This window comes from Bradyrhizobium sp. LeoB3 (assembly GCF_055456055.1).
In genome coordinates this window covers 1-57,671 of record NZ_JBVBEF010000024.1, presented here as the reverse complement: position 1 = coordinate 57,671, position 57,671 = coordinate 1, and the positions used below count along the sequence as shown (strand labels likewise).

Annotated in this window: 51 protein-coding genes and 1 tRNA gene (1 of these 52 running past the window's edge); 25 read left to right on the top strand and 27 right to left on the bottom strand. The window is 61.5% G+C overall.

The window, feature by feature from the left end; translation table 11 throughout:
- The 11 genes from ACZXDY_RS18020 to cyoA all read right to left on the bottom strand — a co-directional run.
- On the bottom strand, positions 1-937 hold the 5' portion of the coding sequence (locus tag ACZXDY_RS18020) for a GMC family oxidoreductase (RefSeq protein ID WP_464346418.1). The gene continues 692 nt to the left of window position 1, outside the view; the window shows 937 of its 1,629 coding nt (coding positions 1-937); it begins with the start codon at positions 935-937; the stop codon falls past the left edge of the window.
- Positions 938-1,103: 166 nt separating this feature from the next.
- Entirely contained in the window at positions 1,104-2,354 is a 1,251-nt protein-coding gene (locus tag ACZXDY_RS18015; RefSeq protein ID WP_464346417.1) for an adenylate/guanylate cyclase domain-containing protein, read from the bottom strand.
- Positions 2,351-2,740, bottom strand: a complete 390-nt coding sequence (locus ACZXDY_RS18010) for a response regulator (RefSeq protein WP_028164261.1) — start codon at positions 2,738-2,740, stop codon at positions 2,351-2,353. The genes ACZXDY_RS18015 and ACZXDY_RS18010 overlap by 4 nt, the downstream gene beginning before the upstream one ends.
- 2 nt (positions 2,741-2,742) lie before the next feature.
- A complete protein-coding gene (locus ACZXDY_RS18005) occupies positions 2,743-5,790 on the bottom strand; it encodes a GAF domain-containing protein (protein WP_464346416.1) in 3,048 nt (1,015 codons plus the stop codon).
- Positions 5,791-5,937: 147 nt separating this feature from the next.
- Positions 5,938-6,471, bottom strand: coding sequence for a response regulator transcription factor (locus ACZXDY_RS18000; RefSeq protein ID WP_464346415.1), 534 nt, complete (start codon positions 6,469-6,471; stop codon positions 5,938-5,940).
- Complete coding sequence (locus ACZXDY_RS17995; protein WP_464346414.1) at positions 6,461-7,798, bottom strand: ATP-binding protein; 1,338 nt, start codon at positions 7,796-7,798, stop codon at positions 6,461-6,463. The genes ACZXDY_RS18000 and ACZXDY_RS17995 overlap by 11 nt, the downstream gene beginning before the upstream one ends.
- A gap of 25 nt (positions 7,799-7,823) precedes the next feature.
- Entirely contained in the window at positions 7,824-8,648 is an 825-nt protein-coding gene (locus ACZXDY_RS17990; RefSeq protein ID WP_464346413.1) for an SURF1 family protein, read from the bottom strand.
- Positions 8,645-9,040 (bottom strand): cytochrome o ubiquinol oxidase subunit IV, encoded by a 396-nt coding sequence (gene cyoD / locus ACZXDY_RS17985; protein ID WP_130225985.1) that lies wholly within the window; start codon positions 9,038-9,040, stop codon positions 8,645-8,647. The genes ACZXDY_RS17990 and cyoD overlap by 4 nt, the downstream gene beginning before the upstream one ends.
- Positions 9,037-9,666 carry a cytochrome o ubiquinol oxidase subunit III gene (cyoC, locus tag ACZXDY_RS17980; protein WP_130225984.1) on the bottom strand — a complete coding sequence of 210 codons (630 nt, stop codon included), beginning with the start codon at positions 9,664-9,666 and terminating at the stop codon, positions 9,037-9,039. Before cyoC ends, cyoD begins: the two co-directional genes overlap by 4 nt.
- Positions 9,663-11,672, bottom strand: a complete 2,010-nt coding sequence (cyoB, locus tag ACZXDY_RS17975) for a cytochrome o ubiquinol oxidase subunit I (protein ID WP_208827584.1) — start codon at positions 11,670-11,672, stop codon at positions 9,663-9,665. Before cyoB ends, cyoC begins: the two co-directional genes overlap by 4 nt.
- A gap of 10 nt (positions 11,673-11,682) precedes the next feature.
- Positions 11,683-12,849, bottom strand: a complete 1,167-nt coding sequence (gene cyoA, locus ACZXDY_RS17970; RefSeq protein WP_464346412.1) for a ubiquinol oxidase subunit II — start codon at positions 12,847-12,849, stop codon at positions 11,683-11,685.
- A 186-nt stretch (positions 12,850-13,035) separates the two neighbouring features.
- Here cyoA and ACZXDY_RS17965 point away from each other — a divergent pair, with 186 nt between their 5' ends.
- Positions 13,036-14,352, top strand: coding sequence for an MFS transporter (locus ACZXDY_RS17965; protein ID WP_028164269.1), 1,317 nt, complete (start codon positions 13,036-13,038; stop codon positions 14,350-14,352).
- Positions 14,353-14,537: 185 nt separating this feature from the next.
- On the opposite strand, the gene ACZXDY_RS17960 is transcribed toward ACZXDY_RS17965, so the two are convergent.
- Together ACZXDY_RS17960 and ACZXDY_RS17955 are read right to left on the bottom strand one after the other, a co-directional pair.
- Positions 14,538-16,067, bottom strand: a complete 1,530-nt coding sequence (locus tag ACZXDY_RS17960; RefSeq protein WP_464346411.1) for a M48 family metalloprotease — start codon at positions 16,065-16,067, stop codon at positions 14,538-14,540.
- 145 nt (positions 16,068-16,212) lie between these two features.
- Positions 16,213-17,007: a thermonuclease family protein gene (locus ACZXDY_RS17955; RefSeq protein WP_464346410.1), complete on the bottom strand. Its 795-nt coding sequence runs from the start codon at positions 17,005-17,007 to the stop codon at positions 16,213-16,215.
- A 212-nt stretch (positions 17,008-17,219) separates the two neighbouring features.
- On the opposite strand from ACZXDY_RS17955, the gene ACZXDY_RS17950 reads away from it, so the two are divergent.
- Genes ACZXDY_RS17950 through ACZXDY_RS17940 form a run of 3 tightly spaced genes read left to right on the top strand, consistent with a single transcriptional unit; the run spans position 17,220 to position 19,465 of the window.
- Complete coding sequence (locus ACZXDY_RS17950) at positions 17,220-17,738, top strand: Mpo1 family 2-hydroxy fatty acid dioxygenase (RefSeq protein ID WP_464346409.1); 519 nt, start codon at positions 17,220-17,222, stop codon at positions 17,736-17,738.
- A gap of 25 nt (positions 17,739-17,763) precedes the next feature.
- On the top strand, positions 17,764-18,813 hold the full coding sequence (locus ACZXDY_RS17945) for an NAD-dependent epimerase/dehydratase family protein (RefSeq protein WP_051396753.1): 1,050 nt from the start codon (positions 17,764-17,766) through the stop codon (positions 18,811-18,813).
- A gap of 25 nt (positions 18,814-18,838) precedes the next feature.
- On the top strand, positions 18,839-19,465 hold the full coding sequence (locus ACZXDY_RS17940) for a methyltransferase family protein (protein ID WP_028164273.1): 627 nt from the start codon (positions 18,839-18,841) through the stop codon (positions 19,463-19,465).
- A 136-nt stretch (positions 19,466-19,601) separates the two neighbouring features.
- Here ACZXDY_RS17940 and ACZXDY_RS17935 read toward each other — a convergent pair whose 3' ends face one another.
- Positions 19,602-20,636: a LysM domain-containing protein gene (locus ACZXDY_RS17935; RefSeq protein ID WP_130225976.1), complete on the bottom strand. Its 1,035-nt coding sequence runs from the start codon at positions 20,634-20,636 to the stop codon at positions 19,602-19,604.
- A gap of 146 nt (positions 20,637-20,782) precedes the next feature.
- Positions 20,783-21,526, bottom strand: a complete 744-nt coding sequence (locus tag ACZXDY_RS17930) for a hypothetical protein (RefSeq protein ID WP_051396755.1) — start codon at positions 21,524-21,526, stop codon at positions 20,783-20,785.
- 511 nt (positions 21,527-22,037) lie between these two features.
- Here ACZXDY_RS17930 and ACZXDY_RS17925 point away from each other — a divergent pair.
- The 3 genes from ACZXDY_RS17925 to ACZXDY_RS17915 all read left to right on the top strand — a co-directional run bounded on the left by ACZXDY_RS17925 (position 22,038) and on the right by ACZXDY_RS17915 (position 24,932).
- Positions 22,038-23,246, top strand: a complete 1,209-nt coding sequence (locus ACZXDY_RS17925) for an ABC transporter substrate-binding protein (RefSeq protein ID WP_464346408.1) — start codon at positions 22,038-22,040, stop codon at positions 23,244-23,246.
- A 139-nt stretch (positions 23,247-23,385) separates the two neighbouring features.
- A complete protein-coding gene (locus ACZXDY_RS17920; RefSeq protein WP_464346407.1) occupies positions 23,386-24,180 on the top strand; it encodes an enoyl-CoA hydratase in 795 nt (264 codons plus the stop codon).
- A gap of 2 nt (positions 24,181-24,182) precedes the next feature.
- Positions 24,183-24,932, top strand: coding sequence for a VOC family protein (locus ACZXDY_RS17915; protein WP_464346406.1), 750 nt, complete (start codon positions 24,183-24,185; stop codon positions 24,930-24,932).
- A gap of 58 nt (positions 24,933-24,990) precedes the next feature.
- On the opposite strand, the gene ACZXDY_RS17910 is transcribed toward ACZXDY_RS17915, so the two are convergent.
- The 3 genes from ACZXDY_RS17910 to ACZXDY_RS17900 are packed head-to-tail and all read right to left on the bottom strand — an operon-like array spanning position 24,991 to position 28,050.
- Positions 24,991-25,791, bottom strand: coding sequence for an enoyl-CoA hydratase/isomerase family protein (locus tag ACZXDY_RS17910; protein ID WP_130225973.1), 801 nt, complete (start codon positions 25,789-25,791; stop codon positions 24,991-24,993).
- Between the two features lie 18 nt (positions 25,792-25,809).
- Positions 25,810-26,970 carry an acyl-CoA dehydrogenase family protein gene (locus tag ACZXDY_RS17905; RefSeq protein WP_456641417.1) on the bottom strand — a complete coding sequence of 387 codons (1,161 nt, stop codon included), beginning with the start codon at positions 26,968-26,970 and terminating at the stop codon, positions 25,810-25,812.
- A gap of 15 nt (positions 26,971-26,985) precedes the next feature.
- Positions 26,986-28,050, bottom strand: a complete 1,065-nt coding sequence (locus ACZXDY_RS17900; RefSeq protein WP_464346405.1) for an acyl-CoA dehydrogenase family protein — start codon at positions 28,048-28,050, stop codon at positions 26,986-26,988.
- Positions 28,051-28,320: 270 nt separating this feature from the next.
- Here ACZXDY_RS17900 and ACZXDY_RS17895 point away from each other — a divergent pair, with 270 nt between their 5' ends.
- Positions 28,321-29,103 carry an SDR family NAD(P)-dependent oxidoreductase gene (locus ACZXDY_RS17895; protein ID WP_464346404.1) on the top strand — a complete coding sequence of 261 codons (783 nt, stop codon included), beginning with the start codon at positions 28,321-28,323 and terminating at the stop codon, positions 29,101-29,103.
- A 183-nt stretch (positions 29,104-29,286) separates the two neighbouring features.
- Here the strand turns inward: ACZXDY_RS17895 and ACZXDY_RS17890 are convergent, their stop codons facing one another.
- Both ACZXDY_RS17890 and ACZXDY_RS17885 read right to left on the bottom strand, forming a co-directional pair.
- Positions 29,287-29,565, bottom strand: coding sequence for a GlsB/YeaQ/YmgE family stress response membrane protein (locus tag ACZXDY_RS17890; protein ID WP_464346403.1), 279 nt, complete (start codon positions 29,563-29,565; stop codon positions 29,287-29,289).
- Positions 29,566-29,616: 51 nt separating this feature from the next.
- Positions 29,617-30,222: a YidB family protein gene (locus tag ACZXDY_RS17885; protein ID WP_028164283.1), complete on the bottom strand. Its 606-nt coding sequence runs from the start codon at positions 30,220-30,222 to the stop codon at positions 29,617-29,619.
- A gap of 146 nt (positions 30,223-30,368) precedes the next feature.
- Between ACZXDY_RS17885 and ACZXDY_RS17880 the strand changes: the two genes are divergently transcribed.
- Together ACZXDY_RS17880 and ACZXDY_RS17875 are read left to right on the top strand one after the other, a co-directional pair.
- Complete coding sequence (locus tag ACZXDY_RS17880) at positions 30,369-31,373, top strand: 2-dehydropantoate 2-reductase (protein WP_464346402.1); 1,005 nt, start codon at positions 30,369-30,371, stop codon at positions 31,371-31,373.
- A 60-nt stretch (positions 31,374-31,433) separates the two neighbouring features.
- The gene (locus ACZXDY_RS17875) at positions 31,434-31,652 is read left to right on the top strand and encodes a hypothetical protein (RefSeq protein WP_028164285.1); all 219 of its coding nucleotides are present in this window, start codon (positions 31,434-31,436) and stop codon (positions 31,650-31,652) included.
- A gap of 204 nt (positions 31,653-31,856) precedes the next feature.
- On the opposite strand, the gene ACZXDY_RS17870 is transcribed toward ACZXDY_RS17875, so the two are convergent.
- Together ACZXDY_RS17870 and ACZXDY_RS17865 are read right to left on the bottom strand one after the other, a co-directional pair.
- Positions 31,857-32,474, bottom strand: coding sequence for a hypothetical protein (locus ACZXDY_RS17870; protein ID WP_464346401.1), 618 nt, complete (start codon positions 32,472-32,474; stop codon positions 31,857-31,859).
- Positions 32,475-32,846: 372 nt separating this feature from the next.
- Positions 32,847-34,196: a protoglobin domain-containing protein gene (locus ACZXDY_RS17865; RefSeq protein WP_464346400.1), complete on the bottom strand. Its 1,350-nt coding sequence runs from the start codon at positions 34,194-34,196 to the stop codon at positions 32,847-32,849.
- 301 nt (positions 34,197-34,497) lie between these two features.
- Here ACZXDY_RS17865 and ACZXDY_RS17860 point away from each other — a divergent pair.
- The 8 genes from ACZXDY_RS17860 (at position 34,498) to ACZXDY_RS17825 (ending at position 41,672) form a co-directional block, all read left to right on the top strand.
- Positions 34,498-34,574, top strand: a tRNA-Arg gene (locus ACZXDY_RS17860).
- 207 nt (positions 34,575-34,781) lie between these two features.
- Positions 34,782-34,985 (top strand): hypothetical protein, encoded by a 204-nt coding sequence (locus tag ACZXDY_RS17855; protein ID WP_464346399.1) that lies wholly within the window; start codon positions 34,782-34,784, stop codon positions 34,983-34,985.
- Positions 34,986-35,077: 92 nt separating this feature from the next.
- Positions 35,078-35,293, top strand: coding sequence for a hypothetical protein (locus tag ACZXDY_RS17850; RefSeq protein ID WP_464346398.1), 216 nt, complete (start codon positions 35,078-35,080; stop codon positions 35,291-35,293).
- A gap of 123 nt (positions 35,294-35,416) precedes the next feature.
- Complete coding sequence (locus tag ACZXDY_RS17845; protein WP_464346397.1) at positions 35,417-35,779, top strand: hypothetical protein; 363 nt, start codon at positions 35,417-35,419, stop codon at positions 35,777-35,779.
- A gap of 99 nt (positions 35,780-35,878) precedes the next feature.
- Complete coding sequence (locus ACZXDY_RS17840; RefSeq protein WP_464346396.1) at positions 35,879-36,274, top strand: hypothetical protein; 396 nt, start codon at positions 35,879-35,881, stop codon at positions 36,272-36,274.
- 83 nt (positions 36,275-36,357) lie between these two features.
- The gene (locus ACZXDY_RS17835; protein ID WP_464346395.1) at positions 36,358-37,152 is read left to right on the top strand and encodes a bifunctional DNA primase/polymerase; all 795 of its coding nucleotides are present in this window, start codon (positions 36,358-36,360) and stop codon (positions 37,150-37,152) included.
- Positions 37,153-37,154: 2 nt separating this feature from the next.
- Positions 37,155-38,672: a DNA primase family protein gene (locus tag ACZXDY_RS17830; protein WP_464346394.1), complete on the top strand. Its 1,518-nt coding sequence runs from the start codon at positions 37,155-37,157 to the stop codon at positions 38,670-38,672.
- A gap of 816 nt (positions 38,673-39,488) precedes the next feature.
- Complete coding sequence (locus ACZXDY_RS17825) at positions 39,489-41,672, top strand: hypothetical protein (RefSeq protein ID WP_464346393.1); 2,184 nt, start codon at positions 39,489-39,491, stop codon at positions 41,670-41,672.
- A gap of 490 nt (positions 41,673-42,162) precedes the next feature.
- On the opposite strand, the gene ACZXDY_RS17820 is transcribed toward ACZXDY_RS17825, so the two are convergent.
- Both ACZXDY_RS17820 and ACZXDY_RS17815 read right to left on the bottom strand, forming a co-directional pair.
- Positions 42,163-43,092, bottom strand: a complete 930-nt coding sequence (locus ACZXDY_RS17820) for a hypothetical protein (protein ID WP_464346392.1) — start codon at positions 43,090-43,092, stop codon at positions 42,163-42,165.
- 601 nt (positions 43,093-43,693) lie between these two features.
- A complete protein-coding gene (locus ACZXDY_RS17815) occupies positions 43,694-44,206 on the bottom strand; it encodes a hypothetical protein (protein ID WP_464346391.1) in 513 nt (170 codons plus the stop codon).
- A gap of 1,855 nt (positions 44,207-46,061) precedes the next feature.
- On the opposite strand from ACZXDY_RS17815, the gene ACZXDY_RS17810 reads away from it, so the two are divergent.
- Together ACZXDY_RS17810 and ACZXDY_RS17805 are read left to right on the top strand one after the other, a co-directional pair.
- Positions 46,062-46,949, top strand: coding sequence for an alpha/beta hydrolase family protein (locus ACZXDY_RS17810; protein ID WP_464346390.1), 888 nt, complete (start codon positions 46,062-46,064; stop codon positions 46,947-46,949).
- 5 nt (positions 46,950-46,954) lie between these two features.
- Positions 46,955-47,578 carry an invasion associated locus B family protein gene (locus ACZXDY_RS17805; RefSeq protein ID WP_464346389.1) on the top strand — a complete coding sequence of 208 codons (624 nt, stop codon included), beginning with the start codon at positions 46,955-46,957 and terminating at the stop codon, positions 47,576-47,578.
- 16 nt (positions 47,579-47,594) lie between these two features.
- On the opposite strand, the gene ACZXDY_RS17800 is transcribed toward ACZXDY_RS17805, so the two are convergent.
- Both ACZXDY_RS17800 and ACZXDY_RS17795 read right to left on the bottom strand, forming a co-directional pair.
- Positions 47,595-47,939, bottom strand: coding sequence for a response regulator (locus ACZXDY_RS17800; RefSeq protein ID WP_464346388.1), 345 nt, complete (start codon positions 47,937-47,939; stop codon positions 47,595-47,597).
- 194 nt (positions 47,940-48,133) lie between these two features.
- Entirely contained in the window at positions 48,134-49,105 is a 972-nt protein-coding gene (locus ACZXDY_RS17795) for a phosphate acetyltransferase (protein ID WP_464346387.1), read from the bottom strand.
- A gap of 327 nt (positions 49,106-49,432) precedes the next feature.
- On the opposite strand from ACZXDY_RS17795, the gene pflB reads away from it, so the two are divergent.
- From pflB to fabI, 5 genes are all read left to right on the top strand, one after another.
- Positions 49,433-51,703 carry a formate C-acetyltransferase gene (gene pflB / locus ACZXDY_RS17790; protein ID WP_464346386.1) on the top strand — a complete coding sequence of 757 codons (2,271 nt, stop codon included), beginning with the start codon at positions 49,433-49,435 and terminating at the stop codon, positions 51,701-51,703.
- 14 nt (positions 51,704-51,717) lie between these two features.
- Positions 51,718-52,545, top strand: a complete 828-nt coding sequence (gene pflA, locus ACZXDY_RS17785; protein WP_464346385.1) for a pyruvate formate-lyase-activating protein — start codon at positions 51,718-51,720, stop codon at positions 52,543-52,545.
- A gap of 30 nt (positions 52,546-52,575) precedes the next feature.
- A complete protein-coding gene (locus ACZXDY_RS17780; RefSeq protein ID WP_464346384.1) occupies positions 52,576-54,177 on the top strand; it encodes an aspartate:alanine exchanger family transporter in 1,602 nt (533 codons plus the stop codon).
- A 45-nt stretch (positions 54,178-54,222) separates the two neighbouring features.
- Positions 54,223-55,092 (top strand): formate/nitrite transporter family protein, encoded by an 870-nt coding sequence (locus ACZXDY_RS17775; RefSeq protein ID WP_464346383.1) that lies wholly within the window; start codon positions 54,223-54,225, stop codon positions 55,090-55,092.
- A 476-nt stretch (positions 55,093-55,568) separates the two neighbouring features.
- A complete protein-coding gene (fabI, locus tag ACZXDY_RS17770; RefSeq protein ID WP_464346382.1) occupies positions 55,569-56,351 on the top strand; it encodes an enoyl-ACP reductase FabI in 783 nt (260 codons plus the stop codon).
- Positions 56,352-56,823: 472 nt separating this feature from the next.
- On the opposite strand, the gene ACZXDY_RS17765 is transcribed toward fabI, so the two are convergent.
- Positions 56,824-57,378, bottom strand: coding sequence for a thioredoxin family protein (locus ACZXDY_RS17765; protein WP_464346381.1), 555 nt, complete (start codon positions 57,376-57,378; stop codon positions 56,824-56,826).
- Positions 57,379-57,671 lie beyond the last annotated feature (293 nt).

Below are 57,671 nucleotides of genomic sequence, written 5' to 3'. Positions count from 1 at the left end.
TCGTCCTGTGGAAGGCACCCGGCGTGGGGCGGCTCCAGTTGAACCATGCAGCAAGGTGATCTTGCAAATTCTGGCCTACCGGCAGATCGATAAGCGTTTCGATCCCAAGAGAGGCGAGATGCTTCGTCGGCCCGATACCCGACAACATGAGCAAATGTGGCGTGTGATACGCGCCCGCACACAGTATGACCTCTCGATTCGCCATCACGTAGGCGCTTCGCCCACCGCTGACGTACCGTACTCCCACCGCTCGGGTACCCTCAAAAACGATTTGAGTCGCTTGCGCTCTGGTATGAAGTACCAGATTTGCGCGCTTCAGCGCGGATCGAAGGTAGGCTGAGGCTGTCGTCTCTCGACGGCCTTTCCAGGTGGTATTTTGAATTATCCCGAATCCCTCGTGCGTTTCTCCATTGAAGTCGTTCGTGAATGTGAAGCCGAGGTCGCGCGCAGCGGCGAGCCAGGCGTCGAACAGCGGATCGACTGAGCGCGAGAACTCGACGTGTATCGGCCCCGATCCGCCGCGCAATACGCTTCCTCCTTCCTGCCACGTTTCACAACGTTTGAAGTAAGGGAGAACATCGCTGTAGGACCATCCTCGGGCGCCCGCGCGAGCCCAGCCGTCATAGTCGGCACGATCGCCGCGCGTGAATGCCATCACGTTGATCGAGTGAGATCCGCCCAACACTTTCCCGCGCTTTGCGGGAATCACGCGGCCATTGAGCCCGGCATCAGGCTCGGCCATCAGGCCCCAATCGTAGATCCCATACTCATGAAGCTTTCCTAGTCCGATCGGAATGCGGACCAGCGGATTTCGGTCGTATCCACCTGCCTCGAGCAAGAGAACAGTTGAATTGGCATCCTCGGAGAGACGGCTCGCCAGGACACAGCCCGCGGAGCCTGCTCCAACAACGATATAATCGTACGATCGTCGTTTCAATTTTTCGACGCTCCAGGACTGCGCTCAGAGGGCGATGCCTGCACCAAGCAGCGCAATGGCCCTGGCGTTAGAAGTAATCAATCAAGAAGAGCCAACAAGCCCGACACCGCAGCGTTCGATCTCCGACCATTAGTATGTTTCAGCTGTAACGGAAACGTGCGCCCGGTCAGGCGAGCTCGATGCGGATGCCTTTGGCGCCGTTGAGCAGCCGCCGCAAATGATAGCTGGCGAGCGGATCGTCGGCATGCGTTCCGACCAGTGCGGCGAAAGCCGGCATGGCCGCGGCGTCACCCGACTCGAGCTTGGCAAAGGCGGTCGCATATTGCGTTGTGGCCGGCGCATCGAATTCCGCCGCCGACAAAGGCTCGTGGGCGCGGAGCGGCTCGCTGCGTCCGCGCAGGACAAGATCACCGATGGGGCGTCCCTTGAACTCCTGTGCCGCGCTTGCGACCGCGTCACTGACGCAAATCCGCGTGCCCAGCGCCTTGTTTGCGGCTTCCAGCCTGGCCGCGGTGTTGATCGTGTCGCCGTAGGCGGTGTAATCGAAGAAGCGGTTGCCGCCGAAATTGCCGACCAGCGCCGGGCCGGCGTGCACGCCGATCCTCGTGGTGCCGAAATTCACGCCTCTCTCTTTCCAACGCCCGCGAAACGCCTCCGCCCATTCATCGAGCGCCTGCGCGCAGGCGATGGCGCGGGTCGCATAGTCGGGCTGGTCGCCGGGAGCATTGAACAGCACCTGGATGGCATCACCGATCACTTTCGCCACCGTTCCCTCGTGAGCGAAGACGACATCCGTCAGGCCGCCGACATACTCGTTGAGCAGTTCCGCCAGCACCTCGGGCACGGCCGTCTCGACCAGCGAGGTAAAGCCCGTGATATCGGTGAAGATCACGGCGACCTCGCGCCAGCGCACCTCCATGTCGTTGCCGTCGTCCCCGGCGGCAAGGCGCTTGGCGAGCTCGGGCGAGAAATAGCGCGACAGCGAGGCGTGGGCGCGCTCCGCTTCCATCTGGCGGCGGCGTGCCTCGCGCAGGACTTCGATGTGACGCATCGTCTTTTCGATCGTCATCTCCAGGTCGGCGAAATCGATGGGCTTGGTGATGAAGTCGAATGCGCCGCGATTCATCGCGGTGCGGATGTTGCTCATGTCGCCATAGGCCGAGACGATGATGGTCGACTTCTTGTCCTCTGCCTCCTGCAGTTTTGCCAGCAGTGACAGGCCATCCATGCGCGGCATGTTGATGTCGGAGACGACAAGATCGACATGGGGATGCTGCTCGATCGACTGAAGGGCTTCAAGGCCGTCACGCGCGAAGACGAAGCTCACCAGTCCGTCGCGGATCTGCCGGCGGAATTTCTGGAGCACGAGCGCCTCCAGATCCGGCTCGTCGTCGACTACGAGAATGGTGGCGGTCATGCAGATCGTTCCAGCCTCGCGTCGATCTCCTGGCGGACCTGGCTGAAGTCGATCGGCTTGGTCAAGAGGTCGTCCGCGCCTCGCTCCAGCGCCTTCTTGCGCGTCGCGGCATCTCCGTAGGCCGTAATCATGATCACGGGAACGTCAGGCCGCCGGGCGCGGACCTCCGGCAGCATCTCGAGCCCGCTCATCCCGGGCATGTTGATGTCGGAGAAGATCAGGATCAGCGAGTGCTCGCCGACGTCGGATATGCGGGTCAGGGCCTCCGACGCCGTCCCGGCAAAATCCATCACAAAGCGCTGGGCGCGAAGATCGCGGCGAAATTGCTGGCGGAACAAGGCCTCCACATCGGGCTCGTCATCCACCACCAGGACCATCACACTCACGGCTAACCTCTGTTACTATCCGAAAAATTACTTCTGCGCGGCAGCAGGATGGTGAACTCGGTAAACGCGCCGGGTTCGGTCTCGACATTGATCGTGCCGCCATGCTGCTTGACGATGATGTCATGGCTCATGGAAAGTCCAAGGCCGGTGCCTTCCCCTGCGGGCTTGGTCGTGAAGAACGGGTTGAACATCTTCTCCTTTACCTCGGGCGGAATGCCGACGCCGTTGTCGCGGATCCGGATTTCGACGTATTCGCCACGGCTGAGTGTGCTGGCGCTGACTTCCGGTTCAAATCCTGGACCATTTTCGCTGCCCCGCTTGGCGACCGCATAAAAGCCGTTCGAAATCAGGTTCAGCAGCACACGCGTGATCTCCTGCGGGAACACCTCGGCCGTGCCGGCATCCGGGTCGAGGTCGCACCTGAGGGTCACGTTGAACCGCGGCTTCTCGGCGCGCGCGCCGTGATAAGCGAGGTTGAGACTCTCCTCCACAAGCGCGTTCAGGTCGGTCGGCCGGTGCTCACCGCCGCCCTCCCGCGAATGTAGGAGCATGTTCTTGACGATGGAATCGGCGCGTTTGCCGTGCTGCACGATTTTTTGCAGATTGCCCTTCAGGAGCCCGCTCAGTTCATCGACCTCGTCGCGGACGCTGTCGGCGAGTGACGCTGATGCCAGCAAATCGCTCAGCTCGCCAGTCAGTTCCGCGGAAAGTGCGGCAAAATTGTTGACGAAGTTGAGCGGATTCTTGATCTCGTGCGCGATGCCGGCCGTGAGCTGACCAAGGGAGGCGAGCTTTTCGGTCTGGATCAGGCGATCCTGCGCGGCGCGCAGATCGTCGAGGGACTTTGCAAGTTCCCTGGTGCGGGCCTGCACCTGCTCGAACAGCCGCACATTGCCGATTGCGATCACGGCCTGATCGGCGAAAGTCTGCAAAAGTGCAATCTGCTTGTCGGTAAACGGGTGCACCTCGTTGCGGCGAAGCACGATCGCGCCGATGCTCTCGTTTTCCCGCAGCAGCGGCACGCTCAAGATGGTGCGGTGTCCCATTTGAAGCGCAAGCTCGCGGCCTTCCGGAAAGTCAGTTTGCTCGTCACGGAGATCGGCGACATGCACAGGGGTCTGGTCGACAAAGGCGCGGCCCGCAGTCCAGTTGCGATTGATCGGCCATTTCTCAAGGGGAATGGGAATCGGCCCGTGATGAGCGCTGAATCGCAGATCGTTGCCGTCCTTTAGCGCCACGGCGGCGTCGTAGGCATCGCAAAGCTCGCAGGCGCTGTCGACGATTGCCTTCAATGCCGGTCCGACATCTGTCGGCGAGGACGCAATCACTTTCAGGATGTTGGCGCTGCCGGTCTGATAGGTGAGGGCTTCCTGCAGATCGCGGGTCTTGGCCTGCACTTCGTTGAACAGCCGCGTGTTTTCGATGGCGATCACGGCCTGATCGGCAAACGTCCTGAGCAGGGCGATCTGGTTGTCGGCGAACGTGCCCGCTTCGGCGCGCGAAACACCGATCGTGCCGATCGCAACGCCTTCGCGCAGCATCGGCACGACGATGATGCTTCGATATCCTCTGGCGCGCGCCATCTCCTTGACCGCCTGGGAGACATCGGGTTCGGTTTCGATATCGTTGCGAAATGCGATGGTTGAACTCTGTGCGACCCGGCTGTGAATCCCCGGGGACGTCAGCGGGGTAGGGAACGAATTCTCTATCTCCCTGTCCCCGGCTTCGCTTCCCGCCGTGTGGGCTGCCAGATGAAGCATGTCATCCACAACGCGCGTGACGAGCGCCGTCTGGCCGCCGAGCAGCCGCTTCGCACTTTCGGCGATGGCGTCGAATACCGGCTGCACGTCGGTTGGCGAGCTCGCGATGACGTTGAGAATGTCGGCGGTCGCCGTCTGTCGCTCCAGCGCTTCTCTTGTCGCGTTGAACAGGCCGACGTTCTTGATCGCGATCACCGCCTGGTCGGCGAAGGTCTGCAACAGCCGGACCTGGTGCTCGCCGAACGCGCCGGTCGCCCGGCGCGTGGTGATGATGATGCCGATGACCTCGCCCTCGCTGACCAGCGGGGCGAACAACATGCTGCGATAGCCGCGCGCACGCGCGATATCCCGTGCGGCCGGCTCGAGCTCGGTGTCGGGCAGTTGCGCGGCCGTACCATCAGCCACGAGCTGGTAGGGCGGGAATTGAGCGAAGGGCATTGGAAACGCCGCCTGCAGCGCAAGGTCACCGCCAGGATCGGTCGGGGTGAAGGCCGCCAGATGGGCCGCGCCGCCCGCATAGCGAAGCACCGCGGTGGAAAAGCCGCCGATCAGCCGGTTGGCGTTGGCCGCGATGGCCTCGAACACCGGCTGCACGTCGGACGGCGAACCTGCCATCACATTCAGGATATCGGCGGTGGCGGTCTGCCGCTCCAGCGCTTCCCGCGTCTCGTTGAACAGACGCGCGTTCTCGATCGCGATCGCGGCCTGATCGGCGAAGGTCTGCAGCAACTGCACGTGGTCAGCGGCAAACGCGCCAGGCTCGGCACGTGTGACGCTGATCATGCCGACGGGCGTTCCCCTGTTCATCAGCGGCATGAACAGGACGCTGCGGAAACCGCGCAGCCTTGCCAGCTCCTTGTTCAGTTGCGGGACGTCGTCGGCCTCGCTGTCCGGAAACTGAACCGTCTTGCCATCGCGAACCAGGGCAAAGGTCGGAAAGTCTGCGATCTGTCGCGGGAAGGATGACTTCAGTCCCTCGTCCGCCTCGGGGCTGGTCGGCGTGAACGCCACCAGATGAAGTTCATCGCCGATGAATTGGAGCACAGTCGCGGAGAAGGCGCCGAGCAGGCGCTTGGAGCTGGACGCGATGGCCTCGAACACCGGCCGGGCATCGGACGGGGAGGCTGCGATGGTGCGCAGGATCGCCGCGCCGGCGTTCTGGCGATCACGCGCAACCGCAAGCTCGCTTTGCAGGCGTGCATTCTCCACGGCACCGGATCGCAATTGCTGCTCGAGCTCGTCGATCCTGCGCCTCAGCTCGGCGGCGATATCCTGGGAAAGCGCGGTCATTCGTGATCCGGTTCGGCGTCGCTGCGCGAGCAGGCGCACTGCGCGGCCGACGGAGGCCGGCCTGCCTATTTGCCGCATTATCACATTCCGCCCGGCCGGGGGCCAGTGCCCGCAAGCTGCCGGCATCTGCGTTCGAAAACGCTCCGGTCACTTCACCTGGCGTTTTTCCAGCTTTCGGGCCAGGGTCCGGCGGTGCATGCCGAGCCGCCTTGCGGCTTCGGAGATGTTGAAATCGGCTTCGATCAGGGTCTGGTGAATGCGTTCCCATTCCAGGGTCTTGATCGAGGTGGGACGCGCGGCCACCTCGATATCGGCGTTGCCCTCCGCCTTGCGGAAGGCGGCTTCGATATCGTCTGTGTTCGACGGCTTGGCGAGATAATGGCAGGCGCCGAGCTTGATGGCTTCCACCGCGGTGGCGATGCTGGCAAATCCGGTCAGCACGACGATCAGCATCTCGGGATCGTGCGCATGCAGCGCTTCCACGCAGGCCAGCCCCGAGGCGCCGCCCAGCTTGAGATCCACCACGGCATAGCGGGGGGTTTTCTCTTCAAGCACTTTCCGGGCCTCGTCGAGCGAGGCCGCCACGACGACCTGATAGTCGCGCCGCTCGAACGAACGTTTGAGGGTGCGGGCAAAGCCTTCTTCGTCTTCCACGATCAAAAGCAGCCGTTCATCCGTCAAGGCTGCCTCCGATCGCAAGCGTTGCCAGGGGCAGTGCGAGGCTGATGGTTGCGCCTCCCTCTGCATTGTTTCGCGCCGTCACGACCCCGCCGAGCTTGCGCACGACATTGACGACCAGGAACAGGCCGAGGCCGCTTCCCGGGCGGCCCTTGCTCGACTGATAGGGCTTGCCCAACTGCGCCAGCATTTCCGGCGCAAAGCCCGGTCCGCGATCGGTGACCGACAGCATAAGCCGGTCGTCGGCGCGCTCGGCCGCAAGTTCGATCCAGTCGCGCGACACTTCGGCGGAATTGTCGAGCACGTTGAAGATCGCCTGTTTGAGCGCGACCTCGGAGACAACAGGCAGGTCGGTGCCGAACTCGTTCCGGAAGTACAGCGTAGCCGACGGGCGCGTGGTGCGCCACTCCTGGACCAGCGCCGCGAGAAATGCAGTTACAGTCGTCGGCGACGATTCTTCGCCGCGCGCCTCGCCGGCCGAGACGAGAATGCCCGTGACGATCGACTTGCACCGCTGCAGCGACGTCTCCATCTCGAACAGATCGTCGGAGAGCTCCGGATTCGACGTGAGGGCCGGCATGCGGCGCCAGTCGCTCAGGATCACCGACAGCGACGCCAGCGGAGTGCCGAGCTCATGGGCCGCCCCGGACGCGAGCAGGCCCATGCGGACGATGTGATCCTGCTCGGCGGCATGCTGGCGCAGCGCCGCCAAATTCGCATCGCGTTTCCGCAGGTTGCGGTTGATGCGCGTCACGAACACGACGAGCAGGACGGCATTGAGCGCAAAGCCGATGAACATGCCGGCAACATGAAGGCTGAACGGATCGCTGAAGCCGTACTGCGGCAGCCCGAGCGGGCGATAGGCGACGGTCAGCCCGGCGAAGCTCAAACAAGCCAGCCCGAACAGCGACCAGGTCGAGCGCGCATCGAGCAGGACCGCGCCGAGGGTCACCTGCAGAAGGTAGAGCGATGTGAACGGATTGGTCGCCCCGCCGCTCAGATAGAGCTGGCAGGTCAATGCAGCGACGTCGAGCATCAGCGCGAGCAGGAGTTCGCGATTGTTGATCTCCGTCCGGTAGCGCACCCAGACCAGGCTCAACAGGTTGAGCACCACGAGGGCTGCGATCACGCCGGCCATCGGCAGGATCGGCAGCGCGATGCCGAACCATTGATCGACGAACGCGATCGTCACGATCTGGCCGATCACCGCGGTCCAGCGGAGCTGGATCAGCAGCGCCATGTTCTTGCGGTTGGTGGTGTCGTCGGTCGATTTTGGCGCATCCAGCGCGACCGGGGCTGTGCCGGCGCCGGCCTTCGCCGGCTCCGTCATGGCCTCGCCCGCCGTTTTCCCGTTGTCATGCTGATCCGATATGCGCTCGAGCATCTGGGCCCGTCTTGCGAGATAAATTGCGTGCGGCGGCCACCAGGCTCCGCACGGCATCGCGCCGCGCATCGAAGTCGCGGACATGGTCCCTGACGCGCAAAGCGCGCAGGAGTGCGGCCGCCAGCATAATGGCCATGGCGAACCATGTCAGCGCGTAAATCAGATGGTTGTTTGGGAACCGGACGACGGTCAGCCCGCCGATCGGATAGCCGCCGCCGTTCGGGGTCGCGTCCGCATCGACGAAGAACGGTGCGACCTGCGACAGTCCGCGCGCCGCGGCGATCGCTGCGACGTCGCGGGAATACCAGCGGTTTGCCGCCGGGTCGTTGCTGCGCAGGAAGCCGCCCTTTGGCTCGGTGATCCGCAGCAGGCCGGTAACGCTCACTATTCCGGGCGGGTTTCCCTCGCGCCGTGTTGAGGGCTCCCGCCGCTCCGGGGGAACAAAGCCGCGATTGACCAGGACCGTGGCGCCGTCCGTCGTCTGCAGCGGCGTCAGGACCCAGAAGCCGCGGCCATAGTCGGTCACGGCCGCCACCAGCGTCTCGCGCTCATGCAGGAAGTGGCCGCCGACGGTCATCCGCCGGTATTCGTCGCTCGACGCGGTAATCGCGTGCCACGACGAGGGCGCGGGGATCGGCTGAGGGGCTGCATGCTGGCGCTGCTCGACCCGATCGATCAGTGCCAGCTTCCATGTCCTGCGCTCAAGCTGCCACACGCCGAGCGCGGTCAGCGCGACCACGCCCAGCGCCGCAAGGGCGACCAGCAGCAGCGAGAGGGCAGATGGGCGCGCCGTCACTGCATGGTGCTCATGTCATGCCCGGGCATCATGTTGACGTTGAGGTGATGCATGACCCAGAGCGTTCCGGTCAGTCCGATCACTACCATGATGATGGTGAAGATCAGCGCCATCATGGTCCAGCCGCCCTCGGAGCGGGTGTTCATGTGCAGGAAATAGACCATGTGGACCACGATCTGGATCGCCGCCAGCGCCGTGATCGCAAGCCCGGTGAGCTGCTTGTCTCCAAGCACGCCGCTCATCACCAGCCAGAACGGGATCGCGGTGAGGATGACGGAGAGGCCGAAGCCGATCAGGTAGCTTTCGCGCGAGCCGCCGGCATGGTGCTCGCCATGTCCGTCTGCAGGATGTGCGTCGTGCGCGGGTTGCAGGGAGTGAGTATCGGCTTTCATCGGAGCATTCCCATCAGGTAGACAAAAGTGAACACGCCGATCCAGACCACGTCGAGGAAGTGCCAGAACATGCTGAGGCACATCAGACGCCTGCGGTTGGCCTCGATCAGGCCGTAGCGCGCGACCTGCACCATCAGCGTCACCAGCCATACCAGGCCGAAGGTGACGTGCAGGCCGTGGGTGCCGACCAGCGTGAAGAAGGACGACAGGAAGGCGCTGCGCTGTGGCGTCGCGCCCTCGTGGATCATGTGGGCGAATTCGAACAGTTCGATGCTGATGAATGCCAGGCCGAACAGCCCGGTTATCACGAGCCAGGCCTGCATCGCGCCGACGCGCGACTTCTCCATCGCCAGCATCGCGAAACCATAGGTGATCGACGACAGCAGCAGCATCGAGGTGTTGACCGCCACCAGCGGCAGGTCGAACAGATCCTTGGGCGCCGGGCCTGCCGCGTAGTTGCCGCCGAGCACGCCAAAGGTCGCGAACAGCATCGCGAAGATGAGACAGTCGCTCATCAGGTAGATCCAGAAGCCAAGCATGGTGCTCGCGCCTTCCGGATGCTCGTGCTCGTCGACGACGTAGAAGACCGGTTCGGAATTTTGTGGAGGAACGACGGCGAGTGTCATGACTTGGCTCCAGCGGCAAGCAGGTGCGTGCGCGCATCTTCCACCCGGACGACCTCATCGGCCGGGATGTGATAGTCGCGGTGATAGTTGAAGGTGTGGCCGATCGCGACCGCGAGCAGGCCGATGAAACTCACGGCCGCCAGCCACCACATGTACCAGATCAGGCCGAACCCCATCGCCGTGGCCAGCGCGGCGAGGATGACACCCGTGCCGGTGTTGCTCGGCATGTGGATCGGCTTGAACCCGGTGAGCGGACGCCGATAACCGCGGCGCTTCATGTCCCACCAGGCGTCGTTGTCGTGAACGACGGGGGTGAAGGCGAAGTTGTAGGCCGGCGGCGGCGACGAGGTCGCCCATTCCAGCGTACGTGCATTCCAGGGGTCGCCGGTCACGTCCTTCAGCGCTTCGCGCTTGAGCACGCTGACTGCGATCTGAACCAGGAAGGAGATGATGCCCAGGAAGATCAGGAATGCACCAATTCCGGCGATGATGAACCAGATCTGCAGGCTTGGGTCGTCGAACACCCGCAGGCGGCGTGTGACGCCCATCAGGCCGAGCACGTAGAGCGGCATGAAGGCGAAGTAGAAGCCCACCACCCAGAACCAGAACGACAGCTTGCCCCAGAATGGATCGAGCCTGAAGCCGAAGGCCTTCGGAAACCAGTAGGCGATGCCGGCAAACGCGCCGAACACCACGCCGCCGATGATCACGTTGTGGAAATGGGCGATCAGGAACAGGCTGTTGTGCAGGACGAAGTCGGCCGGCGGCACCGCCAGCAGCACGCCCGTCATGCCGCCGATCACAAAGGTGAACATGAACGCGACCGTCCACATCATCGGCAATTCGAAGCGGATGCGGCCGCGATACATCGTGAACAGCCAGTTGAACATCTTCGCTCCCGTCGGGATCGAGATGATCATGGTGGTGATGCCGAAGAAGGAATTCACGCTGGCGCCCGAGCCCATCGTGAAGAAGTGATGCAGCCAGACCAGATAGGACAGGATCGTGATGACGACGGTGGCGTACACCATCGAGGTGTAGCCGAACAGGCGCTTGCCCGAGAAGGTCGAGGTCACCTCGGAGAAGATGCCGAACGCCGGCAGCACCAGGATGTAGACCTCGGGGTGGCCCCAGATCCAGATCAGGTTCACGTACATCATCGGGCTGCCGCCGAAGTCGTTCGTGAAGAAGTTGGTGCCGATGTAGCGATCGAGCGACAGCAGCGCCAAAACCGCCGTCAGCACCGGGAAGGAGGCGACGATGAGGACGTTGGTGCACAGCGAGGTCCAGGTGAAGACCGGCATCCTCATCATCGTCATGCCGGGCGCGCGCAGCTTGACGATGGTACAGATCAGGTTGATGCCTGATAGCGTCGTGCCGACGCCGGCCACCTGCAGCCCCCAGATGTAGTAATCGACACCGACGTCAGGACTGTAGCCGATATTCGACAGCGGCGGATAAGCGAGCCAGCCGGTGCGCGCGAATTCACCGACGAACAGCGAAATCATCACCAGCACCGCGCCGCCGACGGTCATCCAGAAGCTGAAATTGTTGAGGAAGGGGAACGACACGTCGCGCGCGCCGATCTGCAGCGGGACGACGTAGTTCATCAGCCCGGTGACCAGCGGCATGGCGACGAAGAAGATCATGATCACGCCATGCGCGGTGAAGATCTGATCGTAGTGGTGGGCGTTGAGATAACCTTCGGAGCCGCCAAAGGCGATCGCCTGCTGTAGGCGCATCATGATGGCGTCGGCAAAGCCGCGCAGCAGCATCACGATGCCGAGGATCATGTACATGATGCCGATGCGCTTGTGATCGACGGTGGTGAACCACTCGCGCCACAGATAGCCCCAGAGCCGGAAATAGGTGACGGCGCCGAGCAGGGCGACGCCACCCAGCGCCACGACAACGAAGGTGCCGACGACGATCGGCTCATGCAGCGGCAGCGATTCCAGAGTCAGGCGGCCGAAAATCGCTTTGGTGAGGAAGGAAGTATCGAACATGCGGCGCTCTTCAGGAGTCTGATTTCGGACGCGGTCCGAGAAGAAGGGAACTCGAGGATGGATTGGCGGGGGAGAACAGCGGCCGCTTGAGGCCGGCCCCGCGCAGCGGCGTCGTGTCGAACGGGACGGTGCTCTCCGGCTCGGATTGCCCCTTGAGTTCGTCGACCGAGCAGATGCCCGCCACGTAGGTCGGTTCGGGCCCGAACACCGCGCCGCGCCGGGCATATTTGTCGTAGGTCAGCGGCAGCGTGTTGTTCAGGCCTTCGCGACCAAGCCCACCCTTGGCATCGATCGCCATCATCTCGCTGGCGCACATCTTGCCGGGCTCGACGCACATGTTGACGATCGCCTTGAACAGGTCGCCATCGACGGAGCCGTAGCGGCGGACCGGCTCGTTGGTGCTCGGACGTTCGAGCACGAGGTATTCGTTGCGGCCAAGCATGTCGCCGCTTGCCTTCACCTTCGCGATCCATTTGTCGAAATCGGCCGTCGTCAGGCTGTGGAATGCGAAGTACATCCCGGAGAAGCCGGCGCCGCTGTAATTGGCGGAGAAGCCCTTGTAGACGCCGGGCTTGTTGGTCACCGCGTGCAGCTTCGTCTCCATGCCCGGCATGGCGTAGACTTGGCCGGCCAGCGCCGGAATGTAGAAGGAGTTCATCACGGAGGAGGCCGTGATTCGGAAACGAATCGGGCGATCGACGGGAGCTGCAAGCTCGTTGACGGTCGCGACGCCGTACTCCGGATAGATGAAGAGCCATTTCCAGTCGAGCGCGACCACCTCGACATTGAGCGGCTTGTCCTGGGCCTCGATCGGGCGGTCGGCGTCAATGCGGCCAAGCGCGCGGTAGGGGTCGAGCAGGTGGGTGGCCATCCAGGTCAAGGCGCCCAGGCAGACGATGATCAGGAGCGGTGCCGACCAGATGACAAGCTCGAGCTGGGTGGAATGGTCCCATTCGGGCTCATAGCGGGCTGATGTGTTCGACGCCCGGTAGCGCCAGGCGAACAGCGCGGTCAGCGCCATCACCGGCAGGACGATCAAGAGCATCAGAACGGTGGAGATCACGACGAGGTCGCGCTGCTGCACGGCCACGTCGCCGGCCGGGGCGAGTACGACAAAATCGCAACCTGAAAGAGCGGCTGCGAGCGGCAGCAACGCCAGAATCCTCAAGACACGCACGGTGGAACCTTGTTGGAAATTTCCTATGTGAAACAGGGGGTAGCTGCGATGCAACAAAGAGGACATTGGACAATTTGTCCAATGTTGCAGTGCGCAATAGCGGCCCAAACAGCGCCTTTGAGGCCGCTAGCGGCAAGACCGGATGGCGGCCGCCTCAATCAAGAACGGAATAAGGCATAAGGCGCGATGGCGATGACACAGGCCCCAGCAATGGCTCACGGCCACCCGATGACGGCAGGTCACGAACCGGCGCGCCCGGGAGAGATCGCCATCGGCGTCATCATCGGCCGCACGTCCGAATTCTTCGATTTCTTCGTCTATGCGATCGCATCCGTGATCGTGTTTCCGCGCCTGGTGTTCCCATTCGCGAACGAGCTGACCGGGACACTTTATTCTTTCGGCATCTTCGCGCTGGCCTTCGTGGCGCGTCCGCTCGGGACCGTCATCTTCATGACGATCGACCGCCATTACGGTAAGAGCGCGAAGCTGATCATCGCGCTGTTCCTCTTAGGGACTGCGACCGTCGCGCTCGCCTTCCTGCCCGGCTACGACACGATCGGCGTGTTTGCGATCTGGCTGCTGGCGCTGGCGCGCGCTGCCCAGGGCCTGGCCTGGGGCGGGGCCTGGGACGGCCTTGCCTCGCTGCTGGCGATCAACGCGCCGCGGCATCACCGCGGCTGGTACGCCATGGTGCCGCAGCTCGGCGCGCCGCTCGGACTGATCGTGGCGAGCGCCCTGTTCGCTTTCTTTGCCGGCAACCTGTCCGCGGAGGATTTCTTCGACTGGGGCTGGCGCTACCCGTTCTTCGTCGCGTTCGCGATCAACGTGGTCGCCCTGTTCGCACGGCTGCGCATGGTGGCGACTCCGGAATATGATTCGGCATTCGAAAGCCGCGAGCTGCAGCCGGCCCGCATCGTCGATACGGTTCGTGACGAGGGCCGTAATATCCTGCTCGGCGCCTTCGCGCCGCTGGCGAGCTTTGCGCTGTTCCACATGGTCACGGTGTTTCCGCTCTCCTGGGTGTTCCTGTTCACCCGAGAAAGCCCGGTGCGGTTTCTCATCATCGAGATGATCGGCGCCGCGTTCGGCGTCGTGGCGATCGTGGCTTCGGGAGTGATCGCCGATCGCGTCGGCCGAAAATTGCTGTTGACCGGTTCGGCGATCGCGATCGCCGTCTATAGCGGCTTCGCTCCGCAACTGCTCGATGCCGGCGCCGTCGGTGAAACCATCTATATGGTGCTGGGCTTCATTCTGCTGGGCCTGTCGTTTGGCCAGTCTTCGGGAGCGATCGCCTCCAGCTTCGCGCCGATGTACCGCTACACCGCCTCGGCGCTGACCTCGGACCTCGCCTGGTTGTTCGGCGCCGGGTTTGCGCCGCTGGCCGCGCTCTTGCTGGCGACCCATTTCGGCCTGATCTCCGCCGGCGCCTATCTCTTGTCCGGCGCGGTGTGGACGCTGCTGGCCCTCTGGCTGAGCGGGCTGCGCGAAAACATCATCGAGTAGGGGCGAACGGGGAAAGACCAGAGCTTCGGTTCTGATTGAATCAGAACCGAAGCTCCAGATTGTTGTTTTGACGCGTTTTCTTCACGCGAACCGGTGTCCACTTCGCTCGAAAACGCTCTAGATTCTTGTTTTGACGCGTTTTCCTCGCGGGAACCGGTAATCCACTTCGCTCGAAAACGCTTACGTTACTCCATCACGATCTTCACGCGATCGCGGGGTTTGACCTGGGCGTGGGCGTCCAACCCGTTGAGGACGCGGAAGCGCTCGGTCGGGTGGTCGACGCCGCCCATGCGGTGCGAGAGCGATTCCACGGTGTCGCCGGGCTGCACATTGATGACCTTGATGCGCAGCGGGCGCGCGGCCTGGATTTCCTCAAGCGTCAGGCGGCGGAACGAATTGACGGTCTCGCGCGCATTACGCTCGCTCTCGGTGGTCTTCTGCTTGGCCGCGAAGATGAAGCGATAGACGTCGCTGCCGAAGCGCAGTGCGTAGACCTTGAACTGCCATTGGTCGCCCCGCGCGGTGGCGGACGCCGCCGGGAAGCCGTTGACGGTGATATCCTCTATGGAAGCCTTGTCGACGCCTTCCATCCAGCCGGAGTTGAGATAGTCGCCGAGCGACTGTTCCGCCGGCACCCGCACCACATCGAACCGCATCGCCTGCGCGCCGCCTTCGCGAACGCCGATCACCGCCTGCGCGGTGTTGTCGAGCGTGAAGTTCTCCGGGGCCTGGAAGGTGAACCCGAGCTTGGGGTGCAGAAAGCGGCGGCCGCGGACGAAACCTTCGCTCGGGTCTTCGCCATAGACGATGTTGTCGATCGCGGCGAGATAGGTCTCGCGGTCGCGCTCGGCACCTTCGGGCGCCGCATATTGCCGCGCTGCGGCCTGCGCATTGGAAATGCGTTCGGGCGTTGCCGGATGCGAGGACAGGAAGTCCTGCGCGCGCGGATCGAACGAGGTCTTGCCGACCTTCAGCGCTGCATTGCGCTCCATCGCCGTGAGGAAGCGCGAGGCACCATAGGGGTCGAAATGCGCGCGCGCGGCGATGCCGACGCCGATGCCGTCGGCCTCGAATTCCTGCTGGCGCGAGAAGCTCGCCATCGTGAGCTTGGTCTTGGCCAAAGCGAGCGCAGTGAGATCGGGATCATTGCTCATGTCCGTGACGACGCGCGTCACCACCGCCGCCTGCCGTGCCTGATCTTCGCGGATGGAGGCGTGCTTTGCGAGTACGTGCGCCATCTCGTGGCTCAGCACGGACGACAACTCCGAGGTGTCGCTGGCGAGCGCGATCAGGCCGCGCGTGACATAGAGCTGGCCAGTCGGCAGTGCGAAAGCGTTCACCGCGCCGGAATTGAGGATCGTCACCTTGTACCCCTGGTCGGGACGGTCGGACGCGGCGACCAGCCGATCGACTGTCTTGCTGATCAGGCCTTCCAGCTTCGGGTCGTCATAGGCGCCGCCATAGGTGGCAAGGATCCGCTCGTGCTCGCGCTCGCTCGCCGGCGTCTGCGCGACCGTGGGCTTCGGTTTTGCCGGTTGGGGCGCCGCGACCGGTGCTGCGGTTTCGAACCGGCCGGCGCCGAGATTGCCGCAGGCGGACAGCAGGGTCGCCGCGCACAAAAGCGCCAGCGCAGCCGAAAGGCCGCGGCCCGTCCTGTCCCGCCGTCCCACACCCTCAATCACGCCAGCTACTCTCAAGCTGCCGGAAGATATCATGGTCCGACCCGCCGGATCATGACCCCATCCCTGTTTGCGCCCTGTTTACGCATGATCTCTCGGAAGAACGAGCTTCCCGGATCATGCTCTCATCTGTTTGCTTGAGCACGACCTTTTCGGAGAGCCGCTTCCCCTTTTCATGCCCTTAGTTCCCGCCGAGCACTTCCAATTGCCCCACCCGGAGCAGTTCGATCCGTGGCCCGTTGCGCGCTTCGATCCAGCCGCGGATGCGAATCCGTCGATTTTCCAGTGACTTAGGCGCAAACCCAGCCGCCTCGAGCGCGGGGATCATGCGCCTTGGAATAGTCACAGCAAAGTCCCGTGTCCAGTTCCGGCCAAAGTTGAGGTAGGTGGTTGCTCCCGCCTGACGGACGGACAAGACCTTCCCCTCGACCACCGCAAAACGCCCGATCCCCGCCAAAATATCGCCCGGACTTTCCGCGTTTTTTATGGCCGAGGCGTCGGCCCACGTTCCCCTTTTGGCCTGCCTCGCCTCGGCCTCGGCGGCAAGCAACAGGGTGGCGCAATCCCGGTTCGAGACATCAGGTGATACCATCGCCTGGCCCTGCTTCAATAGCTCGCTTTGCACGGCCGCGTCGGAGCCCGAGACAAAGACGAACGCCGCCTGGCGTCCATAGCGGTCCGGCGCGTCGTCCTCGCCCTGCAGCGAGATGTCGCGTCCCATCACCAGCGCCGACAGGGCTGCGGTCCCTTTCTGCCGGTCCGCAATCTCGATGCCGGCGAGGCGGATCTCGCGGCCGTCCTCGAGACGAAAGCTGCGCCCGCCGGTCACGGACACGACCCGGCCCTCGCCCTGGACTTCGAAAGCGCATCCCGCCGCGCGGGCCGAATCGGCTATCACCGGAGGCATGAGGCACAACAGCAACATTTGTGCACAAAATTTCGCGTGATGCGCTGTCACTTTGTGGCCCCGTGTCATGACGCCGCTGCTAGCCGACTGAATTAGGACATGATTTTCCGTAACGACGTCGGTCTCCGTCCGACACTATCCCCGGGGCATTTTGACTTGAGGCCGATTGCGAGCATAAGTAGCACCCTATCGGCGGGGACCAGCAATGAAGCCGGAGCGCTGGATTTCGCGCAAGCCAGTCTTGCCGCGCGTCCGGGCACAACAGGAAAGATAAGTGCTGCATGAACTCGTTTTTTCGGCGGCAGTTGACCGATTACGTTGAATATCATCGTGACCCCTGGAATTGCGTGATGCATGTGTTCGGCATCGTGTTCCTGTTCCTGGCGGCCATTCTCCCCCTCAGCCTGTTGTCCTTCACTCTGTTCGGAGTTGAGGTCAGCGCGGCCGTGCTCGCCGTGCTGCCGGTCCTGTTCTACTGGTTCTTGCTCGATCTTGCGCTTGGTGCCGGAATCTTTTGCGGGGCTGTCGCTCTACTGTCACTGGCCGCCTGGATTGTCAGTCATGTGACCATCACCGGCTTGTGGTCGCTTACGGCGGTCCTCCTTGTCGTGGGAGTCGCCTCGCAGATCATCGGGCACCAGGTGTTCGAACGCAGGAAACCCTCGATGGCCGACAACCCCGCCCATCTGCTGCTCGGACCGATGTTCGTGATGGCGAAATTATTCATCGCGCTGGGCTTTCGGCACGATCTCGCGCGTATTATCCAGCCTCCGCAAGATTCCCTGTCGTATTCCCAGTAGCTCCAGCCGTACTGCACCCCACCGCATGACACGAATCCTAGTTACAGGCGGTAACGGCTTCATTGGCAAGCACCTGGTCTCGGCGCTTGTCGCGCAGGGCAGCGACGTACGTGTGCTTGATCTGCAGCCGCCGTCGCGGGCGTTGCCGAAGGTCGAGTATGTCAAGGGATCGGTGCTTGACCGCGACCTCGTAGACAGCGCCATCGATGGCGTCGACGAGGTGTATCACCTTGCCGGGTTGCCCGGGATGTGGCTGCCGCGGAAAGCCGATTTCCACGATGTCAACTGTGGCGGCACCGAGGTCGTGATCGGGACCGCGTGCAAGCGCGGCGTGAAGCGGCTCCTGCACTGCTCCACCGAATCAATCCTGTTCCGCGCCTCGCGATCGGACGATCGCCTCGCCGACGACGCGCTATTGCCCGACGACATGCCGGGGCCCTATACGCGCTCGAAAATGCTCGCCGAACGCTATGCGATGCAGCAGGCGGCAGCGGGATATCCTGTCGTCATCGGCTGCCCCACGATGCCGATCGGGACCCACGACCACAATTTCACGCCGCCGACGGAAATGCTCCGGCTATTCCTGAGCCAGCGCGTGCAGCTCTATCTAGATTTCGTCGTGAACCTGGTCGACGTGCGCGATGTCGCGGCAGGGCTGATCCTCGCCATGCAACGCGGGCAGTTCGGACATCGCTACATTCTCGGCGGCGAAGGCATCGCGCTGAAGCAGGTGCTGCGGATCATGGCGCATGTCAGGGGCCGGCGCACGCCGCGCCTTGCGATCAATGGCCGCCTTGCCGAGATCACCGCGGGCATCCTGGAGTTCGTTGCCGATCGCGTGACCCACCGGCCGCCGTCGGGCACGGCCGAAGGGGTGCGGATCGCGCGGCGGGCAGAGGCGCTGTCGATCGAAAAGGCGCAGCGCGAACTCGGCTACGCGCCCGGGCCGGTCGAGCCGGTGCTTCGCGAAACCATTGCGCATCTGCTTGGCTCCGGTCACAATCAGGCGGAATGGGAACCGGCATCGAGCCCGGGCGCCCAGTCGTTCAATACCACGCGCCGGTTTGGCGTCTGATCCAATCGCCTGATACGGTTGCAATATGTCGCAAGACCCTGGTCAATGGTTCGCGTTTGTCTGGAGCGGGTGGACCGCCACCTGGCCCACCCAGTTGCTCGCCATCATCTGGATTCTATGGGTCATGAGCTGGGTGGCGGCATCGGTCTGGTCCGGCCAGACCAAGAAGCACGTCATGACCTCGGACTCGCTGAGGTACCGCATCCCGATCCTCGTCGGCGCGATCCTGTTCCTGCCATGGACCGGACAGGTGCTGGGGGAAAAGCCGTTGTGGCAGTTCGGCAGCTTCGGCATCTACGTAATGGCGGTCCTGACGCTGGCCGGAATCTCCTTCACCTGGTGGGCGCGAATCCATCTCGGACGGTTCTGGTCGAACGCGATCACGCACAAGGAAGGGCACCACGTCATTGACACAGGGCCGTATGGCCTCGTGCGCCATCCGATCTACACCGGCCTGATCGCGGGAATGTTGGTCACCGGCATTGCCGTCGGGACGGTGACGGCGATCCTCGGGGCAGTGCTGATCTCGCTCGGTATGGCGCAGAAGGCCCGCATGGAGGAGGTATTCCTCAGCGCCGAACTCGGCGCGGAGGAATATGGAGCGTATCGCCGGCGCGTTCCGATGCTGATCCCGTTCATGCCGGCCGGTTAGCCGCAGCACGGTTTCTGCTTAAATCAGAATGGCGCCGTAGCCCGAGTGAAGCGCCAGCGGCCGCTCCTAAACGCTGACGCAGATGTCCCGGGTTGCTGCGCGTTCCGCTCCAACCTGGGCTACGTGCAGACATCTATCACCGTGGTCGCGGAGACGACTTCTCGCCCGAAGCCTGGCCCCGCGAAGGGCGGGGAGTGGGACTTGCCGGTCGCTTTGCCGGCTCCGCGGCCGTCGCCGTTGTTGCGGGCTGCTGCGAGACTGGCATCAGGTGGCGCGGGATGACGACGCGCTGGCCGGCGGTCAGTGGGGCATTATCGGACAGCTGATTGGCCTGGATGAGTGACCACAGCGGGACGTGGTTCACTGTGGCCAGACCCTGCAAGGTGTCGCCTGCGCGGGCGTATTGCGGAATGCCGCTGTCCCACAGCTCGAGCGGCGCATCTTGCGGAACGACGTAGCGCAGCGGTGCAGTCTCGCCTTTGATCTGCATCGGTGTCGTCCCGAGTTGCACGACCGCGTTCACCAACTGGTCGTGGATGGTATCCATCTTGTCGATGTTGATGTGGGTGACTTCCTTATGGTCCTTCAGGTCGAAGCTTGCATAGTGGCCTTGATAGCCCGACTCGGCGACGACATCGCCGCCCCCCAACACGCTGTCGGACATGAAGATATTGATGAAGCGCTCGACATTGAGCGGCACTTTCCCCGTTGCGTGCGCCGGATCGATGGCGACGATCAGGCTGACCGGGATGTTCTCCTCCTGAAGGACTTCGGCGAATATCACGGAGCAAAGTCCGCCCATCGAGTGCCCGATCAGGACGATCGGAAGAGGATCCTTTTTGTATTCGCGGATCGCCTTGGCGGCGATGAGCCGGCAGATGGTAAACTCGTTAACGTCGGCCTCGACGCCGACCTCCTGGAGGCGGCTGGTCAGTTGATCCATCCCGCGCGAAAAAATCGGGCCCATGGCGCCACGAAACAGATAGGCGCGCACCCGTGGCGTCGGAGCGGGTTGTTCGGCGGCAGGGGGCGGTAATGCGGCCACCGTGGCAGCGGTATTGGCCTGCTTTGCGGCCGGAGCCGCGAGCGCGAAATGGCAACCGGCCGGCCAGATGCAGGCGACAAGCATTGCCCGAAACACAATGGCCATTAGCGGTTTCGGATTGATCATGCGCCTTCCGCCTGTGGTTTCGGCGCGCAGATACGCCGGCGCCCGATTGCCGGCTGGCCACTTGCCCGCGTTTGAGATGAACTATCGCGCAGGAATTGGCAAGAATTGCGGCGCAACCTGCGCGCCGCAATTCGATAGGCCCGGGATCAGTTACGGACCGCGGCCGCGCTGGCGGCCGCCCGTGGTGGTACGGCGGCGCTTGCCTCACTCGGCTGCCGCCGCTTCGTCGGCGATGCCGGGCTTGGCCGGCCGAAGACGACGGCGTCGATCTCGCTGATCACCTTCTGCTGCATGATCTGGCTCTTTTCGATCGTCAGGTGCCCGACGCCCGGCACGCTCTGGACATTGACGTTGTCAAGCGTGCCCTGGAATCCCCTGGCCCTTTCGACCGGCGTGCCGGCGCCGTTGGCGACGTAGAAATTGATGTATCGTCCGACCCGTCCCGAAAGGCTGGTGTGGAACACCGAGTCGAGCCCGATGGCAAGCTTCACGGGAACGCCGAGCTGGTCCAGCCTCGCGACCATATCCGGCAGGGAGGTCGCGCCCGAGGAGTGACCGACCAGGATGACGGTCTTGATCTTGCCGCTGCGGTATTCGGCCGCGGCCTCGTTGGCGAGCGATGACCAGAACACGTAATTGCTGATCGTCACGCGCATGCCCTGCGCCTCTAGTTTCGCGGCAATCTCGTCCAGTCCCAGCGAGAAGATGTTCAGGACCCCGCGGAGCAGAAAGACGTGGGCGGTGGAGGCGCGAGCGGCGGCCGATTCCGGCGCAGCCTGTGCCGGGCTTGCGACGACCGGAAGCAGCAGCAACAGCGCGGTCGCGACGGCGCGCAGCCGCGGAAACAAGTGCCGGCCGACCAGTCCGGTGTGGCCGCGATATGCGTTCATGGCTCCTCCTCGAAGGGCTACCGAATATTTGCGACGACCGTACCCCCAGCCCCCTCGCAACCGCAACAAAAGCGGTACGCGCGGCGTGGCTTTACTGAGGCGGCGTGTCTCGCGAGCAACACGGAGTCAGGGATTCGTTAATCTCTGTCGTGAGCTAGGGGCGTGGGAACTAGGCGAGAAAGTGGCGGCCACCGGGAGGCAATCGAAATCAGCAGCGAGGCACGCGCTTTTGATTGCCGCGTGTCCGGACGCGCCTGCGCCTGCGGGCTCAATTGCAAGTCGCTGCTCGGGGCGAGACCCGTGATCAAAGCGCTGTTTCGTTCGACCGCAAACTTCGATCGACGCCGAGATATTGTATCGAGCTGACGCCCCCGAAGACCATTCCGTTTAACGGAAAACCACGGGCAGATTCATGTATTGCCGCGGCTTGCTGCCACCAATCTCATGCGGCATGATCGCGCCGCAAAATGGTAGACCGCAGTCAATGTGGCTGACGAACCGGGAGGACTTCATGAAACGGATTCTGTCGGGCGCATTCGCCTGCATGCTGGCGGTCTCGGCCACCGCGGCGCTGGCGCAGGGCAAACCGCCGCCGCTCAAGATCGGCGGCATCCTCGACATGTCGAGCCTTTACGCCGACATCACCGGCCCCGGCAGCGAAACCGCCGCCAAGATGGCGGTGGAGGATTTCGGCGGTGAGGTCTTGGGCCGCAAGGTCGAGGTCGTGGTCGGCGATCATCTCAACAAGGCCGACCTCGCCGCGAACATCGCGCGCGATATGCTCGACAACCAGGGCGTCGAGATGATCTTCGACGTCGCGGCTTCCGCCACCGCGCTCGCCGCGGGCGAGATCGCCAAGGCGCGGGGCAAGATCATCATCTTCAACGGCCCCGGCTCGATCCGCCTCTCCAACGAGGCCTGCGGCCCCTATACCGTGCACTATGTGTTCGACACCTTCGCGCAGGCCAATGTGACGGGTCTCGCGGCGGTCAAATCCGGCCTCGACACCTGGTTCTTCCTGACCGCCGACTACGCCTTCGGGCAGGATCTCGAGAAGGACACCACCAATGTCGTGGTCAAGACTGGCGGCAAGGTGCTGGGCAGTGTCCGCCATCCGCTGAATACGTCGGACTTCTCGTCCTTCCTGCTGCAGGCGCAGGCCTCAAAGGCGAAGGTGATCGGGCTTGCCAATGCCGGCGGCGACACCATCAACGCGATCAAGCAGGCGGCCGAATTCGGTCTGACCAAGAGCGGCCAGAAACTCTCCCCGTTGCTCGCCTTCGTCACCGACATCGACAGCGTCGGCCTCGACACCGCGCAGGGGCTGTTGCTCGCCGAAGCCTTCTACTGGGACCTGAACGACGACACCCGCGCATTCACCAAGCGCTTCATGGAGCGCACCAAGCGCGTGCCGACCTCGGCGCAGGCCGGCGTCTATTCGTCCGTCACGCATTACCTGAAGGCGGTGAAGGCCGCGGGCACCACGGATGCCGCGGCTGTGATGAAGGTGATGAAGGAGACCCCGATCAACGACATGTTCGCCAAGAACGGCAGGATCCGCGAGGACGGCCGCATGGTGCACGACATGTATCTGTTCGAGGTGAAGAAGCCGTCCGAGTCCAGGGGACGCTGGGACGACTACAAGCTGCTCGCGACCGTTTCCGGCAACGAGGCGTTCCAGCCGCTGGAAAATTCGCGCTGCCCGCTGGTGAAGAAGTGACGCGAAGCGTGGCCGTCATTGCGAGGAGCGATAGCGACGAAGCAATCCATGGCTCCGCAAGCGGCGAGATGGATTGCTTCGCTCCGCTCGCAATGACGGTGGATGGATCTAACTAACAACAACCAAGAAAGCCAAACCCATGACTGAAAACAGCATCGTCCTGCAAAGCCTCGACAACGGCCTGCTCACCATCACCATGAACCGTCCGGAGCGGCGCAATGCGCTGAACCCGGACATGACGCGCGGCCTGGTCGAGGCGGCGCGGCGGGCAGCCGAGGATCACGAGGTGCGGGCGGTGCTGATCAAGGGCGCCGGCGGCACCTTCTGCGTCGGCGGCGACGTGAAGTCGATGGCGGAAGGGCGGGCGCCGCTGCCGTTCGAGGCCAAACTTACCAACTTACGTCGCGGCATGGAGGTCTCGCGGATCCTGCACCAGATGGCAAAGCCGGTGGTGGCGCAGCTCGACGGCGCTGCAGCCGGCGCCGGGCTCTCGATCGCGCTGTCCTGCGACCTGCGGGTGGCGAGCGAGTCCTGCAAGATCACGACCGCCTTCGCCAAGGTCGGCTTCTCCGGCGACTATGGCGGGACCTATTTCCTGACCCAACTCCTCGGCAGCGCGAAGGCGCGCGAGCTGTATCTGACCTCGCCGGTCCTCACCGCGCAGGAGGCGCATGCGCTTGGCGTCGTGACCAAGGTGGTGCCGGATGCGCAGATTGACGCCGCCGCGCGCGAGCTTGCGATGTCGCTGGCACAGGGACCGTCGATCGCGCTCGGCTTCATCAAGCGCAACATCAACAATGCCGAGCATCTGTCGCTCGAGGATTGCTTCGACGGCGAAGCCATCCATCACACCCGCTGCGGTGAGACAGCCGACCACAAGGAAGCGGCCAGGGCGTTCGTCGAGAAGCGCAAGCCCGTCTTCAAGGGCGAGTAGGGATGGCTGGCTACCTCAGGCTGCGCCAGATTTGTCTGGTGGCGCCAGAACTCGAGCCCGTGATTTCAGCTATCGCCGACATCATGGGCCTGAGCGTCTGCTATCGCGACGGCAATGTCGCGAAATATGGCCTGGAGAACGCGCTGCTGCCGGTTGACACCATCCTGCTCGAAGTGGTGGCACCGTTTAAGCCGGGCACGGCGGCAGGCCGCTTCATTGAGAAGACCAGCGGCCGCGGCGGCTATATGGCGATCTTCTGCTGTGATGATCCCGACGCGCGCGGCGCGCATGCCAACGCCATCGGCGTGCGCACCGCCAACGTGATCACGCACGCGCCCTATCACGGCGTGCAACTCCACCCGCGCGACTGCCGCGCCGCCTTCATCGAGTTCAACCACACCGATGGCAGCGACGATGTCCTGGGGCCTTATCCGCCGGCCGGGCCGGAGTGGCAGAAGCACATCCGAAAGGATGTGACGCAGGCGCTGACCGAAGTCGAGATGCAGAGCCCGGAGCCGCAAGTGCTCGCGGCGCATTGGGGGCGGATCCTCGAGGTGCCGGTCAGCGGGACCGAGCTACGATTGCCGAATTGCACCTTCCGCTTCGTCAACGGCGAAAGCGAGATCATGAGCGCGCTGACGTTCAAGGTGGCGGACGCGGCGAGGGTGCGCGATGCTGCAAAGAAAAAGGGACTTGCGGTGACCGGCGACGAGTTCTCGTTGGGTGGCGTCACGTTCCGGCTCGCCGCCTGAGCCACACACTCTGTCGTCATGGCCGGGACAAGCCCGGCCATGACGATCGAGAGCGGCGTTATCGCCCCTTGAAATTCGCAACGCGGCGCTCGGCGGAGGCTTTCACGCCTTCCTTGAAATCTTCGGTGGCGCGCAGCCTGGTCTGCTCGATCAGCTCATGATTGGTGGCGGCGAGCACGCGGTCGGCGAAGTCGCTGCGCATGGTGGCGCGGGTGGAGATGAGGCCGAGCGGGGAGCACTCGGCGATCTCCTGCGCGAGCTTCAGCGCCTCGGCGCGCACTTGATCTTGCGGCACCAGCACGTTGGCGAGTCCCCAGCGATAGGCCTCCTCGCCGGTGACGCGGCGGCTGGTGTAGAACATCAATTCCGCGTTGTTCTTGCCGATCAGTTCGGGCAGCGTGAATGTCAATCCGAAGCCGGGATGGAAGCCGAGCTTGGTGAAGTTTGCCGAGAAGCGCGCCTCGGGGCAGGTAACTCGGAAATCCGCGGAGACGGCAAGGCCAAGTCCGCCGCCGATGGCGGCGCCATGGACAGCGGCGACGATCGGCTTCTTGTTGCGGAAGATGCGCACCGCCTGCACATAGAGATGGTTGATCGGCAGATTGGCAGCCGGATCAGAGGCTGCGCGCTCTTCCTGCTCCTGCCGCGCCGGATCGTTGAAATTGGCGCCGGCGCAGAACGCCTTGCCTTGCGCAGCCAGCACGCTTGCGCGGATCTCGATGTCGCGGTCGAATTCCTCCAGCGCGTCCGCGATCTGGTTGATCAGCGCGACGTCGAAGAAGTTCAACGGCGGTCTGCGGATTTCGATCAGGCCGACGTGGCCCTGCTTCTCGACGCCGATATCGGTATATTTGCTCATGAGCGTTCCCTACAAAAATTAGCGTAACCCAAGCCCGCGGGCGATGATGCCGCGGAGCACTTCCGTGGTGCCCCCCTGGATCGTCAGTTTCGGCGCCGTCCGAAGCGCGAATTCGAGCTGCTTCTCCAGCGTCTCGCGGTTGGAGGCGGTCTCCTCGACGAAGGCGGCGAGGTCGCGCACGCGATGCGGCAATTGCTGCTCCCATACCGTGCCGATGTCCTTGACGATGGAGGCCTCCACGACCGGCTCCTTGCCAGCTTGCAGCATGCCGGCGACCGAGACCGACATGCGGCGCATGGTGTGAAGCTGCGCCACCAGACGGCCGATGCCTTCGGCGCTGCGCGTATCAGGCTTGTCGCCGACGGCGCGCACCAGCTCGGTCAGCACGTAATAGGTCTCAAGGAAGCGCTCGGGGCCACTGCGCTCATAGGCGAGCTCTGACGTCGCCTGCTTCCAGGCGCCATCGATCTCACCCAGCACGTGATCGTCGGGCACGAAATAGTCGGTGAAGACGACTTCGTTGAACTCGAATTGCCCCGTGATCTGGCCAATCGGATTCACCTTAATGCCCGGCTGTTTCATCTTGACCAGGAACTGGGTCAGGCCATGGCGACGGTTTTCTTTCGTCGGCGGCGAAGTGCGGAAGATCGCGATCATGTAGTCGGCGATATGCGCCGAGGAGGTCCAGATCTTGCTGCCGTTGATGAGGTAGCCGCCGTCGGTCTTGGTCGCGCGCGTCTTCGCCGCGAACAAATCCGAGCCGGAATTCGGCTCGCTCATGCCGATCGCAAAACAGAGTTCGCCGCGGCAGATGCGGGGCAGGATGTCCATCTTGATATGCTCGGGCGCGTACTTCAAGAGGACCGGCCCGCTCTGGCGGTCGGCGACGAAGAAGCGTCGCGTCGGCGCGTTGGCGACCCGCATCTCCTCGGTGACCACATAACGTTCAAGGAACGAGCGCTCCTGGCCGCCATATTTCTTCGGCCAAGTCATGCCGAGCCAGCCCTTGGCGCCGACCCGGCGCGAGAATTCCGGCGCGTCGGTATCTTCGCGGTTGGGCTTGTTCGGATCAAAGGTGCCGGCGGCGATCTCCTCGGCAAGGAAGGCGCGCACCTCTTTGCGTAATTGCTCGCATTCGGGCGGCAGACGGATCGGATCGAAACGTAGGGCTGCAGTCATGGCTCTTTCCGTAAATCAGCGCGAGGCCACCAGCGGCCACAATTCGTCGGCGCCTCTGGCGGCGACACGCTTGCCGAGCTCAACCGCCCAATGGCTTTCCGAGCCGAAATCGTCGCGCCAGGCCAGCGCACGCAGCGAATAGCGATGCAGGATATGCTCCATGGTGAAGCCGATCGCGCCGTGCACCTGGTGTGCGATGGCGCCGCCTTTCTCGGCCGCCTCCGCGCAGCGGATCTTGGCGGACGCTGCTTCGAGGTACACTGCGTCGTCGAAAGAGGTCGCATTCGCAACGGCGTCGGCGGCAGAGGTCGCGGCCGCAAGCGCGGCGGCGGATTCGCCGGCGAGGCGTGCGAGATTGTGCTGCACCGCTTGGAATTTCGAGATCTTCTTCTCGAAGGCGACACGTTCGTTGGAGTACCGCACGGAAATGTCGAGCATCGATTCCAGCGCGCCCGCGATCTGGAGGCTGCGGACCACGCCGCCCATCAGCATCAGCGTGGTCTGGTCAAAGCCCTTCGGCGCCGGCTTGATCGTGATTGGCTCGACCTTGTCCAGCGTCACGGTGTCCGAATTGTCGTAGCCGACATTGATGCCGGCCTCGGTCCGGCCTTTCGCGGCATCGACCAATGCGATCGAGATGCCGCCGTTGCCATGCGCCAGCACTGCGAAATGCTTTGCCGCTTTGGCAAAGGGCACGCCGCGGGCGCGGCCGGACAGGCTGCCATCGGCATTGAGCGTGATGCGGTCCTTCGGGCTCGCGGGGACCACCGTCATCTCGCCGTCGGGGGACGTGATCTTCGCCTGCGCGAGCAGCCAGCCCGCCAGCATGGTCTCGGCGAGCGGCACCGCGATTGCAAACCGGCCCGCGGCGTTGAGCACGCCAAAGCTTTCGGCCAGACTCGCGCCGGAACCGCCGAGATCGTCCGGCACCCAGGCGAGCGGCAGGCCGGCCTCGCTCAGCGCCTGCCACAGCGGCGCTTTCCAGCTTCCCGTCGTGTCACTGTTGATGGTCTGGGCGTCGGCGAGATCGGCAAAGATTTTCTCTGCGGTCTCGACGACGATATTCTCACTCTCCGCCACGGCGTTCCTCAAGCTATGGAATTTGGCACGTCTCGGACGCGCCAAACGGGCGCGCCAAGTGCATTTCGTTCTTGCGCTTTATGATGGGGAAAAGCCATAGCCCTGACAAGCGCTGTCCGCAGGGCCGCCTGCGGCCGCGGCATGCGAGCCATCGCGCGGAAGCAGAAATTCCACGCAACGGAGTTCTGGCTTGTCGCCTTGGCCGCGCGATATGGTATGCCAGCGCGGGAACGTTTTGAGCGCAAAAGCTAAAGAGGGAGTGGAGTGCTAATGTCGAAGGATGGTTTGTATGCGATCGTAACGGGCTCTGCGTCCGGCCTCGGGGCCGCGACCGCGCAGATCCTGGCAAAGAGCGGTGGACGCGTCGTCGTCAACTATTCCAACAGCAAGAACGAAGCCGAAGAGACCGCCGATCTTTGCCGCAGCGCCGGCGCCGAGGTCGTGGTGGTGCAGGGCGACGTGTCGCGCGACGAGGATTGTCGGAAGATCGCCGCAGCGGCGGCATCCTGGGGCAGGCTGGATGCACTGATCAACAATGCCGGCACCACCAAGCATGTCGCGCACGACAATCTCGACGGGCTCTCGGCGGAAGATTTCCAACGCATCTACGCGGTGAACACCATCGGGCCGTTCCAGATGGTGCGCGCGACCCGACCGCTGCTTGAAGCCGGCGCCAACGCGTCGGGGCGCGCCTCGGCGGTTGTGAATGTCTCGTCGGTTGCGGGTATTTCCGGCGTCGGCTCCTCGATCGCCTATGCCGCTAGCAAGGGCGCGCTCAACACCATGACGCTGTCGCTCTCGCGTGCGCTCGCGCCGCTCATTCGCGTCAACACGGTATGCCCCGGCTATATCGACACGCCCTGGTTCACCAAGGGCCGCGGCGAAGCCGGCGCCAAGCAGGTGCGCGACGCTGTCGTGGCGAGGGTGCCGCTGAAGGTCGCCTCAACGGCGGAAGATATTGCACAGCTCGTCTGCTTCCTGGCGACGCCGGCCTCGAGCAACATGACCGGCGAATGCGTGCGCATGGATGCGGGAATGCATCTGATTTCGTAGGCGCATCCTCTATGTCATGGCCAGGCTTGCCCGTCTTCGCTATCGCTTCGCCGGACCGACGCTGGAGTGCCCGGCGAAGCCTTGGCGTAGCCGGGTCCCGGCCATCCACGATCTTGGCCGCGGATACGAAGAACGTGGATGCCCGGGACAAGCCCGGGCATGACGGAGCGAGAGCAAAGCGCGCTACCGCCTGCCGGGATCGGGAATGACGCCGCTCGCCACCAGCCGGTTCCAGATGAACAGCACCACCACCGCGCCGATGGTGGCGGTGATGAAGCCGGCGCCTTGATCGGGGCTGTAATGGCCGATGGCCTGTCCGACCCAGGTCGCGAGAAACGCGCCGGCGATCCCGAGCACCGTCGTCAGGATGAACCCGCTCGGGTTGTTCGGTCCGGGCGAGAGGAAGCGCGCGATCAGGCCTGCGATGAAGCCGACGATAATGACCCAAAGAATGCCGCTCATGGCGGTCGTCCTTTCCTGAAACGAGAAATCAGCCTTTGTCCGCGGCCGCAATCAAACCCGCCGCGACATTTCCTCGTCGCTCGGCAGTCGCCCGTCCGGCGTCAGGTGATTGACCGCGTCGGGCAAAAACTGGCTCAAGCCACTGAGCAGGTCGTCGCGCGATAGGCCGCTTTGCGCGGAGATCTGGTCGATCTGGTCGGCACCCAGCGCGTTGGCGAGATCGCCCGGCGCGACCTGCTTGTTTGGGCCGTTGCTGACCCAGGAATTGGCCTGGTCGCCGAGGCCGTTATCCTGCAGTTGTTTCAGGAGATCGCCGAGCCCGCCGCTCAGGACCGTGCCGGCAGCACCACCGGCGAGCAGTCCGCCAAGGCCGCCCTTGAGCAGATCGCTCAATCCGCCGCCCGCCGCACCGCCGGGCACGTTTGCTGCGACGACGTTGCCGGGCGGAGGAGCGGGTGTCTGAGTTGGCGTCGGCGCCGGCGCCTGCCGTGGGGCCTCGCCGGGCTGATTGGTGAAATGCCTGACCGCCTTCCAGGCCAGCAGTGCCAGGATGGCCATGGTCATTGGCGACATGCCGCCCTTGTCGGATTCGGCGCTCGGCGTGCTGGGCCCGCGCGGGCCATTCTGCATGCCGTTGAGTACGTCGAGTAAACCCATCGTCTTCTCCCGCGTATCTGCCCCGCGCCGAAAACATAACGGCCGCCCATGACGGTTACAAGGTACGGCCGCAGGCTGCGGCTCCGGTTCGGTAGGCACAAAATACCAAGTCTGCTATCGATTATGGTCGTGGGGTTGAACGGCGGATGAATGCTTTGGATCGACCGATCGGGATCGCCGGTGCCGGCAGCATCGGCTGTTTTGTTGGCGGCATGCTGGCAGCCAGCGGCCGCAAGGTGGCGCTGTTGGCGCGGCCGCGCGTGGTCGATGAAATCAGGGGTAACGGGCTGCGCCTGATCGGCTTCGACGGGTCAGAGCAAAGGCTTGCTGCGAACGAGATCACGCTGTCCGACGATCCCTCCATTTTTGCCGACGCCGGCACGGTGCTGGTCACGGTCAAGAGCGCGGATACCGCTGATATGGCTGACCTCATCGCGAGGCACGCGCCTGACGATGCAGTCATCGTCAGCCTGCAGAACGGCGTCGGCAATGTCGGCCTGTTGCGCCAGCGCCTACCCGGTCGAAAGGTGCTGGGCGGGATGGTGCCGTTCAACGTGGTCGGTCTCGGCGAGGGCAGGTTTCACCGCTCGACATCGGGCGCAATCGTCGTCGAACGGGATGCGGCGGGCACGGCGCAGCAATTATCGGTGCCGGGCCTTGCAATGCGCGCGACGGACAATATCGACGGCGTGCAGTGGGGCAAGCTGATCGTCAATCTCAACAACGCGCTGAATGCGCTGTCCGACATCCCGCTGCGCCGGCAGCTCGCACAGCGCAACTGGCGAAAGCTGTTCGCCGACCAGATGGCGGAGGGGCTCGCGGCGATCAAGGCGGAAGGCATTAGACCGGTGTCGCCGACGCCGATTCCGGCTGGGCTAATACCGCCGCTGTTGCGGCTGCCGGATGCGATCTTCGAGGCGCTGCTCGGGCGTACCATGAAGATCGATCCGCAGGCGCGCTCCTCAATGTGGGAAGATCTCAAGCGCGGGCGACGCACCGAGATCGATTATCTGCAGGGCGTCATCACAGATATCGCCGACCGGCGCGGCCTGAAGGCGCCGCTGTCACGGCGTATCGTCGAACTGGTCAAGCAGGCCGAGGCGGCGGGCAAGGGTTCGCCCGGGTTGACGGTCGGGCAAATCCGAGGCTGATGCCTTGAAAAGGCGCCGGCCCCGCACGAATTCCAATGGGGACATGATGGAGGAGGATCGATGAGACGGATCGCCACCGCAGTGTGGTCGGTTGTGACCCTGACTCTAGGATCAGTCGCGGCGTCCCATGCCGCGCCGCCGACGGTCGTCCCTTCGCCGGGCTATGACGCACGATTGCAGGAGAGCCGCGCGGCATCGCGAGCGCCGGCCTTGGATCCGATTGCGCCTGCGCCCAAGCGGGTCGTGCCGCACCGCGCCAAGCGCACGCATCTGCGCTAGAGCATGATCCGGAAAAGTGTGAAGCGGTTTTCCGAAAAGATCATGCTCAAACAATAACCTAAAGCGCGATGATGATTCATCCTCATCTCAGCGCGCTTTAAGGCACCTCGTAGCCCGGGTGAAGCGAAGCGCAACCGGGATCTTTGCCTTAGGGGGCGGCCCCGGGTTACGCTGCGCTTCACCCGGGCTGCGATTCCGAAAGGGTCAGCTCCGCTGCTTCGCCTTGGCGGGCGGCGCCGGCGGCTGCGGGGCGAAAATCTTCTTGAACTCGTTCCAGCTCGCGGAGACCCGCGGCCAGTCGCAGGAAAACGAGTCCTTGGCGCATTTGGCGGCTCTGATGCGCTCGGCCCGCTTGACCGGGCTTGCCACCGGCACCGGCACCCGCACCGTGTCGGTCCGCAATGTCACCTTCTGGACGTCCGGCTGCGGGGGCGGTTGCATTGGCGGCAATTGCACTTGCGCTTCCTGCTGCTGCTGCTTCAAGGCGAGCGCCGCGGTCATGCTCTCGCGGCGCTGCTTTTCCAGATAGCGGGCATATTCCTGGTCGATCTTCTTCTGCTCCTCCGGCGTCGGGTTGGGGCCGGAGATGTCGAATGAGCGGTCCTGCAGGAAGTCATAATAAGTGTAGCCGCCGCCGGGCTTGCGGCGGCCGGCGAATTTCGCGTTGCAGTCGCCAAGCTGCGAGGTCTTGTCTTCCTTGGTCTTCGCCTTCTCGGCGACGTCGGCGCATTCCTCGAAATCCCTCGGCGTGCCGCGCCACCATTGCGCGTCGACGCGCGCGGGCGCAAGCACGGCTGCACCGGCGGCGGCAACACTGAGCATTAGCAAACGCGAGGCGATCACAGAGGCATTCCCAGCCAGATTCGGACGGGCGAGAGAGTTGGGCGGATTGTCGTCATTTTGATGGCGCTTGTCACGGTGGAACCGTGCGTCCACAGGGTGTGGGCGAGGTCTCATAGCGCATCTGGTCACGTCTGGCTTCGACTAAAATTTTCTAGGAATTTCAAGGCGAAGGACAGCATGCAAGCTGGTGGCGTTCGTCGCAGGCGAGGCTGCCGCCTCGATTTACATAGCGGGCTTGGCTCCGGATGGAACCCACACGACCGCGACGAGGAGGCCGCTTACCTCGCCCGGCCGCCACCGCCTTTGCCCGGCCAGGATGCGGAATCACAGCGGCGTCAGCTCGCAACGTTCTCAGGCGGCCTTCACGGTCGCGAGGAATTTTGACACTTCATTGCGCAGCAGCTCCGATTGCCGCGACAATTCGCCCGCCGCATCAAGCACGTTCGATGCGCTGCCGCCGCTCTCCTTGGCGGCATGCATGACATCCTCGATGTTCTCAGACACGTCCCTGGTACCGACCGCCGCCTGCTGGATGTTACGCGAGATCTCGCTGGTGGCGGCGTCCTGCTGCTCGACGGCGGAGGCGATTGCGCTCGACACTTCGCCCATCGAGCGGATCACGCCGACGATATCACCGATGGCGCTGGTCGACTCCGTGGTCGATTGCTGCATGTCGCCGATCTGCGCGGCGATGTCGGCGGTCGCCTTGGTGGTCTGCTCGGCAAGCGACTTGACCTCCTGCGCGACCACGGCAAAGCCGCGCCCGGCGTCGCCGGCACGCGCCGCCTCGATGGTGGCGTTGAGCGCGAGCAGGTTGGTCTGGCCGGCAATGTCGGTGATGAGACCGACGATGGTGCCGATCTGCTGCGCGGCGGCCGAGAGTTTCTGCATCTTGTCGCCGGCGGCATTGATTGCCGCGGTCGCCTCCGTCGCGATCCGGGCCGAATCGGTGACGCGTTCGCCGATCTCGCGGATCGAACCGGTGAGTTGCTCGACCGCGGCGGCGACTGCGTTGACATTCGTGGTCGCCTCGCGCGAAGCGACCGTGACCAGGCCGGACTTCGCCGAGGTGCGATCGGTCGCGCCTCGCAGCGATTGCGCCGACGCCTGCAACTCGGTGGATGCGGAGGCGACGATGTCGACGACACCGCCGATCGCGCTCTCGAAATCCGTCGCCAGCCGGTCCAGCGTCTGGCGCCGGTCGCGGCGTTCGGCCTCGGTGTAGACGGCGAGCGCAATATCCATGTCGAGCAGTGCCGCGTTGACGATCGCGCGCTGCATCGCGGCCTGCCTCGCCGCCGAGCCGCGGCTCAGCATGCGCGTCGGCATGCGGATCGCGACCTCGCTCACGAGATCTGACAACAGCGCATTGTAGCCGCCGATGTACCAACCCGGCTCGAGCCCGAGCTTGTTGTGAATCTCGCCAATCCGCGTCACGGATGCTTCATAGTCGGCGTCAAAGCGCCCCTCCAGGATGATGGACCAGTGCTTCATCTGCATCTGCTTGGCATGCATCATGTGCTCGCGGCTGCGGAAGAAGCGCGCGGTCTCTGCGAAGCGACTGACGTGGTCGTAGAAGCGGTCAAGGATCCCGGGCAGCGCATCGATGACGAGGCTGCGCGCCTCGCGCAACAGCGCAGTGGTCTTCTGGTCGATGCGATGGAAGGCGAGACGGGTGGCAAGGCTGCCGGCGCTGTTCACAGAGTGCTCCGGATGGGGAAGGAGTGGGGTGGGACGGCTGAAAGCGGCCGCTCTGGATTTTCACGTGATTCGCGGCCGATGACCTTGATCTTGCTCAAGCAAGGTGTGTCGGCCGGTTAACTTGTTGTTCACATCTGGCGTGCGCGTATTCGCGGAAGCAGTCCTTCGGCCAGGTGCGGAAAGCGCGCGCCGGAACCCTGTCTCACGCGGATCATCCGCGAGCGGCGCCGACCGCTGCGGAGTCTGGCGATCGGCCTTTCAGTCTGCTATGAGGTGCCGAAACTCCGAGAGAGGGGTTCGCGGTCCCGTAGCTCAGCCGGATAGAGCGGCGGTTTCCTAAACCGTAGGTCGGATGTTCGAGTCATCCCGGGATCGCCAGAAAAATCAATCATTTAGCGACATCCCGCAAGTCCATTCCATGTCGCGTATGTTGCAAGAAATTCTTCAGTGTTTTCAAATGGCATTTCATGTCACGAATAGCCCGACGCAACATGGCTGCGACATGGAATGCACCGGCCGTTCCGAAGCCCACGCGAGATTGAGCGCCAACTAGAGGACTTGCTGCGCGAGCGCCGACGCCGGGAGATGGACGATCTCCTGCATTCGCTCCCCCAGCTATCACCGGCGGTTCAGCGTGCCGTGGATGCCTTGATCGAGACCTTCCCGCCGAACGGAGACCCGGGGCCGTTGTCGGAAAAAGCGATCTGCGCGAAGATGCTAAAGGCCCGGGGCATTCGGATCGGTTCGCGCGACACGCTGTTCAAAGCTCTTAAACACGTTCGCCGCTGACGGTTGTCCGCAGACAATTTCGGACAACACACTTGATGATCGGCGCCTGAGCACGGCGCAGCATGGTGGCCTCAACACAGAGAGGCCCCGCAATGGTCGACAATATCCAAACATCATTGCCTGACGAGGACGACCTTATCTGGGGCGGCGAGAACATCGGACGCGAAATCAACCGGACTCCCCAGCAATTTTATTATCTCTGGAGTATCGGCGCGCTCAACGGCGCCGTTCGCAAGATCGGACACCGCACGTTTGTCGGCAGCCGCCGACGCCTGCGCGAGCTTGTCTTCAATCCAACAAAACCCTGAAGCGCTCCCGTCGTGCGGCGGGTGTCGCCGGCCGCGCGGAGGTTCAAACCCAACAGGCGACATGGAATGGCCCGGCCCCTCGTGAGGCGAGGGTTCCGGACCGGAAGAAAAAAGGTCAGGACGATGACCCTTCAATATCCTAATGGGGCGGCATTCTCAACCGCGCCCGTCATCGACACTCGCGGTCTGAGCCGCTGCAAGGTGTCGAAAGACCACCGGGTCCGCTTTGCTGTCGAAGCCAGCGAGGGCAAGGTCTTCCTCAAGCTCAGTAAGCAAATGATCGCACAGGCGTTCGGGGTCTCCGTCGCCTCCATCAACCGCGCGCGGAACGGTGGCCGTCCTGAGCGTCGTCAAACCAGCTTCATGCTGGCGAAGCGGATCGCTCGTGCGAGTGATGCTGAAGTCGCCGATGCGGTAGCCGTCCTCGGAGCCGATTGGCTCTTTGCCCGGTTCTTCGAACCCGGCCTGCCGCTGCACCGCGACTAAACACCACGAGCGCTACTGGTCGCCGGAATTGGCGCATCCAGCGGCCAGGCCTTCCACGAACCAGCGCCCGTAAATGCAACCAAACTATGGGAGGGCTACATGGCCCATTTTGACGATGACGACGACGATGGAGTTCCGACCGCAGAAGACCTGGAACGCATCTACGGTGGAAAGTACCTGACGGCGACGTCTCTTGGTGATCGCAAGCTGAAGCTGAAGATTGCCAAAGTGCGCATTGAGACGATGCGCAACAAGGACGGCCAGAACGAGGAAAAGGTTGTCCTCTATTTCGAGGGCGCCAACCAGGGCCTGCCTCTGAACAAGACGAACAAGACCGCCATTGTGGGAGTCCTTGGCGCATCGCCCAAGGCTTGGAAGGGCGCGACGGTTGGCTTGTTTGCCGAGCAAACCCCGGTGGGTCCGGGGCTGCGTTTGGAAGTGATCTCGAAGAAGCCCGCCAGCGATCTGGACGACGATATCCCTTTTGATCGCTAGGTCCGACGACTACCGAGGGCGGCCCACCACAGCTGCCCCCGGCAACTTATCGTCAACATCATTTTACCACGCTGGTTTTATCCATGCCCGCGCCGACTGTCACCTCAATTCGCAACGCCGCTCTGGAGCTTGCCGCTCGCGGCCTGCGGGTTATTCCATGTCGGGTTGGCACCAAGGAACCGCTGTTCAAGAAGTGGCAGCATAAAGCCACGACCGATCAGCGTATCATTTTGGGTTGGTGGGCATCGAGGCCCTTCAACATTGCGATAGCCACCGGCAAGGCCAGCGGCGTCTGGGCCTTGGATGTTGACGGCGATATCGGCGAGGAAACCCTCCGTCAGCTCGAGAGCCGTCACGGTCGCCTTCCAGCGACGGTGGAAGTTATCTCTGGCGACAATGGTCGTCACCTTTATTGGCGCTGGCCTACCGGCATGGAAGTTCGCAACGGACAAGAGCGAGCCGACATTCCGAGCCTGCATGTTCGGGGCACCAACGGTTATTGCCTGGCGCCACCGAGCGTTCATCCCGATACAGGACGGGAATATGCATGGTCAATCGATAGCTCCGACACCTTCGCCAATGCGCCCGCGTGGTTGATTGATCTCGTTGTCAGGAACCACGCCAGCAAGCCCATCACCGTTACGTCGCCGGAAGCGTGGTGCAGTTTTCTCAATACTCGCGTCGAAGGCAGTCATCGCGGTTCGGCCATCGCACGGCTGAGCGGCATGCTGTTGCGCCGGTACGTTCATGCGCTCGTCGCGCTCGATCTGGTGCGCTTCTTCAACGCGCTGCGTTGTGATCCGCCGCTCGACGACAACGAAGTGGTCGAGATCGTAACTTCCATTCTCCGATACGAGAAAGAACGACGCGGGGCATAGCTATGACCATTCGTGAACTGAGGCAGATGGAAGAGGAGTCGCGCAACGATCAGCGCGGTCAGCAACAGGGCAATGGTCCTGCAAAGCTGGTGCTGCCTTCACCGAAAGCACCGATGCAAGTTGCTCGGCAGTTCGTGGCGGAATGTGCGACGCAGGACGGGCACCAGAAAATCCATTACTGGCGCGACGGCTGGTGGATATGGCGCGGTTCGTTCTGGCGGGAAGTGCCAAGTCGAGCCATTCGCTCAACCTTGTACAAGTTCTGCGAATACGCGTGGTATCTCAACAGGGACGGTGAGTTGATTCCATGGGCGCCAAACCGCCATAGCATCGGTGACGTCGCTGATGCTCTGTCGGCGATCTGCATCCTACCTGATGACATTGACCAACCCTGTTGGCTAGATGGCCGTACTTCCGGTCCCATCGTTGCCGCCAAGAATGGCCTGCTTGACGTCAAAACGCGGGAGCTGTTGGCGCATACCCCGCTGTTTTTTAACTCGGTGGCGGTCCCGTTCGACTACGACTCCAACGCGCCGACGCCTGCTAAGTGGCTGCAGTTCATGGATATGCTGTGGCCGCTCGATCCTGATCACGACGGTAGGGACAGATCCGAACCGCTCGCGCTTGGTGAATGGATGGGTTATGTGCTGAGTGGTCGCCTGGATCTGCACAAAATTTTTTTGATGTGGGGTCCGACGCGCGGTGGCAAAGGCATCATTACCCGTATCTTGAGCGCTTTGGTTGGCGAGAGGAATGTCGCGGGGCCGACGTTGTCCAGTTTCGGCAGTCAGTATGGACTCCAACCGTTGGTAGGCAAGACGCTTGCGGTCATCTCTGACGCTCGTTCTGGCCGGACCAACACCGGTCCTGTCGTGACCGAACGGCTGTTGAGCATTTCCGGCGAAGATCCTCTTCCCGTTGAGCGCAAGTACCATGATACGTGGAACGGTAAGCTTCCGTGCCGGCTGCACATCGTCAGCAACGAGTTGCCGGAATTCAGTGACGCCAGCACGGCGATCATTGGTCGTCTCATTGTGGTGCCGACGACGGAGAGCTGGTTGAACCGGGAGGATCACACGCTTGAGGGAACGTTGCGTGAAGAATTGGCCGGCATTCTGAATTGGAGCCTTGATGGCTTGGACAGGCTCGTTGCCAACCGGAATGTCTTCACGCGCGTTGAGAGCGCCGAGGAAGGCATCACGGTTATGCGCGACGTGGCGAGCCCGATTGCTGCCTACGTGCGCCAGAACTGCTGGGTCAAGCTCAACAAGGACGGCACCATGCCTGAGGTCGAGGTCGACTTGCTATATGGGGATTACCTCGTCTGGGCTGAGAACCATGGACATCCTCAGTTGGCCAAGGAGATGTTTGGCCGGGATCTGCGCGCCGTGAAGCCGTCGCTCAAGCTTAGTCGCCGGCGCATCCATCTGCCGAGCGATCCGTCGGATAAGGAGGTTCGGAGGAATTATTACCTCGGCATCCGGCTGAAGACGACGGATGAGGAGTTGGATGAGGTTTAACGCGTTGTAGAGCCCACGTTGTCGGGACACATGTCCCACCATGTCCCACCTGTCCACATGGGACACCCTGGGACGCGTGTCCCAGCAACGTGGCTCGTGGCTTCTACCGAGGGTCGAGGTGAAACAATCCGGTCTGGGACACATGGGACACGCTGGGACATGTGTCCCGACAACGTGGGCTCTACTAGAGATCAGTAAGGCGAAACAATGATTGCCGAGGCCGCGTGCGCATACGGCGGGTTCGTCTTCCACTGCCGCGATTAGCAAGAAAGACCTCTGGGCGGCGCAGGACGTGTGGTCCTGGCGTCAAGAGAATCTCCTGAATTATTTCAAGGGTGAATTTTCACTCAAGTTTGCCGGGCCGGATTAGGCCTAAGTGTCAACGGTGTTCGGTGCTGAATTTGGGGGTCGCATTTTCGCGGCTCGGCCAGAGCGAAGGAGCGCGGCGCGATCAGGCGGCGCCAGCCGCCTCGTGAATTAGTGCCTGCCGCCGCGCAGATAGGTCCCCTTGGTGGCTACGGAGTCGCCTCCTGCGCGCTCTTGCGCGGCGACGGTGTATCGAAACGATCAGCTTGCCGAGTGTCCCAGCGATCACACCCGCGAGAGAAGTCGTGATGTCATCATGCGTGGCGCCGCAAGCGCCCTTCGCCTCTTTGACCTGGCGCTAAAACTACAGCGTTCGATGTCGCGCTCAAAAAAACCGCGCCGAGCGCGGGCAAATGTGAATTATATCACTATTACCCTTCTCCTTTTGGCCTAGGTTCAACGTGTGATTGAGTAATTGGAGTAGTATCTTAGGCCGCGTTGGAGGCTGCGATGGGCATTGTACTGTCTTCCAGTTATTGGGTCGTTCCTGCTCTGCTGCTCCTAGTCGTCGCCTGGAATAAGTTCAACACCCCGCCGACGAATCGCTCGGGAACAACTTTCGCGCTGTTCTCCTTCGGAGCCATATTCTATTACGCATTGATACTAGCACTTTGGCTCTTGGTCTCAGTGAGTGGCATTGGTTTCGGCAGGCTTGTATCGCTCGCAAATTCAGCGTCGCAAGCGCAAATTGCTGAGTACGCTCCCATTTTCGCAGCGCTCATCATTGTTGTAGCGTCGCAATTTCCCCGAGTGGATCGAATTGATACCACGGCGCGAACGTTCTGCTTTAGCCTCGCAGCTATTCCGCGCGAAGCCGATCGGCTATCAGTCGAACTAGCAAGCGCCGACTTTGAGCCACCGACGGAGCAGCTTCGCCGACAAGTCACAAAGTTTATCTCTGAGAACATCAATTCTCTGGCCGTGAATTTTAACAGAGACGGCACGCTTTCCGCCCGCTTCACAAGGGCTGTAGTTTTGCATCGGCTTTTTATTCGGCCAAAGGACGATCTTACCCCACTGGCATTTTCCACGAGCGCCCACGGCAAATCCGCCTATTCTGCAATCATGAACGTCCACGAGACGATGGCGAATCGCGCAAATGCTCGGTACGAAGAAATGATACGTGAGGGCCTCGCCTATTTCACTTCTCCCCATCCAGCGAAGGAACTCGAAGAGGCTCTCAGCAAGACTATTACGGAATTATCGAACCTCGTTTGCAGCCTCATCGCGCGCTATGTCCTTTATTGCGACGTGACTCGGGGGGCTCGACGACAGCGACTCTCGAGCGTGGGTTTTGACGCCACGCACCCTACACCGACCTTTGGTCCGGACCAATGGGCTGCAACAATAGTCGCTGTGGTAATACTGAGCATCGTTACGATGGTTTTGATGCCCGGATCCAAGCATCTGGGAGCCCCTAAGATTCTGACAATTGCGATCACCTATGCGGTCTCGATCGGATTTGCCGTCATGGCCGCGGTCGTTGTCGCCCAACGCTTCATAGAACATCACGAAGGAGAAAAACCAGCATATCCGCCATTCGGCGAGTTGTTGGTCGCAGCCCTTATCGTCATTGGACTATCGATCGCTATAAGAATCGCAATTCCACTCGTCCCCGCTTTTATCGAAGGTAACAGTGCTGGAGCAGCACTGCAGGACGTCGTTAGTCAGTTTCGGGAAAGGCTACCAGGGATCATCACACCATTCATGTGTACGATTTCCCTGGGCCTCCTTTGCTCCTATGTGGACCTTTGGGGCGGAACCTCACTTCGAGTTGCGACGGTTGGTGCAATTGGAAATGGGCTCGCATTTTCGTTGGCAGGCTTTTTTGTAGGAACGATGCTTGACCCCAGCGTGCTGGCTCAGTTCTTCGACCTGAATCCAGATCAAGCAAGGCTCATTATCATCGCCAACAGCGGAATAACCGGAGCGGTGATCGGCGTCATGGTGCTCACGGCGTTCAGAAAATCGGAGCATGCGCGCAAAGATGACGCGGCGCATGCCCTTTCGGAAACGTCATTACCAGTGGGGAGGCTGGAACCTCCTATCCCATCGTCATCAGATACCGCTGCCAAAAATCTCGGCGCATACGCACGCCTGAATGTGGAGGAGTTGGAGGGAAGTTATGTCTGCTTCCGTCCAGGCTTCACTGTGGCCAACCTCATTACCGCGTACCTTGTGGTCATTCGCTGGGACGAAGCCGAGTCTTGCCTTATGTTCGAGGAGCAAGGCCGTGCTGACGCTTCGCACACCCAAAAGGGGCGTATCTATATCCCTGATGGCTCTCCGTTCATCAACCTCATGACAATTGAAAAAGGCGCGATACGCCTGATAACGGTATCCCGCCCGAATAAAGAAGAGCCTGCTCGTGGGCTTATTATGACGTTATCGAACCCACGTGGGATGCATTTCACACCGGCGAGCGCTCCAATCGTGCTAAGACGTGTCCCGAGCGAGATACCTCGACTTGGCTTTCTCCGGCCGGACTCGCCCGACTATGACTCCTACCGTCGAGAACTCGACACGGTGATCCCCGCCTTCGCTTTGTTGAGCATGGTTCCACGACCTGCCGCCGAGCCCGAGCCGGGACCTGCTAGATCGGCGGAGGACGTTCACCTGTCCATCGTGAGGTGAACGGGCTGGCCGGGGGGCATCATCATGTTCATACAAACTGAGCTCAAAGCGTCCGGCGCTGACTCGCAGGCCCTTGTGAGCTCGCCTCACCCGCCGTAACAAAAGACCCGCGCAGATTGGTGCGCGGGCCCTCAGTGGACAGAGCAACTTCGAAAAACGCGTGGGCGGCAAATTCTCTCATGACCTAGAGACCGCCCGCAATGATCGAATCGATGCAGACGAGGCCCACGGCGCCAAAATCGCGCCGCGCGGCGGATTGGACCGCCTCCCTGGTGAATTCCATTAGTGCTATACTCGGTCCAATATCCTCGCGGTGTTTGACCACCCTGGCGCCGAAGGTGTCACCGGATTCTGCGCCGGGGCGTCGCTTCCTCTCGGCTGACCCTATGGAGGCCCTGTGTGCTCAGCTTTAGCGGACTTATAGGTAAACACCTCGATCTCAGAAATTCCAAGCGAATACGCGCTGAGAACGAAATCCCCGACCAATCGCTTAGTACGGCAGCGGATTCTTCTCAGCGATATCGAAGTAAGTTTTAATTGCGTGATCAGCCAATTTTACTGGTGTGAGTTCTCTGCGTTTTTCGTCTTTGGCGACCCAGCCGCTTCGCTCCGCGGACAGCAATTCATATGTGAAGTTGAGGCCACGTAATCTTGTCCCCCGCTCGTAAGAGAAAAAACCGGGAAGCTGGGGAAATCCTTTAAAATAGTCTAGTCTTAATTCAGAATCATCGAGGACATTTGCATAAATTGGATGAAAGTCAGCGATTAGATTGACTGGCGGTATTCCGCTGACGATGCGGTACTGCTGCGAGCGCTGTGATTTCAAATTGGTGGAAGATGCCAACTTTTCGAGCGCCACGGAGAATTTCTCATACGCTTTTTTGGAGGCATTCACTCCAGCTTGGGATTTGTGAAAATCTCGTTTCAAATCTTTTAACTTTGCGGCTCTCGCAAACCGAGCGGCCCGGTCGGTCACCGTCTCTTGGTTGGCTTCACCGCCGCGTTCGGTGACGCGACTCTCGATTACACCTGCGGCGCCTTCAATTCCGAAGCGCTCTAATCCAACGTAAAGGCGGGTTTTGGGCAGCCATGGTGGCATCTGGGGGCTAGGAACAGTCGGGATGAACACGGTAAAATCCCAACCATCCACAAAAGCCCGATTTCGAATTGCGTCCTGCTCGACGCGAGTCCAAGGAGTTTCCCCCCACTCCGGTCTATAGAAAACAGCAACAACGCGGGCCGTCTTACCGTATATCTCGCTAAATTTCTGCTGCCCATCGGTACCGGCTATTTCGCGTTGCCGCTCCGGGTAAATGAACGTCCTCATTCGATCGGACAGGAGGTCGTTTAGCTGGGTCGCCAGGCCCTCGTCTAAGGCGTTAAACGAAAATGCAACGTCGTACTCAAAATCGTCCGCCATCATTTCCACCTGTGATCCCAAGCTCTAGATTGTGCGCCGGTCATTTCCTCAACAATTAGGCTTCTGGCCCTGTCGGTGTAATTCGTTTTCTATACGGTCGAACTCTGAAGCTCGTTTGCACCAAGGCGTAATAGTCTCCATCCCGAAGATTAGGTATGACATCCGGCCTTTGCCTAATGACGCCAGTCCATTGATGCGCTGGCTCTAGAAGGTGAGGAACGTTTTGCGGATAGCCCCTCAATTGAGGATTTGTCACGACGTAACTTTTAATCGGTCGCCGTCTCCAAAAGTAGTAAAATGGAAGACGCTCTTCGATCGCAAGGCTGGTGATCATTGTGGCTGCCGTGCCAACGTTTGTGGCGTTCACAATGACAAGATCTCGCTCATCAAATTCCGGACCGCCCCCGATCACCAGGCCATCGGATATGACAGACATCCGCAAGCGCGGTCCACTGGTAAGCCAATTTCGAAATTGGATGAGCAACGCGCCGGTCGAAACGCAGGCGGCGTAGACCGCGACCCAGACTTCCGGTTTCCAGATCATCGAGCCCCGCAGACCGACGGAATTCTAGCGTTTATTGGGGACGCCCTTGTATTGCTCTCAACGCCCCGACACTGCACGCACCTCAATAAGAGGCTCGGCACCGACCCGAAGATAATCTTCTTTGCTCTGCCAGATTCGCCAGTTCATGAACGGAGTAAAGTTCTCGGGAAACCTATCGGTAAACTTGTTTGTCCTGAGATCGAAATATGATTCTGTGCTTCTATGGTCATCGGGATTTGGTTGAAGCGACAGCCAGACGCCATCAGCATCTACTAGCAGCGCGCCAGCGGCAGTTAGGTGGCTTCTATTGCCAGCCCAGCTTTCGTCGCCGCCAACCAAATCAACGAACCAGTCGTGACCGTATGAGATGCCATTAAGAGTACTGCTGACTCGTCTAAAGACGGGGTATGAGGCCGCCCCAGTGGGCTCCAGAAAGCCGACTAGCCGACCCTCGGGTTCGTTGCCCAAGACGATTGCAAAATGATTGCCGTTTGGCACCCTGAGTTTGACCAACTCACCGGCAGCGGTTTGGTCAAGCGTCTTCGTTGAGATGGTTTGGACCAGTTGCATGTTTGCCCCCATAAGCGTCGCGCAACCATAGCGCGCCGGGGACCGCTCAGGCAACTAGGCTTTAGGCGGCTTTACGTTCAATCCCATCTCCACCAGCCGGCGAGCCGTGCTGGCTTGGCGTCGATCTTAGCTCAAGTATCTGCTTCGCGAATGTAGAAGCCGAGACCAATGCGGCCGGTCATATAACGAGATTCACGAAGCAAAAGGAAGTGGCTATCAATAGATGGCGCACAGGCCAGCGCCATGAGCGTCAACAGGGCCAGCGCGGGCGGCAGTGCGGCGGTTTCGTCGGTATGATGATCCGGAGTGAGAAAAGGCTCTGGCCGAGTTTAATTCGTAAACCCTAAGGATTTACACCGGCATCTGCTGCTTGCCCGGCGTCGGGTTGCGGATGTGGCAGCGCGTTGATCGCGTCCCGCGTCTCCCTAGCCGCTCCCGAAATGGGCCAATTCCGGACTCATGCGCTTGCGGGAGGGGCTTGAAGCAACAGGAGAGTCACAGAGGAGGCGTTTGTTTTCGCCGATTTGAACATCGAATTCGCAAAGTTACGGATGAAGCATGGCCGACAGTGGCGTCTCGCAGGTTGGTCGCCCCAAATGACCTCGCGTGACTTCGTACCCATGCCGACAATTACAGCGAATCACGGCCTGCGATTCAATCCGCCAGCACTAGCGTCGGTCGGTCGGTCAAGCCCAACGCCTCGGTCAATGGTGCTGCTGCTGGTCGACCAAAAAAAGAGAGCCCCCAACTTCCATTGGGGGCTCCGCAGGGTGTCGTCTTCAAGTAGGCGCCAAATGTGAAAAGGGGCATCTCCACATTGAGCGTGGGAAGTGTGCCATGCCGAGGCGTGAGATCAATAACCTGGGTTGTGGGGCTGGTGATCGCCTTCGCCATGTTGTGGCGGGTAGTGCCCCGGCGGGGCGGCTCTTAACCTAGGTGGTAGATCGTGCCGGTTGGCAATGGCACCCTTACGCGGCTGGTGGAGACAGTCCGCTAGGCGCGTTAACTTGCAAATGGACCAGATGAATTCGAAAAATTCGGAAGGTGCCATTCAGATGTTGGTTTGGGCCATTGAGGAAATTGCGAAGACCGGCAACAAAAAGGCCGAGCACCACGCGCGTTTGGCGTTGAAGCACCTTCGGTCATCAGGCGACGAACGCACAATATCTTAGTCAAGCTGCTTGACGCAGGGCGTTGCGTCGATCTCCTCCAGGGCAAGAATTTTGCGACCATTATCAGTCGCGTGCTGCTCAATTCATCCTCGTGAAAGCAGTCGTGACGCGCTATCGCCAGAACACAGCAAACGCGGCCATCATGACCGCCGCCACACAGGCGAGCCCGACAATAAAGGGCATGTCGCGTTTCTCGCGCGGCGTCATGATCACTTCCTCTCGTTGTCTTAACCCGAACCAGCGCTTGCTCATCCGTTTCCGTCGATAGGCGAGAGTGCTGCCCCGACGCGACTTTCTTGGGGAGCGCGCCGGGGCTGCGCTTCCTCTTCGGCCGACCATTGGTTGGAGGAATCGAGATGATCGGCGAGGAGGTTGCACGCCAAGCCAAGCGGCGTGGACAGGAAGTCTGTGCACTTCTGCACCGGAACGGCTCAGATTCGATTCCGCATCGCGAATGCTCCGGGATGCGCGGCGCGCTGCGATGCCGTGTGATGGCCTCGTCCATAAAAAGAGAGCCCCCCGGTAGCTGAAGGTTAACGGAGATGTATCCCCATCGTAGAGTCCGACATGCGGCGGCGCCCCGCAAGCGCCGACGGCGGCCTGGAGCCGATCGAGATTGATCTGGATCAAGCATCGCTTCGGATTCGATCCGTCAAATCGCCTCGTAGCAGCGGAACTCTGATATGGGTCAGGCTTGCTCACGATTTCTGGTGATAGTGCTGTTCGTTCTCCTCAGCCAGATCGCGCCGGCGCGCCCTGACGATCAGCGCGCTGCCGTGCGCATTCAGGAGGAAGTCTGGGCGCTGCCGCTCATCTTGCCGACCATCGTCTACGTCGCGCGCCCGGTCGGCGACGGCCCCTTCCCGCTCGCCATCATGAATCACGGGGTGTCACTCGATCCCGTGCAGCGCAGCTTCTTTCCGCTGGTCGAATTCCGCGACGCCGCCATGTGGTTTGCACGACGCGGCTATCTCGTGGCGGCCCCCGTCGGGTCGGGCTACGGCGCCTCGGCCATCGACATACCCGAGCGCGGACTTTACGGACCGTTTTTCTCCAAGATCGGCAATTGCACCAACCCGAACTTCCGCGATGCCGGCATGGCCGTTGCGCAGCTCAACCTCTGGATCATCGACTACATGGCTGCCGAGAAGAAGATTGTGCCGAAGGATGTCATCGTGATCGGTCAATCGGCGGGCGGCTGGGCGTCGATTGCACTTTCAAGCGTAAACCCGGCGCAAGTCGGAGCCATCATCACGTTTGCGGCCGGACGCGGCGGCCGCGTCGGCGGCAAGCCGAACAACAATTGCGCGCCGGACCGGCTGGTGGATGCCACCGCTGAATTCGGCCGCACCTCGCGGGTGCCGATGCTCTGGATCTACATTGAAAACGACACGTTCTTCGGCCCGGCGCTCTCGAAACGGATGCACGAGACCTTCACCGCCGCAGGCGGCAACGCCGAATACCACCTTCTGCCGCCGTTCGGTGACGAAGGGCATTTCCTGGTCGGCTCGGCTGACGCCATCCCGATCTGGGCGCCGCTCGTCGGCGCGTTCCTGGACAGGCACAGGTAGCGATGGTGACCGGCGCGAAGAGCATAGCGATGACGATGCAGCCTCTTAGACCGTTTCCGATCCTGCTCCTCGGCATCACTTTGATGTTGTCAACCATAACGGCGGGCGGGCCGGCGTATGGACAACAGACGGTTGGCGCGCAACCCGGGGGAGCCGAAATCGCGCCTCGCGGCCAGCGTGAAGCGCGCGACATCAAGTTTGGTGATTGGGAGAAGGTCTGCTTCAAGCCCGGCGGCGCGAAGATGGTCTGCCGCACCACGCTCATGGGCACCTTCAATACCGGTCAGATTGCGGTCCGTGTCTATCTGACCGAGCGCGAGAATAACGACGGCGCGCGGCTACAGCTTTTCTTGCCGGTCGGCCTCTATCTGCCCGCCGGCGCCACGCTGACGGTCGACCAGGGCACAACCTATCGACTTCCGTTTACGTGGTGTCTCACCAACACCTGCATCGCGGGCGACCGCGCCAACCCGAACCTGCTGCGCGACATGGAAGCCGGCCACAAACTCGTTCTGCAAGTGGTCGACACTAACTTGCTGGCAGTGAGGACGGCACTCCCGCTCGATCAATTTGCGACCACACGCAAAGGCGCACCTGCCCGCGTTTTCGAACAGGATATCGATGACTGAGGACCGATAAGTTCCGCTAGGCGAGAGCGGCCGCCATTTTTTCGATCGGCGCGATCAGTGATTTCGCCGCAAACGGCTTGGTCAGGTAAGCGACACATCCCGACTCCGTCGCTGCCGTGCGGTTCGCATGGCTGTCGTTGCCGGTGATATAGATGACCGGCAACGTGACGCCCTTGTCCAGGAGCTGGCGACGCAGATCAATGCCGGATTGACCATTCAAGTTGATATCCAGGATGATGCAGAAAGCGCTACCAAAATCGCCATGGCCGAGCAGAGCGCTGGCGGAATCGAACAGCGTCGTATCAAAGCCGTGTTGCCTCAGCAGGGCGCTTAAGGCTCCTGAACATGGATCGGTCGTCATCTACGACAAACACAGATCTTCGATTCGACAAGACGCTTGGCTTCAGCTTTTCGAGGATGTTTCCGGCTGTCTTTTGCCGCGGTGGCGGCCGACTGCGAGGCCCTTGATCTGCCGCCGCAGCCCCTCAATCGAAAAGATCTGGAACTTGACGCTGGAGGAACCCGCATTGACGACAAGGATCGTATCCATGGCGATCACGCGGCGGCAATTGGGGTAAGTCGGCGCCGCGCATCGGCATAGAGCGCCGCGACCGCACAGGAGGCCATGCGCGCCCGCGGCGAATCGGCGCGGGACGTCAGAACGATCGGCACCCGCGCCCCGAGCACGATGCCGGCGCCGTCGGCCTTGGCGAAGTACGCAAGATTCTTTGCCAGCATATTGCCGGCTTCGAGGTCAGGAACGACCAGGATCTGCGCGCGCCCCGCGACCTCAGACTTTATTCCCTTGATCCTGGCCGCTTCCACGTCGATCGCATTGTCAAAGGCAAGCGGTCCGTCAAGCAGCCCGCCCGTGATCTGCCCGCGATCCGCCATCTTGCAGAGCGCCGCTGCCTCGATGGTAGATGGGATCTTGGAGGTGACAGTTTCGACCGCTGACAGGATCGCCACCCGCGGCCACGTCCCGAACCCGGCCTGCGTGAAGAGATCGATGGCATTCTGGATGATATCCCGCTTGCCATCGAGATCGGGGAAAATATTGATGGCGGCATCCGTCACAAACACGGTGTCGGCGTAGGCCGGGACATCCATCACGAACACGTGGCTGATGCGCCGATCGGTCCGCAAGCCGGTGGCTTTCGCCGTGACACTGCGCATCAGTTCGTCAGTGTGCAGGCTGCCCTTCATCAGCATTTCGCCCTTGGCTGCGTGGATCAGTTCGACGCCTTTGACAGCCGCGGCCTCGCTATGGGGGGTATCGACGATCTCAAATCCGGAAATATCGAGACCATGTTGGCTTGCGGTATTCCTGATCTTCGTTTCAGGCCCGACCAGAACCGGCCGGATGACGCCGGCCGCAGCGCTATCGACCGCACCACGCAGCGATGTTTCGTCGCAGGGATGCACGACAATAGTCGATACCGGCTGCAAGGCTTTCGTGGCCGCGATCAAACGGTCATATTTGCTATGGGATCGCGCTTCGCTGCCATCGGCTGCCACGGAATTCATGGTGTTGCTCCAGGTCGTTGCACCAGCGTTACGACGCCTCCCTGGATCAGAAGCGCCATCGCTGGAGCGTCTTTGATCTAGGTCAATGGCTGGGCCTCTCTTCGCTAATGCGGGCCAATACCTCAGAGCTGCGCCGTGGGAGGGGCATCCAAGATTGTGCGCAAGGGTTGGCTCGGCCGTGGGCGAACCACGGAGCGTCTCTCTGGCTTGACATAGATCAAGCGCGGGGCAGCCAGCACTACCATGATCGACGTGCCTCGCACCAGTCGCGCGTCTGATCAAGCCCGCGCGCCAGATCAAGCGATCGTCCACCGCTGGGAGAGCACCATGAAGGCAAGCGCAACTCTGAGGAAAGAAGCCGATGCTGGAGATTGCTGGAAGGGTTTTCAGCCTGGCGATTGGGTTACTTCCATCAACATTCGCGATTTCATCGTCCGGAACGTCACGCCTTACACCGGAAATGAGGATTTCCTCACGGAGGCATCGCAGCGCACCAAGGCCGTTTGGGCGAAACTGCAGCCGTACTTTGCCGACGAACGGAAAAAAGGCGTGCTTGCGGTCGATGCCCAAACACCGTCAACGATGCTGGCTCATGCGGCTGGCTACATCGATCGAGACAATGAAATCATTGTAGGACTTCAGACCGACCAGCCTTTCAAGCGCGCCATTTTCCCCTTCGGTGGGCTGCGGATGGTCGAAGCAGGCCTCAAGGCCGCCGGCTTCGAACCCGATTCACGGGTGCACGAAGCCTTCACGAAGTATCGAAAATCGCACAATGACGGCGTGTTCGACGCCTATACGCCCGAAATCATGAATTGCCGGAGGTCCGGGATCATCACTGGCCTGCCGGACGCCTATGGCCGCGGTCGGATCATCGGCGACTACCGGCGGGTGGCTCTTTACGGGATCGATCGGCTCCTCGAGGCCAAGCGTGCAGAGCGGGCGCAGCTCGACGACATGTGGCCAACTGATGAAATCATTCGACAGCGCGAGGAACTTGCCGAGCAAATGCGCGCGCTCGAGGACCTTGCCTCGATGGCGAAGCTATACGGCTACGACATATCGAGGCCGGCGACTAATGCCAACGAAGCATTCCAATGGACCTATTTCGCCTATCTGGGCGCGATCAAGGAAGCGAACGGCGCCGCAATGTCTATCGGCCGCATCTCGAGCTTCCTCGACATCTACATCGAACGCGACCTGAGGGGCGGTGTCCTCGACGAAGCTGGCGCTCAAGAGCTATGGGACCAACTGGTGCAGAAGCTTCGTATCGTCCGGTTCCTCCGCACGCCTGAATACGACGCGCTGTTCAGCGGCGATCCCTATTGGGCAACCGAATGCGTCGGCGGAATGGATCTAGATGGACGCGCCCTAGTGACAAAGAGCAGCTATCGGATGCTGCACACCCTCGGCAATCTCGGCCCGGCACCTGAACCGAACATAACTGTTCTTTGGTCAAAGCACATGCCGGAGGCCTTCAAGCGCTACTGCGCCAAGGTCAGCCGTGACACGTCTTCGCTGCAATATGAGAACGACGATCTCATGCGGCCATTCTGGGGAGACGACTACGGCATCGCCTGCTGTGTTTCGGCAATGCGGCTTGGCAAGCAAATGCAGTTCTTCGGTGCCCGCGTCAATCTGGCAAAAGCGCTGCTCTACGCTATCAACGGAGGTCGCGACGAGATATCCGGCGAACAGGTCGCGCCCGAGACACTGCCGGTCACCGGCGATTTCCTAGACTTCGACGACGTGATGGCCAAGTTCGACACCACAATGGAGTGGCTCGCCCGCACCTACGTGCATGCGATGAACTGTATCCATTACATGCATGACAAATATTTCTACGAACGCCTGGAGATGGCGCTTCATGATCGCGACATTCTGCGAACCATGGCGTTCGGGATAGCCGGACTTTCGGTGGTCGCTGATAGTCTGAGCGCGATCAAGTACGGAAAGGTCCACGTTGCGCGTGACCCGAATGGATTGATAGTCGACTATCAGAACGAAGGTAACAATGCGACACCGCAATTCGGCAACAACGACGATCGTGTCGATCAAATCGCGTCGAGCATCGTCACCAGCTTCATGGAGAAGATCCGCAAGCACCCCACGTATCGGAACGCGACACATACGCAGAGCGTCCTGACGATCACCTCCAACGTCGTGTACGGCAAGGCTACGGGTAATACCCCGGACGGACGGCGGAAAGGCGAGCCATTCGGGCCGGGAGCGAATCCGATGCACGGCCGGGACAGTCATGGCTGGCTGGCTTCATGCCTGTCGGTGGCGAAGCTTCCCTACAGGGATGCGCAAGACGGCATCAGCTACACAGTTTCGGTCGCTCCACAGAAGGCGCACTTGTCGGGGAGCCAGCTGATCGATGAAGCCGTCAAGGCGTTCGACGTCTACTTTGAGCGAGGCGGATTCCACATGAACCTGAACGTGATCGACAGGGACACGCTCGAGGACGCGATGAAGAATCCGGACAAATACCCGCAGCTCACGATCCGCGTGTCCGGCTATGCCGTGAACTTCGTTCGCCTGACCCCAGAGCAACAAAGGGACGTGATCAGTCGCACTTTCCACGGGCAAATCTGAGCCAGGAGGCAGAGATGTCGAGGGTGCAGGCAATTGAACCAGGAAGCCGTCATGAGCTCCGGGTTGGAATCTCGCCCGACGCCCCTGACGAAGACCAGATCAAGGACGAGGAAGGTGCATTCGGGTATTGCCACTCCTATGAGACGTCGTCACGCTACGACGGACCGGGTCTGCGCGTCGTGCTATTCGTCTCGGGATGCCTGCTGAGGTGTACGTACTGCCACAATCCGGACACCTGGCACCTCAAGGACGGCACCTACGTGTCGGTCGATCATGTGCTCCGTCGGCTGGGCGATTTCGCGCCCGCACTTCTCAGCCTTGGTGGAGGCCTGACGATATCGGGCGGCGAACCGATGGTGCAGCTTGCCTTCACCCGACGAATATTTGCCGGCGCCAAGGAAATGGGCCTGCATACGGCTGTCCAGACTTCCGGATTCTTGGGCGATCGAGCGGATGAGACGTACCTGTCGGCGATCGATCTCGTTCTGCTCGACATCAAGAGCTCGGATCCTGACACCTATCGTCGCGTGACCGGCCGCGACCTCGCGCCGACGCTGCGCTTCGCGGAGCGCCTCGCCTCGCTATCCAAGCCGGTCTGGGTCCGATTCACGCTCGTTCCCGGCGAAACCGACGATGCAGCGAATGTCGACGGCATTGCCCGGTTCGTCGCGCCGATGAAGAACGTCGAATGGGTCGAGGTTCAACCTTTCCATCAGATGGGCTCATTCAAGTGGAAGGCGATGGGGCTCGAATACAAGCTCCTTAATACTCCGCCGCCGAGCCGGGACTTGGTGAACAGAGTCATCGGACAGTTCCGAGCCGCCGGCTGTCAGGCACGCTAAGCGACTAGCAATCTACCGGGGAGATCAGCCATGTTGGACCTTGCCCGCGAGATCATCGGAAGCCAACCTATACTGACGGCCTTCCTCGCCATCGGATTAGGCTACCTGGTTGGTGAGATTAGCATTGGCGGATTTTCGCTTGGGGTCGGTGCCGTTTTGTTCGTTGGCCTCGCCATCGGAGCATTCGCGCCAAAGGCCCAGATCATCGGACCGATCGGCCTGACGGGCCTGATCATGTTCCTCTACGGGATCGGCATCCTCTATGGCCGTCAGTTTTTCGAGGGCATGGTGGGCGTCGGACAGAAGTACAATCTGCTGGCATTAGTCGCTTGTCTAGCGAGCCTGCTCGTTGCGCTCGGCCTGGGACACATCTTCGGGATCAAGATCGGACATACGCTGGGAATCTACGCCGGATCAATGACGAGTACCGCTACTCTCCAGGCGGCGCTCGACGTCATGAAGAACAAGGATCCGTCGATCGGCTATTCCATCGCATACCCCTTCGGCGTGATCGGACCGATCCTCTGCATCTACTTCATGACGCGGGTCGTGAAACCCAAATTCCCTGCAAAGGCGCAGCGTTTCCACATGGGTGAGATTTCGGTCGGCGAAGGCTTTGCGGGCAAGCGGCTAAGCGAGTTGATGAACGAAGTGCTCGGCGACCTGCAGGTGACCATGATTCGAAAGGGCGAACGCAATATTGTCCCGACGCCCGATACTCTCTTGTCCGCCGGCGACGGCGTCCTGGTCGTTGCCGAGCGCGAAGAGGCGATCGCGAGGGCGGCCGCCCGGCTTGGAAGGCTAGAGCCCGGTCGGTTGGCCAGCGATCGCGCCGACCTCGACTACATCCGCGTTTTCGTTGGAAAGGCCAATGTGGTAGGTGTGCCCCTCGCTCGTCTTCCGATGCCTGCCGGTTACCCAACCCACCTGCTGCACGTTCGACGGTACGATGCCGACCTCGTGCCTGCGCCCGACCTGATGCTGGAATTCGGCGATCGGGTCGGAGTGCTGACGCCACCCGACCGAAAGGAAGAGATTCGCCGCCACTTCGGCGACACGGTCAAGGCGGCCGCGGAGTTCAGCTATGTATCCCTCGGGATCGGAATGGTCCTTGGCGTTCTTCTGGGGCTTATTCCTATCCCCATTCCGGGTGTGGGCGTCGTCACGCTCGGCATTGGCGGCGGACCGCTGATCGTCGCTCTCATCCTTGGCAAATTGCGCCGCACCGGCCCCATGCTTTGGACCATGCCACTGCCCGCGAACATCGTGCTTCGAAATTTCGGACTTGCGATGTTTCTTGCTACTGTTGGCGTCAACGCAGGACAGCCGTTCGTCCGTACCGTCGCGGAGTCCGGGTTGACGATGCTGTTCATCGGTGTCGCAGTTCTGCTGACAACTGTGGTCATCGTCTTGCTGGCCGGCCATTATCTCCTGAAAATTCCGTACGACGATCTGGTTGGCGTGGCGTCTGGCGCAACAGGAAATCCCGCCATTCTCGTTTATTCCACTAAGATGGCGCCCACCGAGCGTCCCGACATCGGGTACGCCATGATCTTCCCATCGATGACGCTTGTGAAGGTGATTGCGGCGCAGATTGTGGGCCTTTTGGCTCTAGGCGGCTCTGCCGGCTAGCGACGCAGCCGTCGTGATGGCAACGGCCCGCGTGGGAGACACAGCATGGCTGACCGATTACCTGTGCCGCAGCAACCTATCTTCAATTTAAGCGCTTACAGTCCGGCCGAGATCAAGGAGGCAGTCGAAAAAGTCGGAGTCAAGAAGGCGAACCTGCCAGTTCAAGCCTCCTTCATGCTGGCGATGGTCGCAGGCGGCAGCATCGGCCTCGGCGCAGTTTACTATACCATTGTCGCCAGCGACGCGGAGTTGAGCTTCGCCACCATCCGTGTGGTCGGCGGACTGACGTTCTCTCTCGGACTGGCACTTGTCCTGATCGCAGGCGCTGAGCTGTTTACGGGCAACAACCTTATCGTGATGGCCTGGGCAAGCGGCAGAGTCTCCATGAGGCAGATGCTGCGCAATTGGGTGGTCGTGTATTGCGGCAACCTCGTTGGATCCCTTGGACTCGTCGTCCTGGTGTTTTTCTCACATCATCTCGACATGAATGGTGGTCGCATCGGGTTATCCGTATTGAATACCGCGGTCGGAAAAATTCAGCCTGATTTTGTGACGCTGTTTTTCAAGGGCATCCTATGCAACTTGCTCGTTTGCCTGGCCGTTTGGCTTGCGTATGCGGGCCGGTCGGTGACCGACAAGATTGTCGGGGCCATATTGCCGGTCTCCGCCTTCATCGCAGCCGGCTTCGAACACTGCGTCGCCAATATGTATTTTCTCCCCACGGCATGGCTGCTGAAGCAGACGGGCAATGTTCCACCCGATTTCGACGCCTCGCTCATTACGATATCCGGAATTCTCCATAATCTCGTTCCGGTCACACTCGGCAATATCGTGGGGGGTGCCGGCCTGGTCGGTGCTGTTTACTGGGTCATCTATCGCGCAGCGTTTGGCGCGGCATATCTAGGCGAGAAATGACCGAGCGCCGTGACGGCTGCCCCAATTCGCACGCGGCTTCAATCTACCTTACCGGCGCTCCGGTCGGGACGAGCTGAACATCGATTGATTTGGATCAAGCATGGCGCTGCACCGATCAGAAAAGTTGCTTGCAGCGACGGGTGGGAGAATTCCGTCATGGATCTCACCCCCGTCAAGCAAGCCGCATACACGGAAATATCGCCATGCCGCTAGACACAGCTACTTGGGAGCCAAACAAGGATATGCCCGTTGGTAAGGGCGCAACGGTTCAGCAGTTCTTTGCGAGGGTCGGGAAGGATCAATTCGAGATTAGCGTCGCTCCCTGGGGCGAAGGCCAGTTGACCGTGAATGGTAGGGAAATAGCTCGGACCGCCGAGGCCAGGGATCGGCGCCAGGCATTTTCCAGCCTGAAGCAAGCCGCCGAAAGATACATCCGTGGGGAGCCGGTCGATTTGACCGGGAATGGAAAGATTCGATTGATCCCCGCCGTCAAGGCCAAGCTGCTCCAGGGGAAAAAGGGCCTTGTGGTGGGCATCGCGAACCAGCGATCGATCGCGTGGGGATGTGCCGCCGCGTTCCGCGCATTTGGCGCTGACTTGGCCATTACCTACCTGGACGACAAAGCCAAGAAACATGTCGATCCGCTGGCGCGCGAGCTTGAGTGCAAGATAGTCATGCCGCTCGACGTCCGTGTCCCCGGACAGATGGAGGCCGTGTTCGATACTATTTCAAAGCAATGGGGCAGGCTGGATTTCGTCGTGCATTCGATTGCGTTCGCACCACGGGATGCGCTGCATGGACGGGTTGTCGACGTGTCTTTGGAAGGCTTTTTGACCACCATGCAGGTCTCATGCTGGACATTCCTTCAGATGGCGCGACTGGCCGAACCCTTGATGAAGAAGGGAGGCACACTGTTCACCATGACCTATTATGGCAGCCAGACGGTGGTGAAGAACTACAACATCATGGGCGTGGCGAAAGCGGCTCTCGAGAGCGCCGTCAAGTACGCATCCGCCGAGCTTGGCCCAAAGGGCATTCGCGTGCACGCGATCTCACCCGGGCCGCTTGCGACACGCGCTGCGTCCGGCATTCCCGAGTTCGACAAGCTACTGGAGAAAGCGAAAGCCAAGGCGCCGGCGCGCAGCCTCGTGAGCATCGAGGACGTTGGCGCCGCGACTGCGTTCTTGGCTCATGACGCAGCGCGACTGATCACTGGTGACACGATTTACATTGATGGAGGATATCACGTCGTCGATTAAGGTCTGGCTGGGAGAGGCCTGCTGGCTGAACACTAGCTCTTGAAAAGGCCTGCCGGCCCCGCCGGGAGGCCCATACGCGATGGGTGCACTTCTAGAGAAAGCCCATCGCGACAACGGGGGCCGTAAACAAACGGTCAGTGCCGCGTCCGCTTGTAAGGTCACTAACCTACACCCGTTGCGCGCTGCCTGCATTGTCATGATCGACGGGAGATGGTCCTTCACGGGCGGGGGGCGGATGCGAAAAAAGTGACTGGTAGCATTTCCGAGCGCGGCGGCGCTCCAAGGTTAGCGGCCGCAGGTTGGGGGAAAATTTCCCGCGTGCACATGTGCCCAGCAGGCATGTAGTAACGTGATCTAAAGTCGCCCCATAAAGTCTGCCTGTGCTCCAAATGACTAGAGAACGGACGGCATCCTTCAAATGACTCCACTTTGTCGTCCAACGCGTAGCTGGTGGGGCGCTTAGGGCTCGGCTTTAATCGTCCTTCCATTTGATCGAGCAGCCAATAGACGCTTTTTGGTCAGCCGGCGCCGCACCGGTGCTCGCAATCCCACGCATAGCCTCGACAAGCTCTCGGGGCGCCCCCGCGCGAGGCGGAGTTGTGCGGCCCTCGTCGAGCCGGCCGCGATACTTGAGCTTGCGGTCGGCATCGTAACCGAAGAAGTCCGGCGTGCAGACCGCCCCATAGGCCCGAGCGACTGTCTGCGTCTCGTCGTGGAGGTATGGAAACGGAAAATCATGAGCCTTGGCGAAACGCTTCATGTTCTCAAATGAGTCTTCGGGATAGCTCGCCGCATCGTTCGAGCAAATCGCCGCAAAGCCGATGCTCTCCGACATCAGCACACGGGCATCCGAAACTATGCGGTCGATCACCGCTTTAACATAGGGACAATGGTTGCAGATGAAGACGACGACCATGCCTTTTTCGCCCGCCACGTCGTCCAGTGCGTAAGTCTTGCCGTCGGTGGCCGTAAGCCGGAACTCCGCCGCCGGCGTATCAAGAACGGGCTGGCTAGCTGTTGCCGCCATATCGCACCTCCTTGTGCCCAAACGTAGCTGACAACGGCCTGCTGGGGCACAGTTTCCAAAGCCTGTTCGCCAGTCGATAGAGAGGCCGTCGCCAGTGAGGGCGGGCGCCCAATTTTGGGGTACTTGGCGCTTCTGGTCTACCCCGAGGAGCCGACTATTCCAGAGCCATGCTGAACTTCGCGTTAGGGCCAACAGGCGACACGCGCGGCTTGACCGATCACTGAACAAGCATGTGCTCCATGGCGTCCGGCCCGCCAAGCCCGGGACGCCTCAGCGACAAGATTAAGGGAAAG

Coding starts and splice junctions, on each gene's coding strand:
- ACZXDY_RS17885 (WP_028164283.1), bottom strand. CDS start 30,222: ATGGGTTTACTCGACGTACTCAACGGCATGCAGAATGGCCCGCGCGGG.
- ACZXDY_RS17875 (WP_028164285.1), top strand. CDS start 31,434: ATGAGACGGATCGCCACCGCAGTGTGGTCGGTTGTGACCCTGACTCTA.
- ACZXDY_RS17955 (WP_464346410.1), bottom strand. CDS start 17,007: ATGACACGGGGCCACAAAGTGACAGCGCATCACGCGAAATTTTGTGCA.
- ACZXDY_RS17780 (WP_464346384.1), top strand. CDS start 52,576: ATGTTGGACCTTGCCCGCGAGATCATCGGAAGCCAACCTATACTGACG.
- ACZXDY_RS18015 (WP_464346417.1), bottom strand. CDS start 2,354: ATGACCGCCACCATTCTCGTAGTCGACGACGAGCCGGATCTGGAGGCG.
- ACZXDY_RS17935 (WP_130225976.1), bottom strand. CDS start 20,636: ATGATCAATCCGAAACCGCTAATGGCCATTGTGTTTCGGGCAATGCTT.
- ACZXDY_RS17915 (WP_464346406.1), top strand. CDS start 24,183: ATGGCTGGCTACCTCAGGCTGCGCCAGATTTGTCTGGTGGCGCCAGAA.
- ACZXDY_RS17820 (WP_464346392.1), bottom strand. CDS start 43,092: ATGGCGGACGATTTTGAGTACGACGTTGCATTTTCGTTTAACGCCTTA.
- cyoD (WP_130225985.1), bottom strand. CDS start 9,040: ATGAAAGCCGATACTCACTCCCTGCAACCCGCGCACGACGCACATCCT.
- ACZXDY_RS17940 (WP_028164273.1), top strand. CDS start 18,839: ATGTCGCAAGACCCTGGTCAATGGTTCGCGTTTGTCTGGAGCGGGTGG.
- ACZXDY_RS17765 (WP_464346381.1), bottom strand. CDS start 57,378: ATGGCGGCAACAGCTAGCCAGCCCGTTCTTGATACGCCGGCGGCGGAG.
- ACZXDY_RS17920 (WP_464346407.1), top strand. CDS start 23,386: ATGACTGAAAACAGCATCGTCCTGCAAAGCCTCGACAACGGCCTGCTC.
- ACZXDY_RS17855 (WP_464346399.1), top strand. CDS start 34,782: ATGGACGATCTCCTGCATTCGCTCCCCCAGCTATCACCGGCGGTTCAG.
- ACZXDY_RS17890 (WP_464346403.1), bottom strand. CDS start 29,565: ATGAGCGGCATTCTTTGGGTCATTATCGTCGGCTTCATCGCAGGCCTG.
- ACZXDY_RS17800 (WP_464346388.1), bottom strand. CDS start 47,939: ATGACGACCGATCCATGTTCAGGAGCCTTAAGCGCCCTGCTGAGGCAA.
- ACZXDY_RS17850 (WP_464346398.1), top strand. CDS start 35,078: ATGGTCGACAATATCCAAACATCATTGCCTGACGAGGACGACCTTATC.
- ACZXDY_RS17835 (WP_464346395.1), top strand. CDS start 36,358: ATGCCCGCGCCGACTGTCACCTCAATTCGCAACGCCGCTCTGGAGCTT.
- ACZXDY_RS17995 (WP_464346414.1), bottom strand. CDS start 7,798: ATGACGGAGCCGGCGAAGGCCGGCGCCGGCACAGCCCCGGTCGCGCTG.
- ACZXDY_RS17945 (WP_051396753.1), top strand. CDS start 17,764: ATGACACGAATCCTAGTTACAGGCGGTAACGGCTTCATTGGCAAGCAC.
- ACZXDY_RS17960 (WP_464346411.1), bottom strand. CDS start 16,067: ATGATATCTTCCGGCAGCTTGAGAGTAGCTGGCGTGATTGAGGGTGTG.
- ACZXDY_RS17815 (WP_464346391.1), bottom strand. CDS start 44,206: ATGCAACTGGTCCAAACCATCTCAACGAAGACGCTTGACCAAACCGCT.
- ACZXDY_RS17965 (WP_028164269.1), top strand. CDS start 13,036: ATGGCGATGACACAGGCCCCAGCAATGGCTCACGGCCACCCGATGACG.
- ACZXDY_RS17880 (WP_464346402.1), top strand. CDS start 30,369: ATGAATGCTTTGGATCGACCGATCGGGATCGCCGGTGCCGGCAGCATC.
- ACZXDY_RS17905 (WP_456641417.1), bottom strand. CDS start 26,970: ATGACTGCAGCCCTACGTTTCGATCCGATCCGTCTGCCGCCCGAATGC.
- ACZXDY_RS17925 (WP_464346408.1), top strand. CDS start 22,038: ATGAAACGGATTCTGTCGGGCGCATTCGCCTGCATGCTGGCGGTCTCG.
- pflA (WP_464346385.1), top strand. CDS start 51,718: ATGTCGAGGGTGCAGGCAATTGAACCAGGAAGCCGTCATGAGCTCCGG.
- ACZXDY_RS17830 (WP_464346394.1), top strand. CDS start 37,155: ATGACCATTCGTGAACTGAGGCAGATGGAAGAGGAGTCGCGCAACGAT.
- pflB (WP_464346386.1), top strand. CDS start 49,433: ATGAAGGCAAGCGCAACTCTGAGGAAAGAAGCCGATGCTGGAGATTGC.
- cyoB (WP_208827584.1), bottom strand. CDS start 11,672: ATGTTCGATACTTCCTTCCTCACCAAAGCGATTTTCGGCCGCCTGACT.
- ACZXDY_RS17825 (WP_464346393.1), top strand. CDS start 39,489: ATGGGCATTGTACTGTCTTCCAGTTATTGGGTCGTTCCTGCTCTGCTG.
- ACZXDY_RS18005 (WP_464346416.1), bottom strand. CDS start 5,790: ATGACCGCGCTTTCCCAGGATATCGCCGCCGAGCTGAGGCGCAGGATC.
- ACZXDY_RS17795 (WP_464346387.1), bottom strand. CDS start 49,105: ATGAATTCCGTGGCAGCCGATGGCAGCGAAGCGCGATCCCATAGCAAA.
- ACZXDY_RS17840 (WP_464346396.1), top strand. CDS start 35,879: ATGGCCCATTTTGACGATGACGACGACGATGGAGTTCCGACCGCAGAA.
- ACZXDY_RS17950 (WP_464346409.1), top strand. CDS start 17,220: ATGAACTCGTTTTTTCGGCGGCAGTTGACCGATTACGTTGAATATCAT.
- ACZXDY_RS17775 (WP_464346383.1), top strand. CDS start 54,223: ATGGCTGACCGATTACCTGTGCCGCAGCAACCTATCTTCAATTTAAGC.
- ACZXDY_RS17895 (WP_464346404.1), top strand. CDS start 28,321: ATGTCGAAGGATGGTTTGTATGCGATCGTAACGGGCTCTGCGTCCGGC.
- ACZXDY_RS17870 (WP_464346401.1), bottom strand. CDS start 32,474: ATGCTCAGTGTTGCCGCCGCCGGTGCAGCCGTGCTTGCGCCCGCGCGC.
- ACZXDY_RS17810 (WP_464346390.1), top strand. CDS start 46,062: ATGGGTCAGGCTTGCTCACGATTTCTGGTGATAGTGCTGTTCGTTCTC.
- cyoC (WP_130225984.1), bottom strand. CDS start 9,666: ATGACACTCGCCGTCGTTCCTCCACAAAATTCCGAACCGGTCTTCTAC.
- ACZXDY_RS17930 (WP_051396755.1), bottom strand. CDS start 21,526: ATGAACGCATATCGCGGCCACACCGGACTGGTCGGCCGGCACTTGTTT.
- ACZXDY_RS17910 (WP_130225973.1), bottom strand. CDS start 25,791: ATGAGCAAATATACCGATATCGGCGTCGAGAAGCAGGGCCACGTCGGC.
- ACZXDY_RS17845 (WP_464346397.1), top strand. CDS start 35,417: ATGACCCTTCAATATCCTAATGGGGCGGCATTCTCAACCGCGCCCGTC.